General features: G+C 54.5%; 57 protein-coding genes, 2 tRNA genes and 1 other RNA gene (1 of these 60 cut by a window edge). 45 read left to right on the top strand and 15 right to left on the bottom strand.

From position 1 onward, the window contains the following. The 3 genes from Q0O33_RS06530 to Q0O33_RS06520 all read left to right on the top strand — a co-directional run. A protein-coding gene (locus tag Q0O33_RS06530; protein WP_295497478.1) for an alpha-ketoacid dehydrogenase subunit beta crosses the window boundary here: on the top strand, positions 1–461 show its end. The gene continues 568 nt to the left of window position 1, outside the view; only the last 461 of its 1,029 coding nucleotides appear in the window; its start codon lies off the left edge, out of view; it ends in the stop codon at positions 459–461. Positions 462–465: 4 nt separating this feature from the next. After that, positions 466–1,722 (top strand): dihydrolipoamide acetyltransferase family protein, encoded by a 1,257-nt coding sequence (locus Q0O33_RS06525; protein WP_295497476.1) that lies wholly within the window; start codon positions 466–468, stop codon positions 1,720–1,722. Between the two features lie 326 nt (positions 1,723–2,048). Next, positions 2,049–2,125 (top strand) — tRNA-Asp (locus Q0O33_RS06520). A gap of 13 nt (positions 2,126–2,138) precedes the next feature. Here the strand turns inward: Q0O33_RS06520 and Q0O33_RS06515 are convergent. The 4 genes from Q0O33_RS06515 to Q0O33_RS06500 form a co-directional block, all read right to left on the bottom strand. Beyond that, on the bottom strand, positions 2,139–2,375 hold the full coding sequence (locus tag Q0O33_RS06515) for a DUF2842 domain-containing protein (protein ID WP_295497474.1): 237 nt from the start codon (positions 2,373–2,375) through the stop codon (positions 2,139–2,141). Then, positions 2,372–2,941, bottom strand: a complete 570-nt coding sequence (locus Q0O33_RS06510) for a 5-formyltetrahydrofolate cyclo-ligase (RefSeq protein WP_295497472.1) — start codon at positions 2,939–2,941, stop codon at positions 2,372–2,374. The genes Q0O33_RS06515 and Q0O33_RS06510 overlap by 4 nt, the downstream gene beginning before the upstream one ends. Positions 2,942–3,157: 216 nt before the next feature. After that, the gene (locus tag Q0O33_RS06505; RefSeq protein WP_295497470.1) at positions 3,158–3,472 is read right to left on the bottom strand and encodes a cell division protein ZapA; all 315 of its coding nucleotides are present in this window, start codon (positions 3,470–3,472) and stop codon (positions 3,158–3,160) included. Next, entirely contained in the window at positions 3,472–3,657 is a 186-nt protein-coding gene (locus Q0O33_RS06500) for a hypothetical protein (RefSeq protein ID WP_295497468.1), read from the bottom strand. Before Q0O33_RS06500 ends, Q0O33_RS06505 begins: the two co-directional genes overlap by 1 nt. 219 nt (positions 3,658–3,876) lie before the next feature. Between Q0O33_RS06500 and tkt the strand changes: the two genes are divergently transcribed. The 27 genes from tkt to Q0O33_RS06365 all read left to right on the top strand — a co-directional run bounded on the left by tkt (position 3,877) and on the right by Q0O33_RS06365 (position 29,549). Continuing rightward, positions 3,877–5,835: a transketolase gene (gene tkt, locus Q0O33_RS06495; protein WP_295497467.1), complete on the top strand. Its 1,959-nt coding sequence runs from the start codon at positions 3,877–3,879 to the stop codon at positions 5,833–5,835. An 11-nt stretch (positions 5,836–5,846) separates the two neighbouring features. After that, positions 5,847–6,854 (top strand): type I glyceraldehyde-3-phosphate dehydrogenase, encoded by a 1,008-nt coding sequence (gene gap, locus Q0O33_RS06490; protein ID WP_295497464.1) that lies wholly within the window; start codon positions 5,847–5,849, stop codon positions 6,852–6,854. Between the two features lie 10 nt (positions 6,855–6,864). After that, on the top strand, positions 6,865–8,061 hold the full coding sequence (locus Q0O33_RS06485) for a phosphoglycerate kinase (protein ID WP_295497463.1): 1,197 nt from the start codon (positions 6,865–6,867) through the stop codon (positions 8,059–8,061). Positions 8,062–8,136: 75 nt separating this feature from the next. Next, positions 8,137–9,024, top strand: a complete 888-nt coding sequence (locus tag Q0O33_RS06480) for a fructose bisphosphate aldolase (protein ID WP_295497461.1) — start codon at positions 8,137–8,139, stop codon at positions 9,022–9,024. Positions 9,025–9,301: 277 nt separating this feature from the next. Beyond that, positions 9,302–9,925, top strand: coding sequence for a thiamine phosphate synthase (gene thiE / locus Q0O33_RS06475; protein WP_295497459.1), 624 nt, complete (start codon positions 9,302–9,304; stop codon positions 9,923–9,925). Between the two features lie 82 nt (positions 9,926–10,007). Continuing rightward, on the top strand, positions 10,008–10,571 hold the full coding sequence (efp, locus tag Q0O33_RS06470) for an elongation factor P (RefSeq protein WP_295491160.1): 564 nt from the start codon (positions 10,008–10,010) through the stop codon (positions 10,569–10,571). Further along, positions 10,571–11,389 (top strand): inositol monophosphatase family protein, encoded by an 819-nt coding sequence (locus Q0O33_RS06465; RefSeq protein WP_295497457.1) that lies wholly within the window; start codon positions 10,571–10,573, stop codon positions 11,387–11,389. The genes efp and Q0O33_RS06465 overlap by 1 nt, the downstream gene beginning before the upstream one ends. A 102-nt stretch (positions 11,390–11,491) precedes the next feature. After that, positions 11,492–11,866, top strand: a complete 375-nt coding sequence (gene ndhC / locus Q0O33_RS06460; protein ID WP_295497455.1) for an NADH-quinone oxidoreductase subunit A — start codon at positions 11,492–11,494, stop codon at positions 11,864–11,866. Beyond that, entirely contained in the window at positions 11,857–12,393 is a 537-nt protein-coding gene (locus tag Q0O33_RS06455; RefSeq protein ID WP_295497452.1) for an NADH-quinone oxidoreductase subunit B, read from the top strand. Before ndhC ends, Q0O33_RS06455 begins: the two co-directional genes overlap by 10 nt. After that, positions 12,390–13,142: an NADH-quinone oxidoreductase subunit C gene (locus tag Q0O33_RS06450; RefSeq protein ID WP_295497450.1), complete on the top strand. Its 753-nt coding sequence runs from the start codon at positions 12,390–12,392 to the stop codon at positions 13,140–13,142. Before Q0O33_RS06455 ends, Q0O33_RS06450 begins: the two co-directional genes overlap by 4 nt. Next, the gene (locus Q0O33_RS06445) at positions 13,139–14,350 is read left to right on the top strand and encodes an NADH-quinone oxidoreductase subunit D (protein WP_295497448.1); all 1,212 of its coding nucleotides are present in this window, start codon (positions 13,139–13,141) and stop codon (positions 14,348–14,350) included. The genes Q0O33_RS06450 and Q0O33_RS06445 overlap by 4 nt, the downstream gene beginning before the upstream one ends. Next, the gene (locus Q0O33_RS06440; protein WP_295497446.1) at positions 14,350–14,529 is read left to right on the top strand and encodes a hypothetical protein; all 180 of its coding nucleotides are present in this window, start codon (positions 14,350–14,352) and stop codon (positions 14,527–14,529) included. Before Q0O33_RS06445 ends, Q0O33_RS06440 begins: the two co-directional genes overlap by 1 nt. Then, positions 14,522–15,190, top strand: coding sequence for an NAD(P)H-dependent oxidoreductase subunit E (locus tag Q0O33_RS06435; RefSeq protein WP_295497444.1), 669 nt, complete (start codon positions 14,522–14,524; stop codon positions 15,188–15,190). The genes Q0O33_RS06440 and Q0O33_RS06435 overlap by 8 nt, the downstream gene beginning before the upstream one ends. Beyond that, positions 15,190–15,327, top strand: a complete 138-nt coding sequence (locus tag Q0O33_RS06430; RefSeq protein WP_295497442.1) for a hypothetical protein — start codon at positions 15,190–15,192, stop codon at positions 15,325–15,327. The genes Q0O33_RS06435 and Q0O33_RS06430 overlap by 1 nt, the downstream gene beginning before the upstream one ends. Beyond that, on the top strand, positions 15,327–16,622 hold the full coding sequence (gene nuoF / locus Q0O33_RS06425) for an NADH-quinone oxidoreductase subunit NuoF (RefSeq protein WP_295497441.1): 1,296 nt from the start codon (positions 15,327–15,329) through the stop codon (positions 16,620–16,622). Before Q0O33_RS06430 ends, nuoF begins: the two co-directional genes overlap by 1 nt. A 2-nt stretch (positions 16,623–16,624) precedes the next feature. Next, positions 16,625–18,625, top strand: coding sequence for an NADH-quinone oxidoreductase subunit NuoG (nuoG, locus tag Q0O33_RS06420; RefSeq protein WP_295497439.1), 2,001 nt, complete (start codon positions 16,625–16,627; stop codon positions 18,623–18,625). Continuing rightward, positions 18,622–19,668, top strand: coding sequence for an NADH-quinone oxidoreductase subunit NuoH (gene nuoH / locus Q0O33_RS06415; protein WP_295497438.1), 1,047 nt, complete (start codon positions 18,622–18,624; stop codon positions 19,666–19,668). The genes nuoG and nuoH overlap by 4 nt, the downstream gene beginning before the upstream one ends. Then, positions 19,665–20,153, top strand: a complete 489-nt coding sequence (nuoI, locus tag Q0O33_RS06410) for an NADH-quinone oxidoreductase subunit NuoI (protein WP_295497437.1) — start codon at positions 19,665–19,667, stop codon at positions 20,151–20,153. The genes nuoH and nuoI overlap by 4 nt, the downstream gene beginning before the upstream one ends. Positions 20,154–20,165: 12 nt before the next feature. Continuing rightward, on the top strand, positions 20,166–20,786 hold the full coding sequence (locus Q0O33_RS06405; RefSeq protein WP_295497436.1) for an NADH-quinone oxidoreductase subunit J: 621 nt from the start codon (positions 20,166–20,168) through the stop codon (positions 20,784–20,786). Then, positions 20,783–21,088 (top strand): NADH-quinone oxidoreductase subunit NuoK, encoded by a 306-nt coding sequence (gene nuoK, locus Q0O33_RS06400; RefSeq protein ID WP_125230259.1) that lies wholly within the window; start codon positions 20,783–20,785, stop codon positions 21,086–21,088. The genes Q0O33_RS06405 and nuoK overlap by 4 nt, the downstream gene beginning before the upstream one ends. Positions 21,089–21,094: 6 nt before the next feature. Further along, positions 21,095–23,125, top strand: a complete 2,031-nt coding sequence (gene nuoL / locus Q0O33_RS06395) for an NADH-quinone oxidoreductase subunit L (protein ID WP_295497435.1) — start codon at positions 21,095–21,097, stop codon at positions 23,123–23,125. Continuing rightward, entirely contained in the window at positions 23,125–24,684 is a 1,560-nt protein-coding gene (locus Q0O33_RS06390) for an NADH-quinone oxidoreductase subunit M (protein ID WP_295497434.1), read from the top strand. Before nuoL ends, Q0O33_RS06390 begins: the two co-directional genes overlap by 1 nt. A 2-nt stretch (positions 24,685–24,686) precedes the next feature. Beyond that, positions 24,687–26,129 (top strand): NADH-quinone oxidoreductase subunit NuoN, encoded by a 1,443-nt coding sequence (nuoN, locus tag Q0O33_RS06385; protein ID WP_295497433.1) that lies wholly within the window; start codon positions 24,687–24,689, stop codon positions 26,127–26,129. Between the two features lie 5 nt (positions 26,130–26,134). After that, positions 26,135–26,842 (top strand): biotin--[acetyl-CoA-carboxylase] ligase, encoded by a 708-nt coding sequence (locus Q0O33_RS06380; RefSeq protein ID WP_295497490.1) that lies wholly within the window; start codon positions 26,135–26,137, stop codon positions 26,840–26,842. A gap of 12 nt (positions 26,843–26,854) precedes the next feature. Beyond that, positions 26,855–27,640: a type III pantothenate kinase gene (locus tag Q0O33_RS06375; protein WP_295497432.1), complete on the top strand. Its 786-nt coding sequence runs from the start codon at positions 26,855–26,857 to the stop codon at positions 27,638–27,640. Further along, complete coding sequence (locus Q0O33_RS06370; protein WP_295497431.1) at positions 27,637–29,280, top strand: ribonuclease J; 1,644 nt, start codon at positions 27,637–27,639, stop codon at positions 29,278–29,280. Before Q0O33_RS06375 ends, Q0O33_RS06370 begins: the two co-directional genes overlap by 4 nt. Continuing rightward, positions 29,277–29,549: a DUF1467 family protein gene (locus Q0O33_RS06365; RefSeq protein ID WP_295497429.1), complete on the top strand. Its 273-nt coding sequence runs from the start codon at positions 29,277–29,279 to the stop codon at positions 29,547–29,549. Before Q0O33_RS06370 ends, Q0O33_RS06365 begins: the two co-directional genes overlap by 4 nt. A gap of 12 nt (positions 29,550–29,561) precedes the next feature. Here Q0O33_RS06365 and Q0O33_RS06360 read toward each other — a convergent pair whose 3' ends face one another. Together Q0O33_RS06360 and Q0O33_RS06355 are read right to left on the bottom strand one after the other, a co-directional pair. Then, positions 29,562–30,047: an RNA pyrophosphohydrolase gene (locus Q0O33_RS06360; RefSeq protein WP_295497427.1), complete on the bottom strand. Its 486-nt coding sequence runs from the start codon at positions 30,045–30,047 to the stop codon at positions 29,562–29,564. After that, entirely contained in the window at positions 30,044–31,003 is a 960-nt protein-coding gene (locus Q0O33_RS06355; RefSeq protein WP_295497425.1) for an alpha/beta hydrolase, read from the bottom strand. Before Q0O33_RS06355 ends, Q0O33_RS06360 begins: the two co-directional genes overlap by 4 nt. Positions 31,004–31,151: 148 nt before the next feature. Between Q0O33_RS06355 and Q0O33_RS06350 the strand changes: the two genes are divergently transcribed. Both Q0O33_RS06350 and Q0O33_RS06345 read left to right on the top strand, forming a co-directional pair. After that, a complete protein-coding gene (locus Q0O33_RS06350; protein ID WP_295497423.1) occupies positions 31,152–32,111 on the top strand; it encodes a metal-dependent hydrolase in 960 nt (319 codons plus the stop codon). Further along, entirely contained in the window at positions 32,108–33,505 is a 1,398-nt protein-coding gene (locus Q0O33_RS06345; protein WP_295497421.1) for a deoxyribodipyrimidine photo-lyase, read from the top strand. Before Q0O33_RS06350 ends, Q0O33_RS06345 begins: the two co-directional genes overlap by 4 nt. Positions 33,506–33,524: 19 nt before the next feature. Here Q0O33_RS06345 and Q0O33_RS06340 read toward each other — a convergent pair whose 3' ends face one another. Next, positions 33,525–34,235 (bottom strand): SDR family NAD(P)-dependent oxidoreductase, encoded by a 711-nt coding sequence (locus Q0O33_RS06340; protein WP_295497419.1) that lies wholly within the window; start codon positions 34,233–34,235, stop codon positions 33,525–33,527. A 2-nt stretch (positions 34,236–34,237) separates the two neighbouring features. Next, entirely contained in the window at positions 34,238–35,695 is a 1,458-nt protein-coding gene (gene purF, locus Q0O33_RS06335) for an amidophosphoribosyltransferase (RefSeq protein WP_295497417.1), read from the bottom strand. Between the two features lie 128 nt (positions 35,696–35,823). On the opposite strand from purF, the gene hisI reads away from it, so the two are divergent. Further along, positions 35,824–36,183, top strand: a complete 360-nt coding sequence (gene hisI, locus Q0O33_RS06330; protein WP_295497415.1) for a phosphoribosyl-AMP cyclohydrolase — start codon at positions 35,824–35,826, stop codon at positions 36,181–36,183. Positions 36,184–36,230: 47 nt separating this feature from the next. On the opposite strand, the gene Q0O33_RS06325 is transcribed toward hisI, so the two are convergent. The 4 genes from Q0O33_RS06325 to Q0O33_RS06310 all read right to left on the bottom strand — a co-directional run bounded on the left by Q0O33_RS06325 (position 36,231) and on the right by Q0O33_RS06310 (position 40,244). After that, positions 36,231–37,448, bottom strand: coding sequence for a dihydroorotase (locus tag Q0O33_RS06325; protein WP_295497413.1), 1,218 nt, complete (start codon positions 37,446–37,448; stop codon positions 36,231–36,233). Beyond that, positions 37,445–38,440, bottom strand: a complete 996-nt coding sequence (locus Q0O33_RS06320; RefSeq protein WP_295497488.1) for an aspartate carbamoyltransferase catalytic subunit — start codon at positions 38,438–38,440, stop codon at positions 37,445–37,447. Before Q0O33_RS06320 ends, Q0O33_RS06325 begins: the two co-directional genes overlap by 4 nt. Before the next feature lie 236 nt (positions 38,441–38,676). Next, positions 38,677–39,138 carry a Holliday junction resolvase RuvX gene (ruvX, locus tag Q0O33_RS06315; protein WP_295497486.1) on the bottom strand — a complete coding sequence of 154 codons (462 nt, stop codon included), beginning with the start codon at positions 39,136–39,138 and terminating at the stop codon, positions 38,677–38,679. Next, complete coding sequence (locus Q0O33_RS06310) at positions 39,135–40,244, bottom strand: DUF3089 domain-containing protein (RefSeq protein WP_295497411.1); 1,110 nt, start codon at positions 40,242–40,244, stop codon at positions 39,135–39,137. The genes ruvX and Q0O33_RS06310 overlap by 4 nt, the downstream gene beginning before the upstream one ends. Positions 40,245–40,384: 140 nt before the next feature. On the opposite strand from Q0O33_RS06310, the gene gatC reads away from it, so the two are divergent. The 8 genes from gatC (at position 40,385) to Q0O33_RS06270 (ending at position 51,615) form a co-directional block, all read left to right on the top strand. Then, positions 40,385–40,672, top strand: coding sequence for an Asp-tRNA(Asn)/Glu-tRNA(Gln) amidotransferase subunit GatC (gene gatC / locus Q0O33_RS06305; RefSeq protein WP_125230048.1), 288 nt, complete (start codon positions 40,385–40,387; stop codon positions 40,670–40,672). Positions 40,673–40,796: 124 nt separating this feature from the next. Beyond that, the gene (gene gatA / locus Q0O33_RS06300) at positions 40,797–42,281 is read left to right on the top strand and encodes an Asp-tRNA(Asn)/Glu-tRNA(Gln) amidotransferase subunit GatA (RefSeq protein ID WP_295497408.1); all 1,485 of its coding nucleotides are present in this window, start codon (positions 40,797–40,799) and stop codon (positions 42,279–42,281) included. 1 nt (position 42,282) lies between these two features. Continuing rightward, a complete protein-coding gene (gene gatB, locus Q0O33_RS06295) occupies positions 42,283–43,749 on the top strand; it encodes an Asp-tRNA(Asn)/Glu-tRNA(Gln) amidotransferase subunit GatB (protein ID WP_295497406.1) in 1,467 nt (488 codons plus the stop codon). A gap of 104 nt (positions 43,750–43,853) precedes the next feature. Beyond that, positions 43,854–43,938, top strand: a tRNA-Leu gene (locus Q0O33_RS06290). Between the two features lie 93 nt (positions 43,939–44,031). Beyond that, the gene (gene tig, locus Q0O33_RS06285) at positions 44,032–45,531 is read left to right on the top strand and encodes a trigger factor (RefSeq protein ID WP_295497404.1); all 1,500 of its coding nucleotides are present in this window, start codon (positions 44,032–44,034) and stop codon (positions 45,529–45,531) included. Between the two features lie 296 nt (positions 45,532–45,827). After that, the gene (locus tag Q0O33_RS06280; protein ID WP_295497402.1) at positions 45,828–46,460 is read left to right on the top strand and encodes an ATP-dependent Clp protease proteolytic subunit; all 633 of its coding nucleotides are present in this window, start codon (positions 45,828–45,830) and stop codon (positions 46,458–46,460) included. Positions 46,461–46,594: 134 nt separating this feature from the next. Beyond that, on the top strand, positions 46,595–47,866 hold the full coding sequence (gene clpX / locus Q0O33_RS06275) for an ATP-dependent Clp protease ATP-binding subunit ClpX (protein ID WP_295497401.1): 1,272 nt from the start codon (positions 46,595–46,597) through the stop codon (positions 47,864–47,866). 260 nt (positions 47,867–48,126) lie between these two features. After that, positions 48,127–51,615 carry a TonB-dependent receptor gene (locus Q0O33_RS06270; RefSeq protein WP_295497399.1) on the top strand — a complete coding sequence of 1,163 codons (3,489 nt, stop codon included), beginning with the start codon at positions 48,127–48,129 and terminating at the stop codon, positions 51,613–51,615. A 47-nt stretch (positions 51,616–51,662) separates the two neighbouring features. On the opposite strand, the gene mtgA is transcribed toward Q0O33_RS06270, so the two are convergent. The 3 genes from mtgA to Q0O33_RS06255 all read right to left on the bottom strand — a co-directional run bounded on the left by mtgA (position 51,663) and on the right by Q0O33_RS06255 (position 54,335). Further along, entirely contained in the window at positions 51,663–52,364 is a 702-nt protein-coding gene (gene mtgA / locus Q0O33_RS06265; protein ID WP_295497396.1) for a monofunctional biosynthetic peptidoglycan transglycosylase, read from the bottom strand. A 50-nt stretch (positions 52,365–52,414) separates the two neighbouring features. Then, complete coding sequence (gene rpoH, locus Q0O33_RS06260; protein ID WP_295497394.1) at positions 52,415–53,320, bottom strand: RNA polymerase sigma factor RpoH; 906 nt, start codon at positions 53,318–53,320, stop codon at positions 52,415–52,417. 73 nt (positions 53,321–53,393) lie between these two features. Next, positions 53,394–54,335, bottom strand: a complete 942-nt coding sequence (locus Q0O33_RS06255; RefSeq protein ID WP_295497392.1) for an RluA family pseudouridine synthase — start codon at positions 54,333–54,335, stop codon at positions 53,394–53,396. A 16-nt stretch (positions 54,336–54,351) separates the two neighbouring features. Between Q0O33_RS06255 and Q0O33_RS06250 the strand changes: the two genes are divergently transcribed. From Q0O33_RS06250 to rnpB, 4 genes are all read left to right on the top strand, one after another. After that, positions 54,352–54,759, top strand: a complete 408-nt coding sequence (locus tag Q0O33_RS06250) for a M67 family metallopeptidase (RefSeq protein WP_295497390.1) — start codon at positions 54,352–54,354, stop codon at positions 54,757–54,759. 62 nt (positions 54,760–54,821) lie between these two features. Next, the gene (locus Q0O33_RS06245) at positions 54,822–55,463 is read left to right on the top strand and encodes a histidine phosphotransferase family protein (RefSeq protein ID WP_295497388.1); all 642 of its coding nucleotides are present in this window, start codon (positions 54,822–54,824) and stop codon (positions 55,461–55,463) included. Positions 55,464–55,552: 89 nt separating this feature from the next. Beyond that, on the top strand, positions 55,553–56,245 hold the full coding sequence (locus Q0O33_RS06240) for an N-acetylmuramoyl-L-alanine amidase (RefSeq protein ID WP_295497386.1): 693 nt from the start codon (positions 55,553–55,555) through the stop codon (positions 56,243–56,245). 6 nt (positions 56,246–56,251) lie between these two features. Continuing rightward, positions 56,252–56,428: RNase P RNA component class A (rnpB, locus tag Q0O33_RS06235), an RNA gene on the top strand; the annotation flags it as partial.

The raw sequence follows: 56,428 nt of genomic DNA, 5'->3' as shown, positions 1-56,428 counted from the left end.
ATGATCGCCCTGTGGAGCCATGGTCAAAACATGAAGGAAGCATGGTTCCGCAAGGCTATTATCGCATTGATCTTGGCAAGGCGGCGGTTGTACGGGCAGGCGAGGCGGTTACCGTGTTAACTTATGGCACCATGGTCCATGTGGTGAAGGCCGTTGTCGCCGAGCATGGTATTGACGCGGAGATCATTGACCTACGGACATTGCTACCGCTCGACATTGGAACCATCGAAGCGTCGGTCAAGAAAACTGGCCGTTGCATGGTGGTGCATGAAGCGACGCGCACCAGCGGCTTTGGTGCGGAATTGGCGGCGCAGGTGCAGGAACGGTGCTTCTATCATCTGGAAGCTCCAATCGAGCGCGTCACCGGGTTTGACACGCCTTATCCACATAGCCTGGAATGGGCCTATTTTCCTGGCCCCGTGCGCCTTGCCCGCGCCTTTGACAAGATCATGAAGGACTGACGCGATGCCCAAATTTACATTCAATCTGCCCGACATTGGTGAAGGCATTGCTGAGGCTGAAATCGTCGCTTGGCACGTCAAGATTGGCGATATCATCTCCGAAGACCAGCCCCTTGCCGACATGATGACCGACAAGGCGACGGTTGAAATGGAAAGCCCGGTTTCGGGTGTTGTCACCAAGGTTGCGGGCGAAGCGGGCGATGTGATCGCCATTGGCGCGATGCTTGTCGAGATTGAGATCGCTGGCGATTCTGGAAATGAGGCAGAAAAGCCAGCAAAAGAGCCGATTTTGGCTGTGGTTGAGGATGAAAATGCGCATATGCCAGAGCCTGTCTCTATCGCAGAAGTCACCCCGCCACCCGTTGCTCCAACAGCAATGCAGCATGCCATGTCCGTCGCCGACAAGGTCACCGCGTCGCCTGCGGTGCGCCAACGTGCCAAAGACCTTGGCGTCGATTTGGCCGACGTTAAGGCGGCAGGCGGGCATGTTCGGCATGCAGACCTTGATGCGTTTCTTACCTATGGATCGCAGATGGGGTATCGCCCAGTGCATGCAAATGTTCGCCGCGCCAATGAAGCGGTCAAGGTTATAGGCTTGCGCCGCCGGATTGCCGACAATATGGCAGCGTCGAAACGGCACATCCCGCATTTCACTTATGTGGAGGAAATCGATGTCACTGCCATTGAATCGATGCGCGCAGACTTGAACGCCAATCGCGGGACAAAGCCAAAGCTGACGATGTTGCCCATGCTGATCGTCGCGATTTGCAAGACCATTCCGCAATTTCCGATGATTAACGCGCGTTTTGATGATGAAGCAGGCGTTGTCACGCGTCATGGCGCTGTACATTTGGGTATGGCGACGCAGACCGATGCTGGCCTGATGGTGCCTGTCATCCGTGATGCGCAGGACCGGAATATCTGGCAATTGGCGACCGAAATTGCGCGCTTGGCCGACGCTGCACGCAGCGGCTCCGCAAAAAGCGAAGAGCTATCTGGGTCAACCCTGACCATTACATCATTGGGCCCGCTCGGCGGGATCGCGACCACGCCCGTTATCAATCGTCCAGAAGTGGCCATTATCGGCCCGAACAAGATTGTGGAGCGCCCCATGTTTGTTGGCGACACTATTGAGGCGCGCAAGTTGATGAACCTGTCCATGAGTTGCGACCATCGTGTCGTCGACGGTTGGGACGCTGCCAATTATGTTCAAACGCTCAAAAAACTGATCGAGACGCCCGTTTTGCTGTTCGCCGATTAATACCTAACGCGGCAGGCGCGTCCAGACCGGGCTGATAGGGGATTATTTGCGCGCATGGTTCCAGCAACGTAGACTGTTTCGTTGGCGCAAGAGGCGAATGCTTTCACCGCCGTCCGGTGCTGCAGCGTTGCGACATGGGCCCTCAGGAAGTTAGCGGAAACAAAATATTAAACAGATATCTAAGTCTATGGGTCACGCTAAATTTAGGCGTTGCTAAAGATCTGACAATCAGTTGGTCAAAGGTGATCTCGCCGAATATGCCCTTTTATGACAAATGGCGTTGACAGAATCTTGCGCCGCTTATAGTGCGCCCCCACCGCAAGTTAGCGGGTGTAGCTCAGTTGGTTAGAGCGCCGGCCTGTCACGCCGGAGGTCGCGGGTTCGAGCCCCGTCACTCGCGCCACTTCTTTCAAGTTTTAGTCTTGAGGTGGTGCGCGGAACGATCCTGTCTCCATCCAAATCATCAGTGGGCGCATCGGCGCTATCCATATGATACCTGCGACCAGATAGATGATGCTTTGGATTGCGATGTTTTGCGCTCCAATAAAGTCGGATGCGCTGACAATAATAGCCGACCAGAGCAATATAATCAGCAATATCGCCAGCATGCCGGCAGGCTTCCGCCAAGTCGGTTGCTTGAGTGGTGTTTTCATAAGGTCATCCATGATTTTTCGGTAAGTATAGCGTCCAATGGCATGTCCCAAATATCCGATGCGAGGGCAGGCGCATGTTGAACGGACCATGCAAGGCCAATCGCGATGGCTTGCTCAAGCACGCTTAAGGCGCGGTCATAATGGCCAGCACCCTGTCCAAGCCGCATCAATTGGTCGTCAAAGGCTACTAAGGGCGTGAGAACGATGTCTGGAGTGCAGGGGGGAGCGTTCTCTGCAGGTTGGAGCAATCCAAAGGGGCCGGGAACCAAATTGTCACCCGGCGTCCAACGCAGGAAGCGCATCGGGGCGGCCTTGCTTGTGATATGGGGTAGCGCAATATCGCAGCCCAGTTGGTGGGCCTGAGTCAGCAATGCCGCAGGATCTACCTCAGATCCAATGGCTATATAGCCGGCCACAATTTTGCCCGGCAAAAGATATTGCGCCAGCGGGGAAGGAGTTTTGGAGAAGGCCAGCGCGCGATCCTGTGGGGACAGTGCATCAACAAACCGGTCACGCTTTTGACGGAATTCCAACCGCTGCGACTGCTTGTTAAAATCTGGTTGCACTATTTTTCCTGAATAATGTTGGCGGAACCATCATGGGTCGTTTCCCGGAATATCCTCTGACGCCAGGACGTCAGGTGGGCACCGTGTGATCTGGACCTTAAGGTTTCCCAAACGGCCCAGGCAGGGACAGCTCCCTTAGATAGATAATCGCCTCAGGGATGTTCTCATCAGTTCGTGCCGGACAGTACCGCCAGACGCCAATATAAGCCGCTTATGTTAATTCTCAAGCCTTAGTGCCAGATTTTCCAATCGGGTAGCAAGCCCCTCTAATGTATCGGCAGATTGTTTTAAGGCGGCCGAAGGTCCCGCAGTATCGACGCGCACTGCCCCGCCTGCGTCATGGAGCTTGTCGGCGAGCATCAACGCAGAAAAAAGCAGCGCGCGCGTTTCTGTTAGGCCACGTGCGCCGCCAGCCACTTGGTGCGCCGTGGCGTTCACCATAGCGCCCAGTTCCAGCAAACGCTGTTCTTCTCCGGCATTACATGCGACGAAATAGTCACGACCAGCGATAGATAACTTAACGTCAGGCATCAGCGGGCATCCGCCAAAATCTTGTCCAAATCTTGAATGGCCATATGCGTTTCGGACTTTAGCTTTTCATGCCGTTCGGCAAGGTCATTATCGCCAACTGGTGCAGGCGCGATTGCCGATTTCTCGATGCGGGACAAAGCGCTCTCGATACGGTCGATTGCTGCAATAAATCGTTGTTCTATCACGGGTTAGTTTCCTTTGCTGAGGAAGTCTAGCAGAGACCATGTTCAATGCAAATGTGTGAACGCCATTATAAGCATAAATTCATGGGGAAAAGCATCCTCGCTCACTTGACGCTTTGCGCTTGCATCCGCAAGGGTTCGGACGATTGATTCGGCAGGGCGCCTATTAGAATGTGCTCCGTCACCCGCTCCCTTTCGGGAGTGATAAGTGGGGAAAAGAACATGACTGTGAGTGACCAGCAAATGGCCAATGCAATTCGGGCACTGGCTATGGATGCTGTGCAAGCCGCAAATAGCGGCCATCCTGGTATGCCCATGGGGATGGCCGACGTGGCGACGGTACTATACTCCAAATTTCTGAAATTCGACCCAAAGGCGCCCGATTGGGTAGACCGCGACCGCTTTGTTTTGTCCGCAGGGCATGGTTCGATGTTCGCTTATGCGACCTTATATTTGACCGGTTACGCAAGCCCGACCATCAAGGACATCCGGAACTTTCGGCAATTGGGTAGCCCATGTGCGGGGCATCCGGAAAACTTCCTGATCGATGGCATTGAATGCACAACCGGTCCATTGGGACAGGGTTTGGCCATGGCCGTCGGCATGGCCATGGCGGAACGCCATCTGAATGCGCGCTTTGGCGATGATCTGGTCGACCACCGAACATGGGTTGTGGCCGGTGATGGTTGCCTGATGGAGGGCATTAACCATGAAGCCGTTGGTCTCGCCGGGCATCTTGGCCTGGGACGCTTGATTGTATTTTGGGACGACAACCGTATTACCATCGATGGTTCGACTGACCTTTCCACCAGCGAAGATATTGCCGCGCGGTATCTGGCCAGTGGTTGGCATGTTGAAAGCTGCGATGGACATGATTTCAGTGACATAGAGCGCGCGATTAAGTCGGCGTTGGCAGATAATCGCCCTTCTTTGATTGCCTGCCGGACGCTTATTGGGAAGGGATCACCCAATAAAGAAGGCACAAAAGCGCCACATGGCAGCCCGCTTGGCGCAGACGAAATTGTTGCGACGCGCGCTGCAATAGATTGGCCTTATCCTGCATTCGAAATTCCGGATGATATTCTTGGCGCTTGGCGCGCAACGGGTGAAGCAGGCGTAGCGGCGCATGCGGCGTGGAATGTGCGGTTGGCAGCGTCTGCAAATGCAGCGGCGTTTAAATCGGCGATGTCAGGAGAGCCCAGCGGCGCTTGGTTGAAGCCACATCTTGATAGTTTGATTGCCGCACCACAGAAAATTGCGACCCGCAAGGCATCGGAAATCGCGCTGACGGCAGCCACGGCAGCTATATCGGAGCTGTTGGGTGGTTCTGCGGATTTGACGGGCTCCAACTTTACCCGCACCGCGTCCACCAGCACCTTGGATAAAAACGACTATTCGGGTCGCTATGTCAATTATGGCATTCGCGAATTTGGGATGGCGGCGGCGATGAACGGCATGGCGTTGCATGGTGGCATCATACCTTATGGTGGCACGTTCCTGATCTTCTCCGATTATTGCCGCGCCGCCATTCGCTTGTCCGCATTGCAAGAAACGCGTGTCATCTACGTTATGACGCACGACTCCATCGGTGTTGGTGAAGATGGCCCGACGCACCAGCCCATCGAACAAATCATGTCGATGCGGCTAATCCCGAATTTGGATGTTTACCGGCCCTGTGATACCATTGAGACCGCCGAATGCTGGGCGCTTGCGATTGAAAGTGCATCCACGCCATCGGTACTGGCGCTGTCTAGGCAAAACCTTCCGCAATTGCGCACGGACATTAGCGAGAATTTCTCTGCCAAGGGCGCGTATAGACTGCGTGCCGCAACCGCCATACGCAAAGTGATCCTCGTTGCAACGGGGTCTGAAGTTGAAATTGCTACCGTGGTGGCGGATAAGCTCGAAGCACAAGGTATTGGCGCGGATGTCGTCTCAATGCCAAGCTGGGAGCGGTTTGACGCACAGCCAGCGTCTTACAAATCGGCACTATTGCCCACGGATACGCTGCGTGTTTCCATTGAGGCTGGTACGACCATGGGATGGGAGCGCTATGTCGGCGACGGACTTCGTATCGGTATCGATAGCTTTGGCGCTTCTGCCCCCATTGACGCGCTTTACGAACATTTTGGCCTGACGGCTGACAAGATCACCCCGCAAATTGTCGCCCGATTGGGCTGATAGGAGCATTTATGACAGTGAAAGTAGCAATTAACGGTTTTGGTCGCATCGGCCGCTTGGTCGCCCGCGCGATATTGGAACGCGGTGACCATGATCTGGAACTAGTAGCGATTAACGATCTTGCACCGGCCAAGGCAAATGCGTTGTTGTTCAAACGGGACAGTGTACACGGCCCGTTCCCAGGCACAGTTGAGGCAGATGGCAATGACATCATCGTCAACGGCAAGCGTATTCATGTGACGGCAGAACGTGACCCCGCAAATTTACCGCACGCGGCCAATGGCGTCGATATTGCGCTGGAATGTACTGGCTTCTTCACTGATCGCGTCAGCGCCGAAAAGCATCTTGCGGCAGGCGCAAAGCGCGTCCTGATCTCCGCGCCCGGTAAAAATGTCGACAAGACCGTTGTTTTTGGCGTCAATCATGACGTTCTGAGCGCCGCCGATATAATCGTATCAAACGCAAGTTGTACCACTAACTGCTTGGCGCCAATGGCGAAGGTCCTGAACGATGCCATCGGTATCGAGCGCGGGTTGATGACCACAATCCATAGCTACACCAATGATCAAAAGATCCTCGATCAAATCCATGACGACATGCGCCGCGCGCGGGCCGCAGCGATGTCAATGATCCCTACCACAACTGGTGCTGCGCGAGCCGTCGGTGAAGTTATGCCAGAACTGAAAGGTAAGCTGGACGGTTCAGCCATCCGCGTGCCCACGCCAAATGTCAGCATCGTCGACCTAACCTTCACGCCAAAGCGGGACACGAGTGTTGAGGAAGTGAACGCGCTGCTGAAAGCGGCTTCAGAAGGGTCCTTGAAAGGCGTTTTGGCCTATTCAAATGAACCTTTGGTTTCCATTGACTATAACCATTGCCCCGCAAGTTCGACGATCGACAGCTTGGAAACTGCCGTCATTGACGGCAAGCTGGTGCGTGTATTGAGCTGGTATGACAATGAATGGGGCTTCTCGAACCGCATGGTTGATACAGCCGGTGTCATTGCCAAATTTCTGTAAGGATTAATCAATGCCATTCCGCACGCTCGACGACCTCGGCGATATCAAGGGCAAACGTGCTTTTGTGCGTGTTGACCTGAACGTGCCCATGGCCGACGGTCGTGTGACCGACGTTACGCGCATGCGTGCGCTGTTGCCGACGGTGCTGGAATTGTCGGACAAGGGCGCTAAGGTCCTACTGCTCGCACATTTCGGGCGTCCTAAGGGGGCGAAGCATAGCGAAATGTCGGTGTCGATGGTGCTTGATGCCTTGCAAGAAGTGCTGGGTCGCGAAATCATGTTCGTGCCAGAAATAGCGGGGGACGTTGTTACGCAATCCGTGGGTATATTGGCAGATGGCGACATCGCGCTCCTTGAGAACACCCGCTTTTGGGCCGGCGAAGAAAAGAACGACCCTGAACTGGCGCGTGCAGTGGCTGCCAATGGTGACCTTTACGTAAATGATGCATTTTCGGCGGCGCATCGTGCCCACATGTCGACCGAAGGGCTCGCGCATATCTTGCCAGCTTATGCTGGCCGAGCAATGGAGGCAGAGTTGAAGGCACTTCAGGCTGCCTTGGGCGCACCCGAGCATCCTGTGGCGGCTGTTGTCGGCGGGGCAAAGGTTTCCACTAAGCTCGACGTACTGAATAATTTGGTAACGCAGGTTGACCATTTGATTATCGGCGGGGGTATGGCGAATACCTTTTTGGCTGCGCGCGGGGTCAATGTCGGGAAGTCCTTGTGTGAACATGATCTGGCGGATCAAGCCAATGCGATTATGGATGCTGCGGACGCTGCAGGCTGTACGGTTCACCTGCCCTATGACGTCGTGACGTCACGCGAATTCCGTGCCAATCCGCCAATTCGGTCGGTAAATGTGCATGAAGTAGCAGCGGATGAAATGATCTTGGATGTTGGCCCCGCCGCTGTTGAAGCATTGGCCGATGTATTGAAAAACTGCCGGACGTTGGTGTGGAACGGGCCATTGGGGGCGTTCGAGATTGAGCCTTTTGACGCCGCAACAGTCTCATTAGCCCGGACGGCGGCTGCCCTGACCCGGGAAGGGTCGCTGGTGTCGGTTGCAGGGGGTGGTGACACCGTTGCCGCACTGGCGCATGCGGGCGTAACTGAAGATTTTACATTTGTCTCGACGGCAGGCGGCGCTTTCCTCGAATGGATGGAAGGTAAGCCTTTACCGGGCGTCGATGCTTTGAATATCGCTTAAACCTGCGGGGCAATGCCCCTTTTTTTTCAATTGCCGATGCATACGTATGCAAGGCCAGTCTATAGGATGCCAAAGATGAATTACGCCGAAATGCTTGCAAAAGTGTCCACTGCTTCGGGCTTTATTGCTGCACTTGATCAAAGCGGTGGTTCAACACCCAAGGCGCTCAAGGGCTATGGCATAGAGGAAGATGCCTATACGACCGAAGAAGAGATGTTTGGCCTTATACATGACATGCGCACGCGTATCATTACTGCGCCAAGCTTTTCCGGTGAAAAGGTGTTGGGCGCGATTTTGTTCGAACGTACGATGGACGGTCAAGCCGGCGGCAAGCCCGTGCCGACAGCATTGCAAGATCGCGGCGTTGTGCCGTTCCTTAAGGTAGACAAGGGGCTTGAGGAAGAGGCAGACGGTGTTCAAATGATGAAGCCAATGCCTGATCTTGATGCGTTGCTGCAACGCGCCAAGGCGAAGGGCGTGTTTGGGACAAAAAAGCGTTCGGTGATCAATCAAGCCTCGCCTTCCGGTATTGCTGCGATCGTGAAACAGCAATTTGATGTGGCCGAACAAATCCTCGCCGCCGGATTGATGCCGATTATCGAGCCTGAGGTGAACATCAAAAGCCTTGATCGCGCGCAAAGCGACATCATCTTGCGCGATGAAATTTTAAAGGCTCTCGATAAGGTATCGGCTGACAACAAGGTCATGCTGAAACTTTCGATTCCAGCCGAGGCGGGTATTTTTGATGCGCTTATCCATCACCCGCGTGTGTTGCGGGTTGTCGCGCTTTCCGGCGGCTACGCCCGTCCAGAGGCTTGCGCTGAACTTGCCAAGAATAAGGGCATGATTGCCAGTTTCTCGCGGGCTTTGTTGGAAGATTTGCGTCACCAGATGACCGCGGAAGAATTTGATGCCGCGCTTGCCAGCGCCATCGATGAAATTCACGCAGCATCCGCAACCTAGGGTCAGGACCACTTAAATCCACCTTCGCGGTTTGAGGCCATTTTGTTCAGTGCAAGGCGGCAAACGCAGGGCATAGTGGTTCTAAGTCCAAGCTTGCCAACGCGGCAATGGACAGTATGGGTCAAATCCGAAGGACGCCAAAATGGCTTCGATATCTTTGCCATTTTGACGCCGCGAAGGTAGATTTAAGTGGTCCTGACCCTAAGTTTGGAGAGGGGCCGGCGGTAAATGCGCAAGATATTTGCCGCCGGCCTAAAGCCCCGCTAATGAGCGCGGCATGAAAGAATTTCCCTGCCAATTATACTTGATCTCACCGCTTGAAGTCGGCGGTGATTTTCCCGCCCAGCTTGAGGCTGCCTTGTCCGCTGGTGCTGTCGCGGCGTTCCAGTTTCGCGTCAAAGACCTAGATCAGCATGAGGCTGCAGCGCTCGCGGAGCCATTGCAGGCCATTTGCGCCGCGCATGACGTGGCTTTCATTGTGAATGACAGCGTTGCTTTGGCCAAGCGCTTGAAGGCAGATGGCGTGCATTTGGGGCAGGGCGATGGTGACGTTCGGGAGGCGCGTGAACTGTTGGGGCGTGATGCCCAGATTGGGGTGACCTGTCACAACAGCCGTCATCTCGCGATGGAGGCCGCGGAGGCGGGAGCTGATTATGTGGCCTTTGGCGCGTTCTTTCCCACAGCGACGAAGACGGTGGAGCATGTCGCCGATCTCGACACATTACAGAAATGGTCGTTTGTAACGGAAGTTCCTTGCGTTGCCATTGGCGGGATTACACCAGTCAATGCCAAGCCATTAATCGACGCAGGCGCAGATTTCATAGCAGTGAGCGGCGCGGTGTGGAACCACCCACAAGGTCCCGCCGAAGCGGTCAAGGCGTTCAACGCACTGCTTGCCTAATGGCGCTGTCATCGCTAAAGGCCGCGACCATCGGCACGTATTTGCGTGCTTGCTCTTTCCACCTGTCAAGCGAGTGCAACTCATGAAAATCAACGCGGTTGAAATCAAGCCGGGTAACATATTGGAATATGAAGGCGGCCTATGGCGTGTCGTAAAGACCGCGCACACCCAACCGGGCAAGGGCGGCGCATATATGCAGGTTGAGCTCAAAAATCTTCGCGATGGCCGCAAGAACAATATCCGGTTCCGGTCGGCTGAAAGCGTGGAAAAAGTGCGCCTTGATCAGAAAGATTTCCAGTTTCTCTATGCCGAGGGCGATAATCTGGTGTTCATGGACAAGGAAACCTATGATCAGGTGACTTTGCCTAGTGACCTTCTCGGCGATGCGGCTGCTTTCCTACAGGATGGCATGGACGTTGTTATGGAAATGTATGATGACGAAGCACTCTCGGTCGCTTTGCCTGACCAAATCGAAGCTACGATTGTGGAAGCAGATGCGGTAGTTAAAGGCCAGACAGCGTCATCCAGCTATAAGCCTGCCATCCTCGACAATGGCGTGCGCGTTATGGTGCCGCCGTTCATTAGCGCGGGTACGCGGATTGTCGTTGATGTCTACGAACGGGAATATGTTCGGAAGGCCGATTAATGCCAGCATTAACCGGTCTTTTGACCATAATGGAAAAAGCAGCCCGTAAAGCGGGTGGCAAGCTTCGCCGAGATTTTGGCGAGATAGAACATTTGCAGGTTTCGCAAAAAGGCCCTGCAGATTTCGTATCAAAAGCCGATGAGCGCGCTGAAGACACGATTTTCCGCGAGCTCGAAATTGCACGTCCCGACTGGGGCTTTCTGATGGAAGAAGGGGGCGAGATCGCTGGAGCCGAAGGTAAACCGCGGTTCATCGTCGATCCGCTCGACGGCACCAGCAACTTCCTCCATGGTATTCCGCATTTTGCGATTTCAATCGCAGTGCAAGACCCGAAACCCGATGGTTCGGGCTGGGGCGACATTTTTGCAGGCCTTGTGTATAATCCGATCACGGACGAAAGCTTCTGGGCCGAACGCGGCAAGGGGGCTTGGCTTGGTAACCGCCGTTTGCGGGTATCTGCACGCCGTGAGTTAAATGAGGCACTGATCGCAACTGGCGCGCCTTATAAGGGCCATGGCGATTTTGATGAATGGGCTAAGATTTTTGGCGCTATCGGGCCTTCGGTATCGGGCATTCGGCGTTTTGGCGCGGCGAGCCTTGATCTCGCTTGGTTGGCCGCTGGCCGCTATGATGGTTTCTGGGAAAGTGGCTTATCGCCTTGGGATACGGCTGCTGGATGCTTGCTGGTGCGCGAAGCTGGCGGCTTTGTAACCGACTATCGGGGCCGCAGCCCGCACATCGCAGATGCCCAAGTTTTGGCGGCAAATGACATCCTTCACAGCAAGCTGCATAAGCTGTTGGTTGGCGCCATAAAATAATCGACGAAAATGGCAGAAAAAATGCCGAGTCTTGGCCTTGCAGGTCAAGACTCTTCTGCCTAAAAGCGCCGCAACTTACGGGGTTTCGGAAACGAGTCTGATATGACTGATCTGTCGCAATATTTGCCCATACTGCTTTTTTTGATGGTGGCGCTCGCATTGTCGTCGGCATTTGTGTTTTTGCCGATGGGCGTGTCGCGGCTGACGGGTACGTACAAGCCCAGCGAGGCGAAGCTCACCGAGTATGAGTGCGGCTTTCCAGCGTTCGAAGACTCGCGCAGCCAATTTGATGTCCGCTTCTACCTTGTTGCGATTTTGTTTATCATTTTCGACCTTGAAGCGGCTTTTTTATTCCCATGGGCCGTTAGTCTGGGGGAAACAGGCTGGATCGGTTGGGGTACTATGATGCTGTTCCTGTTCGAATTGGTCATCGGATTTATCTATGCATGGAAAGTGGGAGCACTCGAATGGGAGTAATCACGCCATCACTGTCTGACGTGCAAGCGACGGACATCGCGTTCTTCAAGGATATTGAGAGCGAAGTGAACGACAAGGGTTTTGTCGTATCGACGACTGAAGATTTATTTAATTGGGCGCGCACGGGCTCTTTATGGCCGATGACCTTTGGCCTTGCATGTTGTGCGGTGGAAATGATTCACGGCTATATGCCGCGTTATGACTTTGAACGTTTCGGCATCGCGCCACGCGCGTCACCGCGTCAGTCCGACGTGATGATCGTCGCAGGCACGCTCTGCAACAAAATGGCACCTGCGCTCCGCAAGGTTTATGACCAGATGTCTGAACCCAAATATGTCATTTCCATGGGTAGCTGCGCCAATGGCGGTGGCTATTATCATTATAGCTACAGTGTTGTGCGCGGTTGCGACCGCGTTGTACCTGTGGACATTTATGTACCCGGATGCCCACCAACGGCCGAAGCGTTGCTTTACGGCATTATGCAGTTGCAGCGTAAAATTCGCCGGACAGGGACGGTCGAACGGTGAGCCACTCTGCACCCCACATACACACGCCCGATGGCACGATAGAAGTGATCTCAAGAGCACTTGGTAAGCATATGTTTTCTATTGAAGAAGCTAATGATGAAGTTGCTGTGCACATTCACCGCGATGCGTTGGTGGACTGCATGGTCCAACTGCGTGATGAATGCGAATACCAGCAACTCATGGAAATTGCCGGCGTTGACTGGCCAGATCGCGACCCGCGTTTTGAGATTGTCTATTGCCTGCTGAGCATTACCAAAAACCACCGTATTCGGGTACATTTGACCACGAATGAAGATCGGCCTGTGCCGTCGGTCACCGGCATCTGGCCAGTTGCCGGATGGTTGGAACGCGAAGTGTTCGACATGTATGGCGTCTTATTCTCCGGGAATGCCGATTTACGGCGCATATTGACCGATTACGGTTTTTCCGGACACCCGCAGCGCAAGGACTTTCCATTGTCGGGCTATGTCGAACTGCGCTATTCCGAAGAAGAAAAGCGCGTGAAATATGAGCCTGTGCAATTGGCGCAGGATTTCCGCAATTTCGACTTTCTTAGCCCTTGGGAAGGCGCGGATTATGTCCTGCCAGGTGATGAGAAAGCTGGCGAGGGCGCTGCCAAGGGCACATCGCCGCCGCCTACACCCAAAACGACCGATTCCGCGACACAGACTGGTGCAGGTAAAGCTGCAAACAAAGAAGCCGTTAAACGCAGCGTGCGCAAGCCAAAGGCGACGGGAGACAAAGCATGAGCATGCAGCAGGATCTCGCGCCCACAACTGGCGATGAAGTGATCCAGAATTACACGATTAACTTCGGGCCACAGCACCCCGCAGCGCATGGCGTATTGCGTTTGGTGATGGAACTGGACGGTGAAATCGTCGAGCGGCTTGACCCGCATATCGGCCTTTTGCATCGTGGGACCGAAAAGCTGATCGAGTATAAAACCTATTTGCAGGCTTTGCCGTATTTTGATCGGTTGGATTACGCGTCGCCTATGGCGATGGAGCATAGCTATGTGCTCGCGGTCGAAAAGCTGTTGGATCTGGAGGTGCCGCTCCGTGCACAATATCTTCGGGTATTGTTCGCCGAATTGACGCGCATCAAGAACCACACGCTAAACATCGCGCACCATATTATCGATGTTGGCGCGATGACGCCGCCCTTGTGGTTGTATGAAATCCGCGAAGACATCATGGCCTTTTACGAGCGGGCAAGCGGTGCGCGTATGCATGCCGCATGGTTCCGCCCCGGCGGCGTGCATCAGGATGTACCGTTAAAGCTGTTAACCGACATTGCCGAATGGTTGGATGATCGCATGCCCCGCTTGTTCGAGGACGCAATGTCGCTTGTCGTCGACAACCGTATTTTCAAACAACGCAATGTCGATATCGCGATTGTTTCAAAGGAAGACGCGATCAAATGGGGCTTTTCCGGCCCGATGATCCGTGGCGCGGGCATCCCGTGGGATATCCGCAAAAGCCAGCCTTATGATGTCTATGACCGGATGGAGTTTGATATTCCGGTCGGCACGCGCGGCGATTGCTATGACCGATTCATGGTCCGGGTCGAAGAAGTGCGCCAATCGGTGCGCATTATCAAACAGTGCTTGCAACAAATGCCCGAAGGCCCTGTTTGCAGCGATGATCGCAAGGTCGCACCGCCCAAGCGTGCCGAAATGAAGCAATCAATGGAAGCATTGATCCATCACTTCAAATTGTACACCGAAGGCTTCAAAGTGCCCGCAGGCAGCGTCTATGTCGCCACCGAAAGCCCCAAGGGCGAGTTCGGAGTGTATCTGGTCGCCGACGGTAGCAACAAGCCTTATCGCTGCAAAATCCGGCCAACAGCCTTTTCGCACCTTCAAGCGATGGATTTCATGACTCGTGGGCATATGCTGGCGGATACGACGGCAATCTTGGGCGCGCTCGACATCGTGTTTGGGGAGTGTGACCGCTGATGACTCGCGAGCTTCTGTTTTTGGCATCTGCGGCTTTTGGCTCGGTCGCGTTGGTCGCGGCCTATCTCTATTTGTTTCATGCCGAGGTGTCGGCAAAGGAAGTGGGTTCGACCGCTGCAGCCATGATGTTTGGCGCATATATCGGGCGGATTTGGGGACGGAAAGAAGCACATGGCTGATGCAGTAAACATCCCAGATGAAGCCGAAACTCGTGCTAAATGGAGCAATTTCGCCTTTTCCAAGGAATATAAGGCACGAGCCGATATGTATATCGGTCGCTACCCCGCCGGACGTCAGCAATCGGCGGTGATGGCGCTGCTTGACTTGGCGCAGCGTCAGGTTGGTGAAGAAACGCATACACAGGGTTGGCTACCTGTACCGGTGATCGAATATGTCGCGAGCTATCTTGGCATGCCCTATATGCGCACTTACGAAGTTGCGACCTTCTACACGATGTACAATCTCGCGCCCGTGGGCCGCTATCATGTGCAAGTGTGCGGGACGACGCCATGCATGTTGCGCGGGTCGGATGATATTTTGGCGGCGTGCAAGAGCCGTGGACTGGTCAAAGGTGCAACGACACCCGACGGCATGTTTACGCTGAACGAAGTGGAGTGCATGGGCAATTGCGCGTCTGCACCGATGGTTCAGATCAACGACGATAATTACGAAGATCTCGATCATGGCAGCATGACCGCGATCCTCAAAGACTTGGCGGAGGGTAAGCAGCCGAAGATTGGCACCCAATTGCCGGGCCGCCACACGGTGGAGCCTTATGGCGGTGCGACGACCTTGCATGCGATGGTTGATAAGAACCATGACTATCGGGGGGAATATTGATGGAATTTCTCCCTCTCATCGGCATTTTGATTGCCGCGTTCGTCGCGTGGAAATTGCTCAAGGGTGTTATTAAGCTCGCTGCTATTGGTTTGCTCATCGCTGGGGCAGCTTGGTTTTTTCTTGGAGGTTTGGGCTGATGCTCGCTGACAAAGACCGCATTTTTACCAATTTATACGGCTATCAGGATTTTGCCCTGAAAGCAGCGCAGGCACGTGGTGATTGGGACAAGACTGCTGACCTGATGAAGGTCGGGCAGGATGCGATTATTGAGGAAGTGAAAGCTTCCGGCCTGCGCGGGCGCGGTGGCGCTGGGTTCCCGACAGGAATGAAGTGGAGCTTCATGCCCAAGACGCCGACGCCCGAGCGTCCGAATTTCCTCGTTATCAACGCCGATGAATCCGAGCCCGGTTCGTGCAAGGATCGCGAGATCATTCGTCATGACCCGCATAAGCTGATCGAAGGAGCGTTGATCGCTGGCTTCGCTATGCGTGCGCGTGCGGCCTATATCTATATTCGCGGTGAATATATTTTTGAAGCCAAGATACTCGAAAAGGCAGTTGCCGAAGCCTATTCCGCAGGCTTGCTCGGTAAGAATGCCGCCAAGTCCGGCTATGACTTTGATGTCTTCGTCCATCGCGGCGCGGGCGCGTATATTTGTGGTGAAGAAACCGCGATGATCGAAAGCCTGGAAGGCAAAAAGGGCCAACCTCGCCTGAAGCCGCCATTTCCTGCAGGGGCAGGGCTCTATGGTTGCCCTACAACAGTCAACAATGTCGAAAGCATTGCGGTTGTGCCTACGATCCTGCGGCGCGGCGCAGCTTGGTTCAAAAGCTTTGGCCGCGAAAATAACCACGGTACGAAGCTGTTCCAAATCTCCGGGCATGTTGAAAAACCATGCGTGGTCGAAGAAGAAATGGGCATCCCTTTCCGCGAACTGATTGAGAAGCATTGCGGCGGTATAAGAGGCGGTTGGGACAATCTCTTGGCGGTCATTCCCGGCGGCTCGTCGGTACCATTGGTTCCCGCAGCGATGATGATGGATGTACCGATGGACTTTGATGGCTGCAAAGCTGTCGGCTCCGGTCTTGGTACCGCAGCGGTGATCGTGATGGATAAGTCCACTGATATCGTGCGGGCAATCTCGCGGCTTTCCTATTTCTACAAGCATGAAAGTTGCGGCCAATGCACACCTTGCCGTGAAGGTACAGGCTGGATGTGGCGAGTCATGGAAAAGATGCGTACTGGCAATGCCGAGATTGGCGACATCGACACATTGTATGATGTTACCAAGCAGGTTGAAGGCCACACCATCTGCGCGCTCGGCGACGCAGCGGCGTGGCCAATTCAAGGGCTGATTAAGCATTTCCGTCCAGAGATGGAGCGTCGGATTAACGAAGCCAAGGGCGACAATATGCTGGAGGCGGCGGAGTAAACATGCCTAAAGTTACCGTAGACGGATTAGAACTTGAAGTCCCGCAGGGCGCAACCGTCCTTCAGGCGTGCGAAATGGCGGGGAAGGAAATTCCGCGCTTTTGCTATCACGAACGGCTGTCTATCGCGGGCAATTGCCGGATGTGTTTGGTTGAGGTTGCCCCAGGGCCGCCAAAGCCGCAGGCATCTTGCGCTTTGCCAGCCACAGAAGGTCAGATCATCCGCACTGATACGCCAATGGTGAAAAAGGCGCGTGAAGGCGTGATGGAGTTTTTGCTCATCAACCACCCGCTCGATTGCCCGATTTGCGACCAAGGCGGCGAATGCGACTTGCAGGACCAAAGCGTGGCCTATGGTCGCGGTGCTTCGCGGTTTGAGGAAAACAAGCGCGCGGTCACGGAAAAATATATGGGGCCGCTGGTGAAAACAGCGATGACGCGTTGCATTCAGTGCACACGCTGTGTCCGTTTTGCGGAAGAAGTAGCCGGCATAGAAGAAGTTGGCGCGATTGGTCGCGGCGAAAATATGCAGATCACGACCTATTTAGAGCACGCTATGCAAAGCGAGCTTTCGGGCAATGTCGTTGACCTGTGCCCTGTGGGTGCATTGACCGCCAAGCCTTATGCATTTGAGGCGCGTCCGTGGGAGTTGAAAAAGACCCCAAGCATCGACGTCATGGATGCCGTGGGCACCAACATCCGTCTCGACAGCCGGGGCAGGGCCGTGCTGCGCGCCTTGCCGCGTATTAATGACGATGTGAACGAAGAATGGGCGTCGGATAAAACGCGCCATGCCGTTGACGGCCTGACGCATCGCCGTTTGGACAAGCCCTACATCCGCAAGGATGGGAAGCTGGTCGCTGCAGAATGGGCTGAAGCCTTTGATGCGATCAAGGCGCATTGGAACGGCGCAGCGGCGGTATTGGCGGGTGATCAGGTCGATTGCGAAACCATGTTTGCTGCGCGCGAATTGGCTGGCACGTCGATGTTGGAGGGCCGTCAGACGGGCCTTGCATACGACACTTCGTCGCTGTCTGCGGTGAATTTCAACACTACTATTACGGGTATCGAAAATGCCGACGTGATCCTATTGATCGGAAGCGATTTGCGGCGTGAGGCACCGTTGGTGAACACCCGCATTCAAAAAGCCATTCGCAAGCGCAAGGCAAAGGTGTTCGCTATCGGACCCATGACCGACCTTACCTATAAGGTCGAATGGCTCGGTGATGACCTGAGTGCGTTAACCAAGGCGCCCAAGGCTCTAGCCGACGCTTTGAAGACGGCTGAACGTCCGGCGATTATCGTCGGTGGCGGTGCGCTGCGTTATGCTGGCGTCCACGGCGCGGCATTGGCTTTGGCCAAGAAATTTAAGCTGGTGCGTGACGATTGGAACGGTTTCAACGTCCTGCATTTCGCGGCTGCCCGTATGGGCGGGCTGATGCTCGGTTATGCGCATGATGGTGGCATAAAGAAGCTCGCTGCGGCGCAGCCCAAGCTAGCATTTTTCCTTGGTGCGGACGAGGTGGATTACAGCCTGTTCGCTGGCAGTTTCAAAGTCTATGTCGGCCACCATGGCGATAAGGGCGCGCATCATGCTGATGTCATCTTGCCGGGTGCAGCTTATAGCGAAAAGTCGGGGACTTACGTAAACTTGGAAGGCCGCGTTCAACGTGGCGAGCGCGCGGTGTTCCCGCCAGGAGATGCGCGCGAAGATTGGGCCATTTTCCGGGCTTTGTCAGATGTGCTGGGCAAGCGCCTGCCGTTTGACAGCCTCGACGCGTTGCGCGCCGAAATGGCGAAGGCTGTACCTGCTTTGGGTGTTGAAGGGCTGGCGGATTATGGTTGGTCAGAACCATCGCTGCCATCGGATGTCAGCGGCAAGATTGTCGATTATCCGATTAAGGATTTTTACCTGACCAACGCCATTTGCCGCGCGTCCGAAACGATGCAAAAGTGCTCGGCGGAACTGGTGCATGGCACACAATATTTGGAGGCGGCGGAATGACATCCTTCTTCCAAACCCTTGGCATGAGTTACGAAGGCGCATGGTTCACAGCAACAATCGCGGGGATACTGCTTATCGCGTTGCCACTCATGTTGGCCGTGGCGCTCATCATTTATGCGGAACGTAAATTATGGGCAGCTTTTGCACTGCGGCGCGGACCTAATGTCGTTGGACCCTTCGGCGTGTTGCAATCTTTTGCCGATGGTTTGAAGGTGTTCTTGCAAGAAACGATCATCCCAAGTGCATCGAATCGCGGCTTGTTCCTGATCGCGCCGATTATCACCTTCACCGTTGCATTGATGGCTTGGGCGGTCATTCCCTTCGCCGATGGTGTGGTGCTGTCGAATATTAATGTCGGCTTGCTCTACATCCTCGCGATCAGCAGCCTTGGCGTTTACGGCGTGGTTATTGCGGGATGGGCATCCAACTCCAAATATCCATTTTACTCGGCGATGCGCGCCGCGGCGCAGATGATTTCTTATGAAGTTTCCATTGGCTTCATCCTAATTTGCGTCGTCCTTTGGGCTGGCACCTTCAATGTTGGCGGCATTGTCGAGGGGCAGCGCAGCCACATTTTTGGCTTCATCAATGCCTATGCCTTTAACCCCTTGTTGTTCCCGATTGCGGTGATGTTCCTCATCAGCTCAATGGCAGAAACTGCACGCGCGCCTTTCGATTTGACCGAAGCGGAAAGCGAATTGGTTGCCGGTTATCAGACCGAATATTCCTCCATGGCCTTCGCTTTGTTCTGGCTGGGCGAATATGCCAACGTCCTGTTAATGTGCGCGTTGAACGTGATTCTGTTCTGGGGCGGATATTTGCCACCCGTTGATTGGGCACCATTGTACGCCGTTCCAGGCATTATCTGGTTCTTTGTCAAAATCCTGCTGATGTTCTTCATCTTTGCATGGGTAAAGGCGACTGTACCGCGTTACCGTTATGACCAATTGATGCGTTTGGGCTGGAAAGTATTCCTACCAATCTCGCTCTTCTGGGTCTTTTTGGTGAGCGGCTATCTTATGTTCACAGGACATTTCGCATGACCACTATCGCCCATCTCATCAAAACCTTCACTTTGTGGGAATTCGTAACCGCGCATTGGTTGACCTTGAAATATTTCTTCAAGCCAAAGGCAACGATCAATTATCCTTTCGAAAAGAACCCGCTTTCTCCACGTTTTCGGGGTGAGCATGCGTTGCGCCGTTATCCCAATGGGGAAGAACGCTGCATTGCGTGCAAATTATGTGAGGCGGTGTGTCCGGCTTTGGCAATTACCATTGAGTCCGAGCCACGCGACGACGGTAGCCGTCGGACCACGCGCTATGACATCGATATGACCAAATGCATTTACTGTGGCTTCTGCCAAGAAGCATGCCCCGTTGATGCGATTGTCGAAGGTCCGAACCTCGAGTTCGCAACAGAGACGCGGGAGGAATTGCTCTATGATAAGGCCAAGCTCCTCGACAACGGCGCTAAATGGGAACGGGCCATTGCCGCGAACCTTGCCGCTGATGCACCCTATCGTTAAGGGCGACCCATCGTGATCCAACTTGTCTCTTTCTATATCTTCGCAACCATCGTCATCGCGTCTGCCGCGATGGTCATTTTTGCGCGCAATCCGGTGCACAGCGTACTGTGGTTGATTGTCGCCTTCTTCAACGCGGCAGGCCTTATGGTGCTAATAGGTGCAGAATTCATCGCGATGTTGCTGGTCATTGTCTATGTCGGCGCGGTCGCAGTGTTGTTCCTGTTCGTCGTTATGATGCTTGATATTGATTTTGCCGAATTACGTGCGGGTTTCGTCAAAAACGTACCGCTTGGTTTGTTGCTCGCGGTGGTTTTGGTGGCTGAATTGGTGTTGGGCATCGGCGCGTATCAGGCTGGTGCCGTGAAGCTTGGCACAGCAGAGGCTGGCGGTGCTACCATATCGGCGACGGTGCCTAATATCGAGGCCATTGGCGCCTTGCTGTATAGCAAATATGTGTTTTTGTTCGAAACGGCTGGCTTGATCCTGTTGGTCGCAATGGTTGGCGCAATCGTTCTGACGCATCGCCGCAGCCATGGTACGCGTGGCCAGAATATCAGCAGCCAGGTTCAACGCCGTCCGCAAGACGCGACGCGCAATGTTAATCAGCCCGTCGGGCAGGGGATTGAGCTGTGATTGGTATCGAACATTATCTAGTGGTTAGCAGCATATTGTTTGTGATGGGTGTGCTTGGCATTTTCCTGAATCGCAAGAATGTCATCATCATCCTGATGGCGATTGAGCTCATACTGCTTGCGGTGAACATCAATCTCGTCGCGTTCAGCGTTTTTTTAGGCGACTTGACTGGGCAAATTTTCGCCATGTTTGTGTTGACCGTGGCCGCAGGTGAGGCCGCGATTGGTCTTGCGATATTGGTTATCTATTTCCGCGGCCGTGGCACCATAGCCGTTGATGACGTCAACCGGATGAAGGGGTAACATCCAGTGACTGCAATCCATTTCATTGTTTTCCTGCCGCTTCTGGCTGCGCTTGTTGCGGGCCTGGGGCAGCGCTTTATTGGCGCTTTGGCGGCGAAGACGATTACAACCGCAGGCCTGTTTATTGCTGCATTCCTAAGCTGGCCGATTTTCATCGGTTTTCTGAACGGCAGTGAAACCGCTTATGTCCAACCCGTAATGACATGGGTGCAGTCGGGCGATCTGACTTTTGACTGGGAATTGCGTGTTGATGCGCTGACCGCGGTCATGCTTGTGGTCATCACCAGCGTTTCGGCGCTCGTCCATCTTTATAGCTGGGGCTATATGGAGGAAGATCCTGATCAGCCGCGCTTTTTTGCGTATCTATCGCTTTTTACCTTTGCGATGTTGATGTTGGTCACCGCCAACAATCTGGTGCAAATGTTCTTCGGATGGGAAGGCGTTGGCCTCGCGTCTTATTTGCTCATTGGTTTCTGGTACAAGAAACCCAGCGCGAACGCGGCAGCTATCAAGGCTTTTGTGGTCAACCGCGTCGGCGACCTCGGCTTCATGCTCGGCATTTTTGGCATATTCTGGTTGTTTGGTACCGTCTCGATTCCCGAAATTCTTGCTGCCGCACCGGATAAGGTCGGTTCAAGCATTGGCTTTTTGGGCCTTCGTGTGGATACGATGAGCTTGCTGTGCATATTGCTGTTTATTGGTGCGATGGGTAAATCGGCGCAGCTTGGCTTGCACACATGGTTGCCTGACGCGATGGAGGGGCCAACCCCCGTTTCGGCGCTGATCCATGCAGCGACCATGGTGACCGCTGGCGTGTTCATGGTGTGCCGTTTGTCGCCCTTTTTTGAAACCAGCCAATTTGCGCTCGATGTCGTTACGATCGTGGGCGCGACGACTGCGATTTTTGCCGCGACGGTTGGTCTTGTGCAGACCGATATCAAACGCGTCATCGCTTATTCCACCTGTTCGCAATTGGGCTATATGTTCTTTGCGGCAGGCACCGGCGCTTATGGCGCGGCGATGTTTCATCTGTTCACGCATGCATTTTTTAAGGCACTGCTGTTCTTGGGCGCGGGCTCAGTCATCCATGCCATGCATCATGAACAGGATATGCGTTATTATGGCGGCCTGCGGAAACATATCCCGCTGACATTTTGGGCGATGATGGCTGGCACGCTTGCGATTACCGGCGTTGGCATATTGGGCGTTGGCGGTTTTGCTGGTTTCTATTCCAAAGATGCGATTATCGAAGCCGCGTTCGCGAGTGAATCTACCTTCCATATGTACGGCTTCGGTATTGGCGTCCTCGCAGCGCTTCTGACGAGCTTCTACAGCTGGCGCCTAATGTTACTGACCTTTTTTGGAAAGCCGCGTTGGGAACAGTCGGAGCATATTCAACACGCGATGCACGATCATGATGATCATGACCATGACGCACATGGGCATGATCCGAAAAGTGACGGAACGGCGGGCTATCATCCACATGAAAGCCCATGGTCAATGCTGACGCCTTTGGCCTTGCTGACCATCGGTGCGGTTTTTGCAGGATTTGTGTTCCACAACGCGTTTATTGATGCAGAGGTCGGCGCGGCGTTTTGGGCAAACAGTACGCTCTATTTCAACACCCATTTGATGCATGCCATGCATGAAGTGCCGTTGTGGGTAAAATTGTCGTCTACGGCGGCTATGCTTATTGGTCTGACGACTGCCTATGTCATGTACCAGTTGTCGAAAGATGCACCACAGCGTTTGGCGACGACCTTTGCGCCAATTTACCGTTTCTTCCTGAACAAATGGTATTTTGACGAGCTCTATAACTTCTTGTTCGTGCGTACTGCATTCTGGTTCGGACGTCTGTTCTGGAAACAAGGTGATATCGGCATCATTGACCGTTTTGGGCCCAATGGTTCGGCGGCCTTGGTGTCCTTCGGTAGCAAATTGGCTGTACGGATGCAGTCGGGTTATCTTTACACATATGCGCTTGTGATGCTTCTTGGCTTAGTCATCGCGGTGAGCTGGATGATGGTGAGAGCATAATGAACGCCGCAGATATTCCTGTCCTTTCGATCATGTTGGCCATTCCGGTGGTCGCAGCGGCATTGTGCCTGTTTGTACGCGCAGAGCTTGCACGCATCATTGCGCTGTCGGCGACATTGTTGAACCTTGTTCTTGGTGTGTGGCTATGGATAAGCTACGATCCGGCGGGTGCGCAGTGGCAGTTTACCGAAAGCGCGACTTTGTTCGGGCCCATTGGCTGGCGGCTTGGCATTGACGGCATTTCGCTGACATTGATCATGCTGTCGGTATTCCTGATGCCCATTTGTATTGGTGCAAGCTGGACATCCATCCAGAAACGCGTCGGCGAGTATATGGCGGCGTTTTTGTTGATGGAAACGCTGATGATTGGTGTTTTCGCGGCGCAGGATTTGCTGCTGTTCTACATCTTCTTTGAAGCTGGCCTAATCCCAATGTATCTCATCATCGGCATCTGGGGTGGGCAGGACCGCATCTACGCGTCGTACAAATTTTTCCTCTATACCTTGCTTGGCTCGCTTGTGATGCTGATTGCGATGCTGTGGATGATCCAATTTGCGGGCACCGCTGATATCCCAACATTGCTGAACACAGATTTCCCTGCAGAAGCGCAGAAATGGCTGTGGTTTGCATTCTTCGCATCTTTTGCGGTGAAAATGCCTATGTGGCCCGTGCATACATGGTTGCCTGATGCCCACGTTCAGGCACCGACCGCAGGTTCCGTGATATTGGCAGGTGTGCTTCTGAAAATGGGAGGCTACGGCTTCTTGCGCTTCTCCTTGCCGATGTTCCCGGAGGCGAGCGCTGACTTCATTCCGTTGGTCTTTGGTCTGTCGATGGTCGCGGTGGTCTACACATCGCTTGTTGCCTTGGTGCAGCAGGATATGAAAAAGCTGATAGCCTATTCCTCGGTCGCGCATATGGCGATTGTGACCGTTGGCCTCTTCACCTTCAACCAACAAGGTATTGAAGGTGCGATCATTGTGATGTTGAGCCATGGCCTCGTTTCGGGCGCGCTCTTCTTGTGCGTGGGTGTCATCTACGACCGCCTGCATACGCGTGAGATTAGCCGTTATGGTGGCATCAGCGTCAATATGCCTAAATATGCCTTACTCTTTATGCTGTTTACCATGGCAAGCGTAGGCTTGCCTGGCACCAGCGGGTTTGTGGGTGAATTTTTGAGTCTTGCTGGCGCGTATAAGGTTTCCACTTGGGCCACATTCATTGCGACCACGGGGATTATATTGGGCGCTGGCTATATGCTGTATCTCTATCGCCGCATTGCATTTGGGCCGCAGGTCAATGCCGATGCCGCTGCGATGTCGGACATCAATGGCCGTGAAATGTGGCTTCTCGCGCCTATTGCTGTCGTGGTGTTGTGGATGGGCGTATATCCTGAGACATTCCTGGCACCCATTCGCCGCGACGTGGCAACGATTGTCGCGCGCATTGAACGCGCTGCCCCTGTGGGCGACAGCAAGCTGAAATTAGTCGACCCAACCACCGCGCGGTATCGCGTTGTGCATAGTCCGGAAAAAAATATGGCTGAGGGGAGCCATTGATAATGGAACTGAACGCTTCTCTCTCTCTGGTTCGTCCGGAAATCATTTTGAGCTTCTCTGCGCTCGCTTTGCTGCTTTTGGCTGCTTGGCGTGAGCAGGCCGGGCGCTTAATCAGCATATTGGCCGTTGCTGCACTCAGTGCCGCCGGGGCATTCGTCATCAACTTTATGATGAAAGGCACCAATCTATCCGCTTTTGATGGTCTTTTGGTCAATGATGCATTCGGCAATTTCTCCAAGATACTGATCTTCATCGCGGCGACGATCTCGCTGATGATTGCGCCACGCTTCTTGGAAAATGCGGGTGCCATGCGCGCCGAATATCCGGTGCTTATCCTCTTGTCCTGCATCGGCATGGGCGTGATGGTGTCGGCAACCGACCTAATTTCTCTCTATATTGGTTTAGAGCTGCAGAGCTTGTCCGCTTATGTCCTTGCAAGTTTTGTGCGCTCCGACGGGCGTTCAGCCGAAGCCGGGCTTAAATATTTCGTCCTTGGTGCGCTGGCCAGCGGCATGCTGTTATTCGGTGCGTCGTTGGTCTATGGCTTTGCTGGATCCACAAGTTTTGCGGCAATTGGCGCGGCTATGGATGCGGAAGTCGGCCTTGGCCTAATCTTCGGTATTGTGTTCATCCTCTCGGGTCTGGCCTTCAAAATTAGCGCAGCGCCCTTCCACATGTGGACGCCGGATGTTTATGAAGGTGCGCCGACACCCGTCACTGCATTCTTCGCAAGCGCGCCAAAGGTTGCTGCGATTGCGTTGACGATCCGTATCGTGCTTGAGGCATTTGGCTCGCAAATATTGGTATGGCAGCAAATCATTATCGCGGTTGCATTGATGTCGATCATCATCGGTGCAGTAGGCGCTATTGGTCAGCAAAATCTGAAACGCCTAATGGCGTATAGCTCGATCAACAATGTTGGCTTCATTCTGATCGGCCTTGCCACCGGAACGGAGCAGGGCATTTCTGCCATGCTGGTGTATTTGGTCATCTATGTTGCCATGACCTTAGGCAGCTTTGTCTGCCTAATGCAGTTGAAGGATAAGGATGGCGGCTATCGCGAAGAATTTGCTGATATCGCTGGTCTGTCCAAGACGCGTCCTGCGCTGGCCGCTGCTTTGTTGATTTTCATGCTCAGCCTTGCCGGTATTCCACCATTGTTCGGTTTCTGGGGCAAGCTCGTGGTGTTTAACGCCGCAGTGGCTGCCGGGCTTTTGCCTCTCGCCGTCATCGGCATCACAGCATCAGTGATTGGTACATTTTATTATCTGAAGGTCGTCAAGGTCATGTATTTTGATGATGCGGCAGATGTCATTGTCGAGAACGACGATAAGGTTCTCGCCTGGACCGGCGGCGTGCTGGCCGCAGCGAACTCGCCATTGGGCTATTTTGCGATACCTGCGCTTGGCATTTGGACAGCTTATGCCGCGAGGGCGCTCTTCTGACACCCATTTTTGAAGAAGTCGCGCTCACCGGTTCAACGAACGCGGATCTCTTATTGCGGGCGGCACAAGGCGCACCGGAGGGGCTATGGCTTCGCGCCGATGCGCAAGATGGCGGGCGTGGGCGACTTGGCCGCAGTTGGGAAAGCCCAAAGGGTAATCTGTTTGCTAGCACGATTGTCCGTTTGCGCGATACAGACCCTTCGCCCGCTGGTCTCGCTTTTGTAACTGCCGTGGCCGCATATGATGCCGTTCGACATATGGCGCCCCAAGTCGATATCCGCCTCAAATGGCCCAATGACATATTGGCGCATGATGGTTCAAAATTATGCGGCATATTGTTGGAGCGCGCAGCGGATGCCGTTGTTGTGGGCATTGGTCTTAACCTCGTCTGGCACCCGCACAATCTGGACCGGAAGGTGTCTGACCTTTTTACGCTTGGCGCAGCGCCGCCCGATGCGCAAACGGCAGTGGAGGTCGTGGCCGAGGCTTTCGCCCGCTATCTTAATGTCTGGCGGCTGTCGGGTTTGGGCACCATCGTCCGGCATTGGGACGCGCACGCCCATCCACGCGGCACAGCCTTGTCGGCCAAACTACCTGATGGTGAGGAAGTGAACGGTCTGTACACTGGTCTTGATGATGATGGTGCGTTGCGGCTTCGCTTGGCGGATGGTTCAATTCGTGCCATTCACGCTGCCGATGTTTTTCTAATTTAGCAGGGGTGGGCTATGCTGCTCGCGATTGATACAGGTAATAGCAATGTAAAATTTGCATTGGTGAATGACGCTGGCGAAATATTGCAACGATGGCGCATTGCGACCGATGCGCGGCGCACCGCCGATGAATATGCGGTATGGTTGGACCAATTGATTCAGATGGCCGGCTTTCGCCGCAATGATATCAAAGCGGTCATTATTGCCACGGTCGTTCCGCGCGCTTTGCACAATTTGCAGTTGCTCGCGACACGCTATTTTGGAACTGAGTCGCTAGTTGCGGGGCGCGGAAGCGTTGGTTGGGGTATTCCATTACGTGTGGCAGAACCGCACGCCGTTGGCGCGGATCGCGCGGTGAATGCTATTGCCGCGCAGTCCTTGGCCGAAGGGCACAAGGTCGTCATCAGCTTTGGCACAGCAACAACCTTTGATTATATTGGGCCAGATGGTTCCTATCGGGGGGGCAGCATCGCGCCGGGCGTTAACCTGTCGCTCGATGCATTATATGCCGCAGCCGCCATGTTGCCGCGAATTGCAATCGAACCACCGCCAAATGAAAGCGTTATTGGCACAACGACTGTTGGACAAATGCAGATTGGCATCTATTGGGGCTATGTAGCGATGATCGAAGGGATCCTCGCACGAATGAAAGCTGAAATTGGCGAACCGGTGTCGGTCATTGCGACCGGTGGTTTGGCCATCTTATTTCAGCAACATGGCCATTTATTTGACCGGGTAGAGCCCGATTTGACGCTGCGGGGGCTGGCGCATTTATACAGGAATAGAGACATTAACTCATGACGACCCCAAAAAATGAACTGCTTTTCCTTGCCCTTGGTGGGTCCAACGAAATCGGAATGAACGTCAATTTATACGGTTGTCAGGGCAAATGGGTGATGGTTGACTTGGGCCTGACATTTGCGAACTCGGAATATCCAGGAATTGACCTTGTCCTGCCGGATCTGGAATTTATTGAAAAGCGCAAGGATGATTTGCTGGGCATCGTTCTGACCCATGGCCATGAAGATCATATTGGCGCCGTAGCCTATTTTGCCGCCGATTTGGGCGTGCCATTGTATGCCACACCCTTTACGGCGACCCTCATCCGGGGCAAGCTGGAAGAAGAAGGCATCGCCGACATTGTAGAGTTGAACGTAATCCCGATGGAAGGTGCGTTTTCCTTGGGGCCGTTCGACTTCAAATTCGTCACCTTAGCGCATTCTATCCTTGAGATGAGTGCCTGCCTCATCACAACACCTTACGGAAAGATTTTCCACACGGGTGACTGGAAACTGGACCCTAGCCCTGTATTGGGCACACCATCGACCCAAGAAACTCTGACTGCGATTGGCGACAGCAAAGTGTTGGCGATGGTGTGTGACTCTACCAACGTGTTCAATCCAGAAACCAGCGGTAGCGAAGGCAGCGTGAAGGATGATCTGCTCAAGTCCGTGAAGGCTGCCAAGGGCAGGGTCGTTGTCACAACCTTTGCCTCCAACGCAGCGCGGTTGCAGACCTTAAGTGAGGTCGCGCGCGAAAGCGGTCGCACCTTATGTTTTGCAGGGCGCTCGCTCCACAGGATTATTGAAGCCGCGCAGGCCAATGGCTATTTGAAAGATATGCCAAAGACGGTGAATATGGAGAGCGTTGATAGCCTCCCACGTCACGACGTTATCGTGGTTGCCACTGGCGGGCAGGGTGAAGCGCGTGCGGCTTTGGCGCGCATATCCGAGGGTAATCACCCAGTAAAGCTGGAAGCAGGCGACACGGTTATTTTCTCGTCGAAGCAGATACCGGGTAATGAAATCGCTATTGGCGTGATCATGAACAAGCTTGCCGAACGGAACATCCTGACGGTTACCGAAAAGCAAGCGCATGTGCATGTGTCCGGCCATCCGGGGCAACCGGAACTTGCCGCGCTCTATAATTGGATCCGGCCCGAAATTCTTATTCCCGTGCATGGCGAGCGCCGGCACATGGCGGAACAGGCGCGGTTTGCGCGTGCTCACGGTGTGCCAAAGGCCGTAGTGCAGTCTAACGGCGACGTCGTGCGCCTTGCGCCTGGAGAGCCAAAAATCATTGGCAAGGAACGCACTGGCCGTTTGATCCTTGATGGAGATACCATTATCGCGGCCGATGGTGCCACGTTGAACGAACGCCGCCGCCTGTCATGGTACGGCCTGATTTCGGTCGCCTTCGCGCTGGATGCCAAAGACCGGATGCTAGGCAATCCGGAGATCCGGTTGCATGGTGTGCCGATTGAGGAAGATCTTGATGATTTTCTGGAAGAAGCCACTGCCGCTGCTGTGAAAGCCGTGAAGGACCATCGTGGTGAATATGACAAGTTGCGCGAAACTGTGCGTTTGGCTGTGCGCCGTGTGGCAGTAAGCTGGACGGGTAAGAAACCAATTGTGGATGTTTTGATAGTGGAGACCGCATGACCTGGACCTCGATTATTGCCATTTATTTGCTATTTTGGGTAATGACCGCTTTCGTCATTTTGCCCATTGGCGTGCGCACGCATGAAGAACTTGGACTTCCAAAGACGCCCGGCCAAGCGGACAGTGCGCCAGGAAATTTTCAGCCCCGGAAAATATTGCTGCGAACGACGCTGCTCTCGGCTGCTTTGTTTGCTCTATTTTATGCCAATTATAGCTTTGATTGGATAAACCGTGACACTTTTGATGGGTTGTTTAACCCACCCGTTTAAACCCTAGGCCGTTTATATCAGGTCGGAAAATTCAGCGACAATATTCTCATATAGCCGCTTTTTAAAAGGCACGATAAGTTGCGGTAAACGGGGGGCATCCACCCATTGCCAGCGATTGAATTCCTGATGCTCAGTTTCAATATTGATGTCGGCATCGGTGCCTTTGAAACGCATCAAAAACCAGATTTGCCGCTGTCCGCGATATTTGCCTTTCCAGATCCGCCCAATCATGTCTTCGGGTAAATCATAAAAATGTTCTTCTTTGCTGCGGGCGAGAATGTCTACCAAGTCCGCGCGGACGCCGGTTTCTTCGAACAATTCGCGTAACGCTGCGGCCTCGGCCTCTTCGCCATCGTCAATACCGCCCTGCGGCATCTGCCATGCGTCGGTTCCATTGGGCTCGTCCATGCGTTGCCCCACGAATATTTTGCCTTGCATATTGGCAAGCATGATGCCCGCGCAAGGGCGGTAAGGCAGATCTTCAAAAATAGCGGTCATGCCGCAGGCGTTACTTCAGCGAGCATGATTTTCAAAGCCCTGATATAGCCCTCAACATCCGTTTGAACCGAAGGAATGGCTTGGCGAATGTTGATATGGCCGTGAATATTGCCATCGACGCTGATGTGCTGAACATGAACGCCGGCCTGTTTAAGCTTTTCCACATAAGCAAGACCCTGATCGCGCAAAGGGTCTAGGCTGGCGGTAGTCACAAGGCTGGGCGGCATGCCTTCTTGGGGGAAGTTTAGTGGTTCCGAGCGATAGTCACCCGCAACCGCTGCATGGCCTTCGCCGAAATAGGCCATGGCTTCTTCCGTCAGCAAATAGCCATTGGCAAAATCGCGCATGCTTGGCCAATCGGGGTCAAGCGTGACGACCGGGTAAATGGGAAACTGCACCAGCACGGGAACAGCTGCGGGCTTATCGCGCAGGGCCATGCTTGTCACAATCGTCAGGTTGCCGCCCGCGCTATCGCCCGACGTGATGAGGCCGGTAACCTTTAGGCCCAATTCGGCAGGGCTTGACGCGATCCAGCGCGTTGCAGCTTCGCAATCTTCCGCAGGGGCGGGGAAGGGATGTTCCGGCGATAGACGGTAATCGATGGAAATGACGGGCAGGTCGAGCAAACGCGCGACTTCGGCGCAATAAGGCTCGTAAGTATATAGGCTGCCAATCACGAAGCCGCCGCCATGGTAAAACACCATGACCGGGCCAGGGCCACGATCGGCGCGGCTGTCATAAACCCGTGCGGGGATGGTTCCTGCGGGGCCGGGAATGTTGATATCGCGGATTACTGCAAGTTCACCCACGGGCGCATCGGCGACATCGCGCATCGCCGACGTGATCGCGCGCGCTTCATCTGCGGAAACCTCCCAAAATTTAGGACCGGGAACCGCATTTAGAAATTGCAGGAATAAGGCCACATCGGGGCGCACAAAGGGTGTCGTTTCAGTCATCGCATTCTCCATATGGGCCGCGTGATAGGGCGGTGCGCCGTGCAGGTCCAGCATATTGGGTCACAAGGCCTCACCTCGGCACGAAGAAAATCAGCATAGCGATAACGCCGTATTGCCATTCCGGCACCATTCCGCCAGCAACGCGCACATGGATAATCTCACTCATAGCCTCGTCGGCGCGCTGATAGGTCAGGCGGGCTTAAAGCGAAAAACTGGCCTTGCGATGCCAACGCTTATTATCGCGGCGAACATCCCTGATATTGACGCCGTGGCAACATTGCTGGGCGGGCAACAGCATCTCGCTTTGCGGCGTGGGTTGACGCATGGGCCGATTGCAATGCTGGTCCTGCCGTTGATGCTGTGGGGCATCATGCTGTGGTTTGACCACTGGCAGACCCAGCGTGGGAAACGACCGGAAAAGCGGCTGCCTGTGCATAAGGGTTGGTTGCTCACCTTGGCCTATATCGGTTGCCTAAGCCACCCCCTGTTTGATTGGTTCAACAGCTATGGCATCCGCTTGTTAGAACCCTTTTCCAGCCAGTGGTTCTACGGCGACACCTTGTTCATTATCGATATTTGGTTGTGGGCTGCGTTGATCGCGGGCGTTTGGATTTCACGGCGGCGTGAGCGGCACGGTACAAGCTGGCGCGCGCCCGCTTTGGTGAGCTTCGCTGCAATTGGCGCGTACATCTTGGCCAATGGCCTGATTACGGGGCGTGCGGAGCAATTGACGACGGAGGCCGTGCGGCAGAAGCATGACATTGTCCCCACCCTCATTGTGGCAAACCCCGTTCCTCTCCAATTTTGGAAGCGTGAGATGCTATGGCGCAACGACAGGCTTTATGGGCAGGGCATCTATACCGCCTTCAGCACCGTTCGCGTCGATGACACTGTGCGCGCGCATTATATGGGCGTGGACGATAAAAAGGCGTTTGCGGCAAATGTGACTGCGCAATCGCCATTCTTATTCTGGGCACGTATGCCCGTGGCCCAGATTATCGCTGAGAACGACAAAAAGGTGTTAAAAATTTCCGACCAACGCTTTGTCGACCCGATGGTCGGCGACCGCTTTTCTGAGACTTTTCCGATCGGAGATGACGACAAATGACCGCGCCTGTGATACTCTGGTTCCGCCGCGATTTACGCCTATCGGATCAGCCCGCATTGGCCGCCGCGGTCGCGAGCGGCGCACCAGTCATTCCGGTCTACATTCTCGACGACGACACGCCAAAACATCGCAAGATGGGGGCTGCATCGCGTTGGTGGCTGCACCATAGCCTGACGGCGCTGGATGCGGATTTGCGGGCGCTTGGATCAAAGCTCATCCTGCGTGCGGGCAAATCTGACGCGATTCTGGGCGCGTTGGCCGCAGAGACCAAGGCTTCGGCTGTGCATTGCATACGGCATTATGAGCCGTGGTGGCGCAATGCCGAAAAAGCGGTCGTGAACGGACTAAGCGAAGGCACGGCGTTTGTGTGCCATGACGGCAATTATCTGCTTCCCGCCGGCAGCGTGACCACCGGTAGCGGCGGGCAGTATAAGATTTACACGCCGTTCATGCGGGCTTTGTGGCAGCATATGCCGCCGCCCGCTCCGCATCCTGCACCGACACAAATCCCAGCGCCAGACAGTTGGCCGGAAAGCGATAGCCTGTCCGGCTGGAACTTGCTGCCGACGAAGCCCGATTGGTCGGGTGGCATGTCCGAAATGTGGACGCCGGGCGAGGCGGGCGCGCAAGATCGGCTCGCAGCATTTGTGGATAAGGCGAAATTCTATGACGAGAGACGCAACCTGCCGTCGGTAGAAGGCTCCTCCTTTCTGTCCCCGCATTTGCACTTTGGCGAGATTTCGCCTGCGGCTTGCTGGCATGCAACCATGGATCAGGGCGGATCGGTGGATGTATTCCTGAAAGAACTGGTCTGGCGGGATTATGCGCAGAATGTCATTGTCCAAATGCCGGAATATGGCGCAAAAAATGCGCGCGAGGCTTTCGATAACCTCCCTTGGCGTGACCTGTCCGATCCGGCGGTTCGGGCCGACTTTGTTGCGTGGACCAAGGGACAGACCGGTTATCCCATTGTCGATGCCGGTATGCGGCAATTATGGGCGACGGGGTGGATGCACAACCGCGTGCGCATGATAACGGCGTCGTTCCTGGTCAAACATCTGCTGATTGACTGGCGCGAAGGCGAGAAATGGTTTTGGGATACGTTGGTCGATGCCGATTATGGCAGCAACGCGGTCAATTGGCAGTGGACCGCTGGCACGGGTGTCGACAGCAATATGTTCGTGCGTATCATGGCGCCCTTGTCGCAATCGGAGAAATTCGATGCCGCGCGTTACATCCGTGAATGGGTACCCGAATTGGCGGCATTGCAGGCGCCCTATATCCACGATCCCGATGAATATGGCGCGCGTCCGAAGGACTATCCACGCAAGATTATGGGACACAAAGCAGCGCGTGAACGCGCGTTAAAGGCGCATGAGGTGGTGAAGGGGTAGGGTGGGGACAAACCCCCGCTTAACCCGCAACCACCAACCGGTGTCCGGTCGCAAATTCGGTTTGCAGCATCCGCACGATTGCATCTGCAACAACTGACGGCTCTTTGACCGTTGACGGGTCTTCGCCCGGATAGGCTTTCGCCCGCATTGCGGTGCGTGTGCGGCCGGGGTCGACAATAAGAGTGCGCACCTGCGACAGGTTCTTGACCTCATCGCCATAGCTTTGGACCAGATTGTCCAATGCCGCCTTTGAGGCGCCATAGGCGCCCCAAAATGCCCGTGGGCTTGCGCCAACGGAGGATGTGAGCGCCACTAATCGACCGGCTTCGCTTTTGCGTAATAAGGCATCAAATGAGGCGATCATCACTTGCTGTGCCGTGACATTTAAAGTGAAGAGCCGCGCAAATTCTGCGCCATCAATCGCGGGCACTGGGCTTAAGGTTCCAAGCATAGCGGCATTCAAAACAAGAATATCGAGCTTGCCCCAACGCTCTGTCACAGCGGCGGCCAAGCGCGATATGCTGTCGCCGTCGGTTAAATCGAGAGGGGCAATGGTCGCATTGCCGCCGGCGTTAAAAATTGCGTCTTCAACAGTCTCAAGGTCTTTTGCCGTCCGCGCCGTCAAAATGACATGTGCGCCTTGCGCCGCCAATGCCGTCGCCGTCGCCGCGCCAATCCCACGACTTGCACCCGTTACCAGCGCAATCTTGCCTGCAAATGCCTTCGTCATGTTTATGCCAGTTTTTGGTCGCCAAGCATCATGAGGTCGCTTGCCTCATGCGCCTCATGGTCAGTCAGGGTGGTGGGATAATCGCCCGTGAAGCACGCATCGCAATATTGCGGCCTGTCCGCATGGCGCGAATCTACGCCAAGCGCACGATACAGGCCGTCGATGGACAAGAACGCAAGGCTGTCGGCCTGAATAAACTGGCGCATTTCTTCGACATCCATGCGGCTGGCAAGCAGCTTGGAGCGTTCGGGCGTATCGACGCCGTAAAAACAACTGTTCATGGTGGGCGGGCTTGCAATACGCATATGCACTTCAGCGGCGCCTGCTTCGCGCATCATCTGAACAATTTTGAGCGACGTTGTGCCACGGACGATAGAATCGTCGATCAGAACGATGCGTTTACCTGCCACCAAGTTTCTGTTGGCATTATGCTTTAACTTCACACCCAAATGTCGGACGCCGTCGCCGGGCTGAATGAAGGTGCGACCGACATAATGCGAACGGATGATGCCAAGTTCGAAGGGGATTTTGGCTGCTTCGGCATAGCCAATGGCGGCTGGCGTGCCGCTATCGGGCACAGGAATGACATAATCAACATCGACGCCATTTTCACGCGCGAGTTCCGCGCCTATCGCCTTGCGGACCGAATAAACGCTGATGCCTTCAACTATTGAGTCGGGGCGTGAGAAATAGACATGCTCAAAAATACAGGGACGTTGTGAAATGGGAATGAACGGCTTGTGCGACTGAATGTCCGTTCCGCGCACCACAACCAATTCGCCAGGTTCCACCGAACGGATATACTCCGCGCCCACAATATCAAGCGCCACGGTTTCCGATGCAAAGATGATGGTGTCGTCGAGCTTGCCCATGACCAATGGCCGAATACCCAATGGGTCGCGGCAGGCGATCATACCCTCTGTCGTCAGGCACAGGAGCGAATAGGCGCCCTCAACTCGCTTCAGCGCGTCAATCAAACGGTCGAGCAACGTCCGGTAACCAGATGTTGCAACCAGATGGATGATGACTTCTGTGTCGGATGTAGACTGGAAAATGGAACCACGACGCACAAGGTCGCGGCGCAGGGTCATCGCGTTTGAAATATTGCCGTTGTGCGCAATTGCGAATCCGCCCGTGGCAAGATCGGCATATAAAGGCTGCACATTGCGCAGCGATGTCTCGCCGGTCGTGGAATAACGCACATGTCCAATGGCGCATCGTCCGACTAGGCCGCCGATGATTTCTTCGCGGTCGAAATTGCCTGCGACATGGCCCATCGCCCGATGCGTGTGGAAATCATGCTCGTCAAAACTGGTGATACCCGCAGCCTCTTGGCCGCGATGTTGTAGCGCGTGGAGGCCAAGTGCCACCATAGCAGAGGCACCTTCCGTGTCGTAGACACCGAAAATCCCGCACTCCTCTCGAAGTTTGTCGTCATCAAAAGGGTCGGTGGTCAGCATATATCGAATCCCGCTGCGCTTCGTTGCGTTGCCTATAGTCATGGCTGTTACAATTGTCTCCCCCTTGTCGTGCGATTGTCACAAAGAAAATGTTGGCGGGGCAAGAATGCTTGGGTTACGATCCGAATATGACCGATGAACGAGAAAGCGGATGGGCGCTTAACCCCAAATATGACGCCAACGGCTTGCTTACTGCTGTCGTCACCGATGAAGCCGATGGAGCCATGTTAATGGTGGGGCATATGAATGCAGAGGCGCTTGCGAAAAGCATGGAAACCCGCACGGCCGTGTTTTTCTCACGCAGCCGCCAGCGGCTTTGGCAAAAGGGTGAAAGCAGCGGCAATGTCTTGCATATTGTCGATATACGCATCGATTGCGATCAAGACGCCCTTTGGATTATCGCGCGGCCGCAAGGTCCGACCTGCCATACTGGCGCAAGAAGCTGTTTTTATCGTAAGCTGACCGATGAAGGCTTGGAACCCGTCTGAAAGCAGGGGCAATACTATGTGTGCGGCAAGGGATTCCTAGCCCGCGTTCAAATAAGCTTGCCGCCCTTTAGCATGTGCCGAACGCGACCTTGAACGGGTAAGCGATCGAAGGGCGTGTTGCCTGCCAGCGCGGCCATGCGGTCACCATCGACCTGCCACGGGGCATCCGGATCAATCAGGATCAGGTCGGCCTCTTGTCCATCCACAATTTGACCTGCGTTTAATCCCAATATTTTTGCAGGGTTTGATGCGAGCAATGCAAACATACGGCCCATCGAAATCACATTATCGCGCACGAGGTTAAGCGACAGAGCCAGCAATGTTTCTGCCCCCGCCATGCCCGGCGCGCTTTCGGAAAAAGGCAGGCGCTTGTCTTCTGGCCCGCGCGGGTCATGGCCCGATGCGATAACGTCAATCGTGCCATCGGCAATCGCGGCGATACATGCCAGCCGGTCGCTTTCGGACCGCAGCGGCGGCGAAAGCCGCGCAAAAGTGCGGAAATCTGAAATGGCGTTGTCGGACAAGAACAGATGCGCTGGCGTGACTCCGCACGTAACGCGCAGGCCTTTTGCCTTTGCCGCACGGATCAGGTCGAGACCAAGTGCAGTGGTAACATGCCGGAAATGCACATGCGCGCCGCTTTCTTCCGCCAACATCAGATCGCGGGCGATGGCCAATGTTTCGGCAACGATTGGAGCGCTTGAAAGGCCAAGCAAAGTGGCGGTTTCGCCTGCCGTAGCTACAGCATGGCCGGTTACCCCTGAATCCTCGCTATGTACGATGACGGGAAGGTCCAAAGCTGCACAATAATGCATGATGCGGAGCATGACGCCGCTGTCGGAAATCCATTTGCGGCCAGTCGCCACACCCACAGCGCCCGCGTCTTTCATCAGCGCTATTTCCGCCATATGAAGCCCGTCAAGGCCTTGAGTCGCCGCAGCAAGCGGGTGCACCCATAGATCGGGCTTACCCTTTAATGCGGCAAAACGGACGGTTGCTGGGTCGTCATGTACGGGCGATTGATCGGGCATCAATGCGGCGCGGGTTATCCCGCCAAATCGAAATGCCGGTTTATCGGTTTTGAAAACACCCAAATCGATTATGCCGGGGGCAATGATTAAACCGCTGGCGTCTATGTGATTGGCTATCGGTGCAGCCGTGCCGATCGAGGCAATTTTGCCGTCCTGTATATGCAGATTCAGCGGTTCGGCCTTATCCGCACCTGGCAGGATTACTTGGCCTTGAATGATGCTTATGTCCATCATGCCCAGCCCTCCTGACCGCGTGCCTTGCGGGTCAATATGTCGAGACAGGCCATGCGCACCGCTACGCCCATTTCGACCTGCTCGGTAATGGCGGAGCGGTCGACATGGTCCGCAACGCTGCTGGCAATTTCCACGCCGCGGTTCATGGGGCCGGGGTGCATGACAAGCGCGTCCGGCTTGGCCAAGGCCAATCGCCGTTCATCCAAGCCATATAGATGGAAATATTCGCGTGGGGACGGAATGAAATCGCCTTGCATCCGTTCGTTTTGCAGTCGCAGCATCACGATAACATCGGCGCCGTTCAATGCGGCATCGAAATTGGTAAAGGGAATGGCACCAAATGCCTCAATCCCGCTGGGCATGAGGGCAGGGGGCGCAACCACGCGCACTTCGGCGCCCAAGGATTTTAAGCAAAACAGGTTTGACCGGGCCACGCGGCTGTGCAGCACATCGCCGCAAATAACGACCGATTGACCTTCAACCTTGCCCTTGCGGCGCAATATGGTCAGCGCATCGAGTAAGGCTTGGGTTGGATGTTCGTGGCTGCCGTCGCCAGCGTTGAGGACAGGGCAATCCACCTTGCTGGAGATCAGCTGCACCGCACCTGAGCTGCCATGGCGAATCACAATGGCGTCGGCGCGCATGGCGTTAAGCGTCATGGCCGTGTCGATAAGCGTTTCGCCCTTTTTCACGCTCGATTGCGCCGCGTGCATATTCACAACGTCCGCGCCGAGCCGCTTTCCGGCGATTTCGAACGATAACAAGGTGCGCGTTGAATTTTCGAAAAAGGCGTTGATGATGGTCAAGCCGGATAGTGTGTCAGCATGTTTCGCCGCGCCAGCGCGGTTCAGCGCAACCCATTGCTCTGCCTCTTTGAGGATGTAGAGAATTTCCCACGGCTGAAGTCCGGCGATGCCAAGCAAATGCTTGTGCGGAAAGGCATCCGACCCGCTAGGAAAGCTATCGGCTGCGAAGGGTGTTGTCCATGTCATTAAAGCGATGCCCTTAATGGGAATTTGGGTGAGACTCAAATGATTTGTCAGCTGGAGGTTCGGCATGGCCAGCCTCGTTGCCGTTCGCCATACATACAATTCGTCACCCTGAACTTGTTTCAGGGTCTATCGCGCCGCACGCCCAGAGCTAGAAAGGCTAAATGGACCTTGAAACAAGTTCAGGGTGACGGGATTGCTTCTAGGGTACGGGTGCAGGGCGTCATTTCGTGTACGCATCACCCAATCGTCAAAGCGTCAATCGCGCCTTGCAGAATAAACGCCGCCGCGCCGCTGTCGATTTTCTCCGCGCGTTTGGCGCGGCTCATGTCGGCGGCGATCATGTCGCGTTCGACGGCTTGGGTAGACCAGCGTTCGTCGCGCAGCAAAATCGGAAGGCCCAGATCGGCGATATTTTTTGCAAAGGCACGGCTGGACTGGCTGCGCGGGCTTTCACTCCCGTCCATGTTGAGCGGCAAGCCAATGACAATGCCGCGCGTTGGCCGTGTCGCAATCGCGGCCTTTAATTCGAATTTATCCTTCGTAAACTTGGCGCGCTTAATGAGCTCGGCGGGTGAGGCGAAGGTCCAGCCAGCATCACAAAAGGCCGTGCCGATAGTTTTGCTACCGACATCAAGCCCGATTAAAACACCGCCGTCAGGCAGCTGATCGCGGAAGCTGGCAACCGATTCAAAAATCATTTCTGTAGATATTTCTTTAAGCGCCATGTCGCATCCGCGCGCACATTGGCCCAGAATAAGGGAAAATCATACACATGGTAATTGTTGCCGGGTAGGACATAAGAGCCAATTTCCGGCGGATCGCCAATCAGTAGAAAACCTTTGGTGTCGCATCGGGCAGGCACGGCACCCACAATCAATTCGCCGGTTTCCAATTTATCATCGGGCTTTAACGTGCCCAAATTGGCTTCCATCAACGCTGCAGGCTTCGCGCCGCCATTGAGCGGGTTTGTGCATAGCATTGCCGTGTCCTTGCGCGGCGTGCCGTTAAAGCCGGTTGTGACGTTGTAGACTTTGACGATCCGGTCATATTCGGCCGGTTCGGCAAAACTTTGCCAGGCCATGATGCAGCCTGTGTCGTCGGGCCCGGCGCATGCGGGGAAGCCCATTTGCGGCATGTCAGCTGTCACTGAAATCGGCCAACCCACGGCATAGACAGCGACAATGCGTTGGGCGATGGGTTTGCCCGCTACGCGGTCCTTGAGCAAATGTGTGAGGTGCAGCGCACCTTGGCTATGCCCCGCCAAAATGATCGGGCGGTCCTTTTGCACCTTTGCCGCAAATTCATCAAAGGCCAACAGAACGTCTTGATAGGCGGCATCCAACGCTTGTTGACCCTCCGGCTTGCTGGTCAGAAACGCGCCAATCGCCGCCTGACGATAACGGGGTGCCCACATTTCACCTGCACTGGCCAAGGGCGAGGCAAGGCCACGTAGGAACATGCGGGCACGGTCCTGCGATTCTGTATCATTTAGGGGCGCATTCCAATAATCCCGGCCGATATAGGATGTAGGATGCACGAAGAATATTGCGGCGGAGCCCCGCATTTCGGGCTTTGCGGCACCGGTCGGTAACCAGTCGGCTGGATTGTCTGCTTTGCCGGGACGCGCAAACCACATGTCATTGCCCGCATATTTGCTGGGTGCAAAGGCAGGTTGCGGTTCAAATTTGGCTGTGGGGACAAAGGCAAGCTCGGTCAGCTCGCTTTCATAAATGCGAATGACAAAGCCACCTGCAATGACAAGAACGATGAGCGCTGCGACGATATAAAGAAATTTACGTGCCAAGTGTATGTCCCAAGATTTTGATGCGATTTACCCGATTAGATGGAAATAGCATCGGAAAATTGAACGGGGGCTTAAAGATTAGGTCTTTAACCCAAGCTTTTCCGTTGAAGCAATGCAGGCGCAATGCTAGCGGCGGGCTTATGTCTGTAGATAAAGATACCGTGAATAAAATCGCACGGCTTTCGCGTATCGCGATTAGCGATGCTGAGGCTGACAAAATGGTCGGCGAGCTCAATGGCATTTTGGCCTGGGTGGAGCAATTGGGAGAGGTCGACGTCACTGGCGTTGAGCCGATGACAGCTGTCATCGCCAATAAGCTGCGCCTGCGCGATGATGTTGTGACGGATGGCGACGTGCGCGACAAAGTGCTCGCCAATGCGCCCGCCAAGGAAGGCAGCTTCTTTGGCGTGCCGAAGGTGATTGAGTGATTGGCGCGGCAATGCTCTCTGCCGCCGTCACCCTGAACTTGTTTCAGGGTCCATCGTGCAGCACAACTGGAGCCAGAACGGATAAATGGACCCTGAAACAAGTTCAGGGTGACGGAGTACTGGTATGACCGAACTAACCAAATTGGGCGTCGCCGCGATCCGTGATGGCGTGGCCTCCGGCGCATTTACCGCCGTTGAAGTTGCGACCGCCTTCAACTCTAATGTCGCCAAGGCAAAGGCGCTCAACGCCTTCATCGTGGAAACCCCCGAAAAGGCGATAGAGGCCGCGCAAGCCGTCGATGCCGACCGTGCCGCGGGCAAGCCGCTGGGCAAAATGGCGGGCGTTCCCATTGGCATGAAGGATTTGTTCTGCACCCAAGGCGTGCAAACAACCGCCGCAAGCCACATATTGGAAGGTTTTGTGCCGACCTATGAATCGACCGTCTCTGCGAAACTTTGGAAGGCTGGGGCAGGGATGCTCGGCAAGCTGAACATGGACCAGTTTGCCATGGGTTCGTCGAACGAGACGAGCTATTTTGGCAACGTCATTTCGCCATGGCGCCGCAATGACGGCAGCAACGCCGCACTGGCGCCCGGTGGATCGTCTGGCGGTTCGTCGTCCGCGATAGCGGCACGGCTTTGCCCTGCGGCTACCGGAACTGACACGGGCGGATCGATTCGCCAGCCTGCCGCTTTTGTTGGTATTAGTGGCATTAAGCCAACTTATGGCCGTTGCTCACGCTGGGGCGTCGTGGCCTTTGCAAGTTCGTTGGACCAAGCTGGCCCGATGGCGCGCGACGTGCGCGATTGTGCGATCATGTTAGAAGCTATGGCAGGTTTCGATCCTAAGGATTCGACTTCGCTCGATTTACCTGTGCCCACGTGGGAAGCTGGCCTGAACAGAGACCTGAAGGGCAAGCGCATTGGTATACCCAAGGAATATCGTCTCGATGGTATTGACGAAGATATCGCCAAAATGTGGGACAATGGCATCGCCTGGTTGAAGGATGCAGGCGCGGAAATCGTGGATATCAGCCTGCCGCATACCCAATATGCGTTGCCTGCTTATTATATCATCGCGCCTGCCGAGGCGTCATCGAACCTTGCGCGCTATGACGGCGTGCGCTTCGGTCTGCGCGACTTGCCAGAAGGCGCAGGCCTGCAAGACATGTATGCCGCGACCCGCGCCGCTGGCTTTGGCGAAGAAGTCCGCCGCCGTATCATGATCGGCACTTATGTGTTGAGCGCCGGTTTCTACGACGCATATTACACGCAAGCGCAGAAGGTTCGCGCCTTGATTGCACGCGATTTCGAAAATGCATGGGCAAGCTGCGACCTCATCCTCGCGCCAACCGCACCGAGCGCTGCGTTCGGCTTGGGTGAAAAGAATGCCGACCCATTGTCGATGTATTTGAACGACGTATTCGCTGTGCCAGCTTCCTTGGCTGGTCTACCTGCCATGTCCGTTCCCGGCGGCCTCAGCAAGGATGGCTTGCCATTGGGCCTGCAAATTATCGGCAAAGCGCTGGATGAACAGGCGGTACTCAATGCGGGGCTTGCGATTGAACAGCGTTCAGGATTTACGGCGGAAGCCGGAGAGTGGTGGTAAGATGAGTGAATACCGCATCCAGGGAAACACCGGCGCATGGGAGGTCGTAATTGGCCTTGAAGTTCATGCGCAGATCACCAGCGAGTCCAAGCTGTTTTCGGGCTCCTCGACCGGCTTTGGCGCTGAGCCGAACAGCCATGTCAGCCTAGTCGACGCGGCCATGCCGGGCATGTTGCCCGTGCCCAATCGCGAATGTCTGCGTCAGGCCGTCCGCACGGGCATGGCGATCAATGCGCAGATCAACCGCTGGTCACGTTTCGACCGCAAAAACTACTTTTACGCTGATTTGCCGCAGGGCTACCAAATTTCGCAGCTCTATCACCCAATAGTGGGTGAGGGCGAAATTGAGGTTACGCTCAACGAAAAAGACCCGGACAGCCCGACCAAGAAGATCGGCATTGAACGCATCCATGTTGAGCAGGACGCAGGCAAGTTGATGCATGACCAGCATCCAACGATGTCGTTCGTTGACCTTAACCGTTCGGGCGTGGCCTTGATGGAAATCGTCTCGCGCCCTGATATCAGCAGCCCGCAAGAGGCAGGGGCGTATCTCAAGAAACTGCGTTCCATCCTGCGCTATGTTGGCTCGTGCGATGGCAATATGGAGCAAGGCTCCATGCGTGCTGACGTGAACGTCTCGGTACGTAAGCCCGGCGGCGAATTGGGCACGCGCACCGAAACGAAGAATGTCAACTCGATACGCTTCATGATGCAAGCGATTGAGTATGAGGCGCAGCGTCAGGTGGACCTGATCGAAAACGGCGGCGCAGTGGTGCAGGAAACACGCCTATTTGACCCCAATAAAATGGAAACGCGGTCGATGCGGTCGAAAGAAGACGCGCATGACTATCGCTATTTCCCCGACCCTGATTTGTTGCCGGTGGAACTCGACGACGCGTTTCTTGAGGAGTGTCGTGCGTCCTTGCCAGAGCTTCCCGACGCCAAGCGTGCACGGTATGAGGCGATGGGCCTGACGGCCTATAATGCGGCCGTTCTGACGGCAGAGGCTGAAACGGCATTCTGGTTTGAAGATTTGCTGGCGCAAGGCGTGGATGCCAAGCAAGGGTCCAACTGGCTGATGTCCGAATTGTTCGGCGCGCTGAACAAGATGGGCAAGACTTTGGACGAAAGCCCAGTCAATCCCAAGCAAGCCGCCGAATTACTCGGCCTCGTTGCCGATGGCACGATCAGCGGCAGCATCGCGAAGCAAGTTTTTGAAATCATGCTCGAAACGGGGCAGGCTGCGTCGGCCATCGTTGAAGAAAAGGGCCTGAAGCAAACCAACGACACGGGCGCGATTGAGTCGGAAATCGCCAAGATCATGGCCGCGAACGAGGACAAGGTTGCCGAATATCGATCCGGTAAGGACAAATTGTTCGGCTTCTTTGTGGGCCAAACCATGAAGGCCATGCAGGGCAAGGCCAATCCGCAAATCATCAACGATTTGCTGAAAAAGGCCTTGGGCTAACCTGTTAGTGCGGAGTTGCGGCGGTTTCGCCGCTTCTCCCCTTGCCCCGCAGCGGCTTTCCCGTTAGAGGCTCCCGTCGTTTGTTAAACGGTAGCTTTTCGTAAGCGGGCGTGGCGGAATTGGTAGACGCACCAGATTTAGGTTCTGGCATCGCAAGGTGTGGGGGTTCGAGTCCCTTCGCCCGCACCACGAAAAGGGGAATTCCCCGGCTGTCGTTAAACCCGAAAGCCATTTAACAGTTTTTGGCAAGCCAGCGGGCTTGTCGTAGATAGAGAAGAAAACATGCAGACCGTCGAGACACAGAATGAAGGCCTGAAGCGCGCTTATCGCATGACGATTACCGCAAAGGACGTTGAATCCCGCATCGATGCCGAGGTGAAGAAAATTGCACCTCAAGTGCGTATGCCCGGTTTCCGTCCCGGCAAGGTTCCCGCCAATCTCGTTAAGAAAATGCATAAGGATTCACTCCTTCAAGACGCGCTGAACAGCTCGATTCAAGAAGGCGTACAAAAAGCAATTTCGGACAATAAATTGCGTCCAGCGACACAGCCACATGTCCATTTGGGCGATGATTACGCGCCGGGCAAAGATGCGGTTGTTGATTTCCATCTCGAAGTGCTTCCCGCGATTGCCGCGCCATCGATCGACGGCATCACGCTTGAGCGCCTGACCGTCGAAGTGAGCGACGCGCAAGTTGACGAATCGATCCTGAAGCTTGCCCAAGGGCAAAAGAGCTTTGAAGCGGCCGACAAGAAATATGCTGCCAAAATGGGCGACAGCGTTGTTATCGATTTTGAAGGCAAGGTTGACGGCGTGCCTTTCGAAGGCGGTAAGGGCGAGGGCATGGCCGTTGAACTTGGCTCAGGCCAGTTGATACCCGGTTTCGAAGACCAGTTGGTTGGCGTGAAAGCCAATGACGCAAAGGTTCTGAATGTAACCTTCCCTGACGATTATAATGCCGAAAACCTAAAGGGTAAGGCGGCAACTTTTGACATCGTCGTCAACGAAGTGCGCAAGCCCGTTGAAGCTAAGGCGGATGACAATCTTGCCAAAATGTTCGGCCTGGACGGCATCGACAAGCTCCGTGAGTTGATGAAGGTTCAAGTTGAGCAAGAGCATAACGGCCTGACGCGCACATATATGAAGCGTCAGTTGCTGGATCAGTTGGCCGCCGGTCATGATTTCGACGTGCCGCCTTCCATGGTCGAAGCCGAGTTCGAACAGATTTGGGCCCAATTGGAGCAGGAAGCTGCGCGCGAAGCAGATGCCGAAGCTGCGAAAAAGGAAATGGAAGCAGAGCGCGAAGAGTATCGCGATATCGCCGTCCGCCGTGTGCGTTTGGGCTTACTCCTCTCGGAAATCGGCCAAGCCAATGGCGTTGAAGTGAGTGCGCAGGAAATGAACATGCTCGTGCAACAAGCTGCGCAGCAATATCGCCCCGAAGACCGTCAGCGTTTCGTCCAATATCTGCAGGAAAACCCGATGGCAGCCGCGCAATTGCGTGCGCCAATGTTTGAAGACAAGGTTGTCGACTTCCTTTTCGACAAGGCGACCGTAACGGACAAGGCTGTAACCAAGGACGTTCTGGAGGCAGCGATTGAAGCTGAACCAGACGCAAAGCCTGCCGCCAAGAAAAAGGCCCCTGCGAAAAAGGCCGCCGCAAAGGACGAGGCTCCTGCCAAGGACGCTAAGCCTGCTGCAAAGAAGGCTGCCCCTAAAAAAGACGCTGAATCTGCGCCAGCCAAGAAGGCACCCGCCAAAAAGGCTGCCCCTAAGAAATAATCGCTGCGATATGCGATAAAGCAAAAAGGGGGGGATGCGATGCGTCCCCCCCTTTTTGTATCTACGAAGGCACATGGCAAAAGTTGACTGATGTTGAGCCTATAGGCGATACATGCGTTAATATCGATTAAAGCATTAAATGACGGCAAATTAATCTAATTTGTGAATAAAGAACTCTAGGGTACTACCAAGCGCTCCAATTCATCCCCAACCTTAACCGTTTTCCTGCTTGAAACTTTGCTTGCCCACGCCGATGTAGGCGGTGACGCATACACATAACATCTTAGAGGTATTTCATGCACGTTCCTTTTGATCCCGTCCAAGCATTGGTCCCCGTCGTTATCGAGCAATCGAACCGTGGGGAGCGCAGCTGGGACATTTTTTCGCGGCTTTTGCGCGAACGGATCATTTTTGTGACGGGCGAAGTGGAGGACAATATGGCCTCCGTCATCACCGCGCAGCTCTTGTTCCTCGAATCGGACAATCCGAAGAAAGACATTTGGATGTATATCAACTCGCCGGGTGGCGTTGTGACCGCCGGCATGGCGATCCATGACACGATGCAATATATCCGTCCGAAAGTCGGTACCGTATGCATCGGTCAGGCGGCTTCTATGGGCAGTTTCCTGCTGGCGGCGGGCGAGCCGGGCATGCGCGTTGCATTGACCAATTCCCGTATCATGGTGCATCAGCCTTCCGGCGGCGCGCGTGGCATGGCGTCGGATATCCAGATTCAGGCAAATGAAATCCTGCGTATTCGTAAGCGTATGAACGATCTTTATGCCAAATATACTGGCAAGCCATTGAAGGATATCGAAAAAGCGATGGATCGCGATACCTTCCTGGAAGCAGAAGAAGCAAAGGCATTTGGCCTTGTGGATGAGGTATTCGACAAGCGGCCGGCTAATGCAGAAGCTGACGCAGGCTGACATTATCGTCGATAGTTTACGTAGATTTGCCGTGATGGCCTAGTCCTTATTGGGCTATTGCCAAATCGGAAGGCATCTTTAGGATGTCGATTTAATAAGGTGCGTTTGAAATTGGCGTGCAAGCAGGACATATTATGACGAAGTTGAGCGGTTCAGATACAAAAAGCACTCTTTATTGCTCCTTCTGCGGAAAATCGCAGCACGAAGTACGCAAGCTGATCGCCGGCCCCACTGTGTTCATCTGTGATGAATGTGTGGAACTTTGCAATGATATCATTCGCGAAGAAACAAAGGGCGCCTTGAACGGCCGTAAAGAGGGCGAAGTGCCAACGCCGTATGAAATCTGCGAAGTACTGGACGACTATGTCATTGGTCAGCCGCAGGCAAAACGCGTATTGTCAGTTGCCGTCCATAACCATTACAAACGCCTCAACCATGGCGCAAAGGGCGCGGATGTGGAGCTTGCGAAGTCCAACATCCTACTTGTCGGCCCTACGGGTTGCGGTAAGACATTGTTGGCGCAAACACTCGCCAAAACATTTGACGTGCCGTTCACTATGGCGGACGCGACAACTTTGACTGAGGCCGGCTATGTCGGTGAAGATGTCGAAAATATCATTCTCAAGCTGCTGCAAGCCTCGGACTATAATGTCGAAAAGGCGCAGCGCGGGATCGTCTATATCGACGAAATCGACAAGATTAGCCGCAAAGCCGAAAATCCCTCCATCACCCGCGATGTCAGCGGGGAGGGCGTGCAGCAGGCGTTGCTTAAGCTCATGGAGGGCACAACCGCCAGCGTTCCGCCACAAGGCGGTCGCAAGCATCCGCAGCAAGAGTTTCTGCAGGTGGATACGACGAACATACTGTTCATCTGCGGCGGTGCGTTTGCTGGGCTTGAAAAGATTATTTCAAACCGCCTTGAGGGCAAGTCGATTGGCTTTGGCGCGCATGTCGCCGACCCTGACGAGCGCCGCACGGGCGAAATCCTCAAGCAGATTGAGCCTGAAGATTTGTTGAAATTTGGTCTTATTCCAGAATTCGTAGGGCGCTTGCCGGTAACAGCCACGCTGGAAGATCTCGACATCGCGGCTTTGGTGAAAATCCTATCGGAGCCAAAGAACGCGCTTGTGAAGCAGTATCGTAAGCTGTTTGAAATGGAAGAAGTCGGCCTCAGCTTCACCGATGATGCCTTGGAAGCCGTTGCTAAAAAGGCGATTGAACGCAAAACTGGGGCGCGTGGGCTTCGGTCCATACTTGAGGCGATTTTGCTAGATACGATGTTCGACCTTCCTACCTATGATGGCGTGGATGAGGTTGTGGTCGACAAGGACGTGGTCGAAGGACGCAAAACCCCCGTTTTGGTGTATGCCAAGTCTGCCAAGGCTAGCAAGGAAGACGCCGCCTAAAGTAAGTTGGTAAACTGTGGTAAACGTGCAACATTTGCCGACAAAATAAACAAAAATGTTGCTTTGCACAATTTGGTGCAACGCGAAACTATGCTGGCGCGTCACTCTCGGCTAAGCGCGCTCCATCTGCTTGGCCGACTGTCATTTTACTGACATTTACCAACCCCAAGGGGAACTCAAGGCCCATTTCATTCGCGTGATTCGCTTTTGAGTTGGGAATGCCGAAATGTCAGAACGTGTATCTTTGAAGGGGTGTATCCATGCAAGTTCGTTTTTATCTAGCCGCTAGTGCCGCCGCGCTTTCGGTCGCTTCGGTTTTAGCAACGCCTGCGTTTGCGCAACAGATTACTTCGGGGATTGAAGGAACGGTCTTAGACGACGCTGGCGCGCCTGTAGTTGGAGCAACCGTTGAAGTCACTGACACGCGGACTGGAAACACACGCACCCTTATGACCGGGTCGACCGGTTCGTTCAACGCAACTGGTCTCACTTCGGGAGGGCCATACACTGTAGCAATCAACGCCACTGGCTTTGAAGGCCAATCAATTGAAAACTTGGAAACAAGCATTCAAGGCAACACGAGCCTCGCGTTCACCTTAAGCTCGGGCGCTGGTGAAATTGTCGTTACCGGAACACGCGTTCGCGTTACCCAACTGGCTGTCGGTCCTGGCCAGAGCTTCTCCAGCGAATTTATCGAAAATGCGCCAACCTTCAACCGTGACGTTCGCGACATTATTCGTATTGATCCTCGTGTTAGCCTTGACCGCGACGACACCGGATCGGGCCAGGATCGTATTTCCTGCCTCGGCGGCAACGATCGAGGGAATGCCTTCACTGTTGATGGCATTAGCCAAGGCGACGTTTATGGCTTGAATGACACAGGTTTTTCATCGCGTAGCTCTACCCCATTGCCATATGATGCCATTCGCGAAACACAGGTCCAGTTCGCACCTTTTGATGTTGACTATGGCCAATTTACTGGCTGTGCCATCAACGTTGTTACCAAATCGGGTACCAACGACTACACCTTTGGGGCTTTTTACGAATATTCGGATAGCAAACTTCGCGCCGATAACGTCTTTGACAAATATTCAGACCGCAGCCGCAAAGTTGCGCCGATTGAACCCGACAAGCGCTTGGGTCTTTACCTTGGTGGTCCCATCATCAAGGACAAATTGTTCATTTTTGGTGCGTATGAGAACCAACAAGCCGGTCAGTCACAGGATGATGGTCCAGCAGGTGCGGGCTATCCCAACAGCATCACCGGCGTACCTGTTGCTGAATTCAATCGCATAAGCGAGATTCTAAATCGCGCATATAAAATCGATACAGGCGAGTTGGTCACCAACCGTCCGTTCACCAACAAGCGCTATTTTGCACGCGCTGACTGGCAGATTAACGACGATCACCGTTTGGAGGCAACGTATCAGCGGCTCGAAGAATCGACCACGCGTTCCGACGATTTCAGCAACTCTGCAACAAACCCGCGTGTAACTGGTGTCAACACCTTCTACCTCAGTGGAACAGAGTCTAACTATTACTCTGGTCGTCTCTATTCGCAGTGGACCGATACATTCTCGACTGAGGTGCGTTACTCGCGTTCGCAAGTTCAGGATTTGCAGAATCCCGTTGGCGGCGGCGAAGCACAATCGGACGCGCCGATCCCTGCGATTGTTGTGGGTATCACCAACGCCGATGGCACATTCGGCCGTGTATCCGCGGGTCCAGGGTTTTCGCGTTCGGCCAATGACCTGCAAACGAAAATTCAACAATACCGTGCTGTAGGTAAGCTTGACGCTGGCGATCATCAGCTCAAGTTCGGCGCAGAAATGAACCAAGCCAACTTGTTCAATCTCTTTGTCCAAAATGCGACCGGGACTTTGTTCTTCCGCAATGCTGCCGATCTCGAGGCAGGTTTGCTCTCGACCGGCACAAGCACGAACCCGACTGCCGCACAATTGGCGGGTGGCCTTGCGGCAGGTGCCGCTGGAAACTTCTCTGCAACAGGCGACGTCAGAGATGCGGCGGCTAAGTTTAATCGAGGCATCTATTCGATTTTTGCCCAAGACGATTGGCAGGTAACGGATTCTTTGAGCGTTGTTGGTGGCGTTCGGGCAGAATGGTATGACGGTGGTGCTCCCGAAGCAAATCCGCTGTTCATAAATCGTTATGGCTTCAGCAATGGCAACGGTTTCAGCAAATTGCCGATTGCCGTTCTGCCGCGCGTAGCGTTCACTTATGACCTGAACGATTTTGCGGTGTTTTCTCGCGCCCAGTTCCGCACAGGCTTGGGTATCTTCTCTGGTGGCGACCCATTGGTCTGGTTTGGTAATGCTTTCCAGAATGACGGCAGCACAGTTGGTGAAGGTACAACACGTTCGCTTGGGTGCCCTTTACCGGTCACAGCGCAAATCGACGTGGTAACCGGTGGTGCGTTTACGGGCGTTCCAGCGTGTATCAAGACAGCGGGCAGCACTGAAGCAGCTCGGGGTCTAGGCGATACCCAATCGATCAGCCCTAACCTCAAGCAGCCAACGGTGGTGCGCTTCAATGCAGGCTTCTCGTCGCAGCTGAACTTTGCTGAAACCGGCTTTTTCAGCGGTTGGGATCTCACGCTCGACTATATCTACTCGAAATACCGTAATCCGTTCAACCTCGTCGATTTGGCGGCGGTACCGGGCACGGCAGCGGGTACTGGCGGCGCTCCAATCGGTTTGAACGGCTTCACTATTGATAGCCGCCCTATTTATCGTTCGATTGATCCAAGCGCTGCCGGTTGTTCGGCTCGTTTGGTGGGCTTCTCTCCAAGCCCCACCTACGGCGGCATCAACGCGGCATGCTTTGCTACCAGTCGCGATGACGAACTAATGTTAACCAATGCCGGCAGCTTCCGCAGCCACACGGCTTCGTTCATTTTGTCGAAGAATTTTGATGGGGGCATTTTTACAGAAGGTGGTTCCACCTTCTTCAATGTTGGCTACTCCTTCTCGGACAGCCAAGATCGTCGTAACATGTATAGTTCAACCGCCGGTTCGAACTACGACATCTCGGCGGCATCCGATCGTCAAAACCCTGCGGCATCGCGTGGTTTCTATAACAGCCGTCACAACTTCACCTTGAACACAAGCTTCAAGGAAGAGTTTTTCGGTGACTACGCAACGCGCTTTGGGGTAACCTTTGTTGCGCGGTCGGGACGGCCATATAGCTTAACCTTTAGCGGCGGCAGCGTCTTTGGTGATAGCGTATCGGGTACAGAAAATGCACTTGTTTACTTGCCGACTGGCGTGACCGACCCCAATGTTTCGCCAACGTCGAATATGACAGCGGTGCAAGGACTCTCCGATTTCGGTAATTCGCTGAAGTGCGCGCGCAAGTTCTTGGGTAGGACCATTGAGCGCAACACTTGCTCAAACGAATGGTATTACGATCTTGACCTGTCGTTCTCACAAGAAATACCTGGCCCAGGCCGTCTTTTTGGTCGCGAAGACAAGTTGAAGCTTTTTGCGAGCTTCGATAACTTCCTCAATTTGCTTGATCCAAAATGGAACGTTCAGCGTCGGAGAGATTTCGGTGGTCGTCAGGATATTGCTTCGATCAGCGGGATTGATACCCAAGGTCGTTACATCATCACTGGATTTACAGCGAACAACCCGAACGCTGAAGGTGTTAGTGATTTTAATGCTGACAACTTCATCAACACATCTTCGTCGGTATGGCGCATCAAGGTGGGTATCAGCTACGATTTCTAGGTAATGAAATATTGAAAACAGGGCGGGGCTTTGGCTCCGCCCTTTTTTTATGTGTAGATGCAAGCGTCGAGGCCATCGCGTTTCACAACGCGGATGCGCGCGGAGATGCTGTTGCCATAGCGGCGGGTGAAGCCGCCTACGCCATTGACGGCCCGCTTTTTGGGCAAGGGTAAGATAGCCGCCAAGCGCGCGGCCTCTATGCGGGTCAGGTTCTTGGCGGATTTTTTGTAATAACGCTGTGCGCCGGCCTCTGCGCCATACGTACCGATGCCGGTCTCCGCGACGTTCAAATATACTTCCATGATCCGGCGCTTGCCCCAGATTTTCTCGATCAGGAACGTGAAATATACTTCAGGCACTTTGCGCAGATAACGCGTCCAGCCCGACCCTTGCCATAGGAACACATTTTTCGCGGTCTGCTGGCTGATGGTAGAGCCACCGCGCATACGGCCGCCCTCTATGTTGCGGGTTAGCGCCTTTTCAATAGCTTCGCGATCAAAGCCATCATGGCTGCAATATTTACCATCCTCAGCGGCGATGACGGCACGCACAAGGTTTGGCGAAATGTCGGAAAGGGTGGCCCACTCGCTTTTGGCTCCGTTGCTGTCGAACAACATCGTCAATGTCGTTGGAACAGGAACCACGGCATAGACTGCGGTTAACGCGACCGTACCCCCGATGAAGTATATCGCGCCCTTAAAGCTGGAACGTAGAAAACGTGCGGAAAGCGAACGCTTGGTTTTTGTCATTGCCAAAAGCTAGCGCAGTGTTTTCCGCCCGTCATCTTTTTTACGGATAGTTAAATCGCGAGCAGCAGCCGTTTTTCAGTAGCGATACGCAACATCGCCTTTTGCAGCTTTTCAAAAGCGCGCACTTCAATCTGGCGCACACGCTCTCGGCTGACGCTATAGGTCTGGCTGAGTTCTTCCAGAGTTTGCGGCTCTTCAATCAAGCGGCGCTGTGTCAAAATGTGCTTCTCGCGGTCATTCAGGCTGCCCATCGCTTCGGACAATAAGGCATGGCGCATGTCACCTTCTTGTGCGTCAGCAACGCGCTCGTCTTGCAACGGCGTGTCATCGACCAACCAGTCTTGCCATTGGCCATCGCCATCTTCGCGCATGGGCACATTGAGCGATGTATCACCGCCCATCGCCATCCGGCGGTTCATATTGTTCACTTCTTCTTCGGAAACGCCGAGGTCCGTTGCGATTTTGCGCAAGGCTTCCTGATTCAGGTCGCCGTCTTCAAAAGCCTGCAGATTGTTTTTCATGCGGCGCAGGTTGAAGAAAAGCTTCTTCTGCGCGGCGGTGGTGCCGATCTTTACTAAGCTCCAGCTGCGCAGGATGAATTCCTGCATCGAGGCACGAATCCACCACATCGCGTAGGTCGCGAGGCGGAAGCCACGATCGGGGTCAAATTTCTTTACGCCCTGCATCAATCCGATATTCCCTTCGGAAATCAGCTCGGATACCGGCAGGCCGTAGCCGCGATAGCCCATGGCGATTTTCGATACGAGGCGGAGATGCGACGTGACCAGCTGTTCCGCTGCTTTGGTGTCGCCATGTTCTTGCAAGCGTTTGGCGAGCATATATTCCTGCTCGGGCTTGAGTATCGGAAATTTCCGAATTTCGCTTAGGTAACGATTAAGGCTCGCGTCCCCCCCAAGGGCAGGTATCGTAGCCGGAACATTCTTTCTATCAGACATGTTTTCCTCTTTCATTGTGCCTTCCGCCGGGCCTCATCAAGCACCCGATGGTAAAGCGTTCCCTTCGAAACTTTTATAACTGAAGCTTGCTTAACAGAAGCTGCATGTCTTCTGGTATACCGCATTCAAACCGTAAAGTTCCGCCGGTGATAGGATGAATAAACCCCAAAGAGGCGGCGTGCAATGCTTGGCGGTCGAATTTGGCTTGATTTGGACCAATTTTATAGTGGTTTTGTCGATTAGAATAGACGCCATCGCCAATCAGCGGATGGCCGATATGCGCCATGTGCACGCGCACCTGATGCGTGCGCCCCGTTTCTAGAGTGCATTCGACCATCGCTGTTTTGGCGAAGGCCTCAACCATCCGGTAATGCGTGACCGCATGCCGACCCTTTGATTCGGGCAGCACCGTCATTTTCTTTCGGTTTGTGGTCGACCGGCCAATTTGTGTGCGGACTGTGCCAGCAGGTGGCGCGGGGATACCGTTGACGATTGCAATATATTTGCGCTCAATATCATGGGCGGCGAAAAGTTTCGCGAGGCCCTCATGCGCTGCATCGCTTTTGGCGACGACCAGCAGCCCTGAGGTGTCCTTGTCAATGCGATGGACTATCCCTGGACGTTGCACCCCGCCAATGCCCGAAAGCTTGCCCTGGCAATGGTGCAGCAGTGCGTTGACAAGGGTTCCGTCGCTATGGCCTGCCGCGGGATGCACGACCAGCCCGGCGGGTTTATTGACGATAATCAAATGTTCATCTTCAAAAACCACGTCCAGCGCAATGTTCTGCGCCATTGCTTTGTCAGGTATGGGGGCAGGGACGTTAAGTTCAAATGCCTGTCCCGACATTTTCTTGCTGCCAGCGTCGGCAAAGATCTGACCATTGATGCGGAGCGCAGCATCCGCGATCAAAGCCTGTATGCGCGCACGCGAAAATTGCGGCAAGGCTGCGGCAAGCGCACTATCCAGCCGCCCGGCACCCAAAACGCCCGTAAATGTAGTAATTTCCCCCGACATCGCATAGACATGGGTGATGGCTTTGCATTTATCAAGCAGCGACTGGCGGCAACTTCTGGATTGGGCGGACACCGCGGGGGACCATGAGTGCTGCGGTTTATTGCGGGGGGCAGGGGATCGGGTCGCCGCGGTCGAACTGGCGCATAATGTTGCTGCCGATCCGACAAGGCATTTCGAAATCGATCCGGACGCATTGATCTCAGCGGCTAAGGACGTGAGAAGCGGCGGAATTCCTGTGTTGGGATTTTTCCATTCGCACCCCAATGGTGTGGCCGCTCCGTCACCAACCGACGTCGCACAAGCGGCGCCCGATCAGCATATTTGGCTGATAATTGCGGCCGAAGCGATTACCGCATGGCAGCCTGTAGTCGCAGGCGGTCGGGTGACCGGATTTACGCCCGTGGCAATAATGAAGGAGGGTTGAAACACCCGCCAACTCGGTCCATGAGCGGCGCTAACACGCCAAATGCCCTCAGGAATTTTGTAATGCCCGATACCGAAATCGATTTTGCCAGCCTGCTGTGCTGGCGCTTGTGCCATGACCTGTTAAGCCCCGTTGGTGCGATGAATAATGGCCTTGAGCTATTGGCGGATGAACATGATCCCGAAATGCGGAAGCGGTGCATGGATTTGCTGGCGGAGAGTGCAAAGGCCGCTGCTGACAAATTGAAATTTTTCCGTTTGGCCTTTGGCGCTGCTGGCGGATTTGGCGCTGAAGTTGATCCAAATGAAGCAAAATTGGTTATTGTGCCAATGGTTACCGCAAGTGGACGGACGGTGCTTGAGTGGGCTGTGCCTGCGAACGTGATGCCCAAAAGGGCGGTGAAAATATTGCTGAATCTCGTTCTGTTGGCCAATGAGGCGTTGGCGCGTGGCGGGACATTGTTCGTCGGAGCAGAAGCGCGCGCAGGCGAGCAGGAAATTGTTATCCGGGCGAGCGGCCCTAAAATCCTCATGGATTCGGCTATTCGAGAGGCACTGACCGGTCAGCTTGACCCTGCAGCTGTGGATATACGGACGGCGGCGGCGTGGATGGCGCATAAGCTCGCCGTTCAAGGTAATGGCATATTGCAACTGGCAGAGCCCGACCCTGAACATTTGGTGATCGGCGCGCTCATCCGCATATAAGGTTAGAGTGGGCTGCGCATGCTGGAGGCGGCGTAAAGAGTGTGTGGCCTGATATTGCACGTCGCTGCCGACTTACCTATGGTTCGGACATGACTATGATCTGGAACCCATCACCCAATTTCGGCGAGCGCAGCCTGCCCATCAATATGATCGTGCTGCACTATACAGGCATGCAGTCTGGCGCGGCAGCTATTAACTGGCTGGCGAACCCAGCGTCCAAGGTATCTGCGCATTATGTGGTCGATGAAGATGGACAGCTGGTGTACATGGTGCGCGAAGAACAACGCGCCCAACATGCGGGATTATCCTATTGGCGCGGCGTAACCGATTGCAACAGCGCCAGCATTGGCATTGAGATCGTCAATCCCGGGCACGAATTTGGTTATCGCCCGTTTCCTGAGGCGCAAATGGACACCGTGACCAGATTGGTTGCTGAGTTAGTCCGGACTTATGGGATTGAACCGCGCAATGTTGTCGGACACAGCGATGTTGCACCCGCCCGCAAAGAAGATCCGGGCGAGCTGTTCGATTGGGAACGATTGGCTAAGTTGGGGCTCGCCATAAAGCGGCCTACTGAAAATCTGGTGGATCCCGGTTGGTCTGACGGCGCATTTCTTTTGGCACTTGAACGTTATGGCTATGGCATAGCCGATGGCCGCGCGGTTACAATTGCATTCCAGCGCCGGTTCCGGCCCGCAAACATCGACGGCGTAATCGACGGGGAGTGCCGCGCTATTCTGCTCAGCTTGCTCTTGGCGGTTGAGGGCAGTTCTGTTATCTGACGTGCGCCAGAGGGTTGGGCGACCGCCGCTTAGTGGGTAACTGCTAAGGGGAGGAAAGTCCGGGCTCCAGCGAGGAACGGTGCCGGATAACGTCCGGCGAAAGCAATTTTAGGGAAAGTGCCACAGAAAATAGTCCACCGCATTTCGATGCGGCCAGGTCGAAACGGTGCGGTAAGAGCGCAC

The organism is Sphingorhabdus sp. EL138 (genome assembly GCF_945862485.1).
GTDB lineage: Bacteria > Pseudomonadota > Alphaproteobacteria > Sphingomonadales > Sphingomonadaceae > Sphingorhabdus_B.
Note: the sequence above shows the minus strand (reverse complement) of the source record. Positions and strands in the feature narration are given on the sequence as shown.

What these genes read in the sequence shown, in the direction of transcription:
- Q0O33_RS06525 (WP_295497476.1), top strand. Translation starts at nt 466, where the DNA reads ATGCCCAAATTTACATTCAATCTGCCCGACATTGGTGAAGGCATTGCT.
- Q0O33_RS06515 (WP_295497474.1), bottom strand. Translation starts at nt 2,375, where the DNA reads ATGAAAACACCACTCAAGCAACCGACTTGGCGGAAGCCTGCCGGCATG.
- Q0O33_RS06505 (WP_295497470.1), bottom strand. Translation starts at nt 3,472, where the DNA reads ATGCCTGACGTTAAGTTATCTATCGCTGGTCGTGACTATTTCGTCGCA.
- tkt (WP_295497467.1), top strand. Translation starts at nt 3,877, where the DNA reads ATGACTGTGAGTGACCAGCAAATGGCCAATGCAATTCGGGCACTGGCT.
- gap (WP_295497464.1), top strand. Translation starts at nt 5,847, where the DNA reads ATGACAGTGAAAGTAGCAATTAACGGTTTTGGTCGCATCGGCCGCTTG.
- Q0O33_RS06485 (WP_295497463.1), top strand. Translation starts at nt 6,865, where the DNA reads ATGCCATTCCGCACGCTCGACGACCTCGGCGATATCAAGGGCAAACGT.
- Q0O33_RS06480 (WP_295497461.1), top strand. Translation starts at nt 8,137, where the DNA reads ATGAATTACGCCGAAATGCTTGCAAAAGTGTCCACTGCTTCGGGCTTT.
- thiE (WP_295497459.1), top strand. Translation starts at nt 9,302, where the DNA reads ATGAAAGAATTTCCCTGCCAATTATACTTGATCTCACCGCTTGAAGTC.
- efp (WP_295491160.1), top strand. Translation starts at nt 10,008, where the DNA reads ATGAAAATCAACGCGGTTGAAATCAAGCCGGGTAACATATTGGAATAT.
- Q0O33_RS06465 (WP_295497457.1), top strand. Translation starts at nt 10,571, where the DNA reads ATGCCAGCATTAACCGGTCTTTTGACCATAATGGAAAAAGCAGCCCGT.
- ndhC (WP_295497455.1), top strand. Translation starts at nt 11,492, where the DNA reads ATGACTGATCTGTCGCAATATTTGCCCATACTGCTTTTTTTGATGGTG.
- Q0O33_RS06455 (WP_295497452.1), top strand. Translation starts at nt 11,857, where the DNA reads ATGGGAGTAATCACGCCATCACTGTCTGACGTGCAAGCGACGGACATC.
- Q0O33_RS06445 (WP_295497448.1), top strand. Translation starts at nt 13,139, where the DNA reads ATGAGCATGCAGCAGGATCTCGCGCCCACAACTGGCGATGAAGTGATC.
- Q0O33_RS06440 (WP_295497446.1), top strand. Translation starts at nt 14,350, where the DNA reads ATGACTCGCGAGCTTCTGTTTTTGGCATCTGCGGCTTTTGGCTCGGTC.
- Q0O33_RS06435 (WP_295497444.1), top strand. Translation starts at nt 14,522, where the DNA reads ATGGCTGATGCAGTAAACATCCCAGATGAAGCCGAAACTCGTGCTAAA.
- Q0O33_RS06430 (WP_295497442.1), top strand. Translation starts at nt 15,190, where the DNA reads ATGGAATTTCTCCCTCTCATCGGCATTTTGATTGCCGCGTTCGTCGCG.
- nuoF (WP_295497441.1), top strand. Translation starts at nt 15,327, where the DNA reads ATGCTCGCTGACAAAGACCGCATTTTTACCAATTTATACGGCTATCAG.
- nuoG (WP_295497439.1), top strand. Translation starts at nt 16,625, where the DNA reads ATGCCTAAAGTTACCGTAGACGGATTAGAACTTGAAGTCCCGCAGGGC.
- nuoH (WP_295497438.1), top strand. Translation starts at nt 18,622, where the DNA reads ATGACATCCTTCTTCCAAACCCTTGGCATGAGTTACGAAGGCGCATGG.
- nuoI (WP_295497437.1), top strand. Translation starts at nt 19,665, where the DNA reads ATGACCACTATCGCCCATCTCATCAAAACCTTCACTTTGTGGGAATTC.
- Q0O33_RS06390 (WP_295497434.1), top strand. Translation starts at nt 23,125, where the DNA reads ATGAACGCCGCAGATATTCCTGTCCTTTCGATCATGTTGGCCATTCCG.
- nuoN (WP_295497433.1), top strand. Translation starts at nt 24,687, where the DNA reads ATGGAACTGAACGCTTCTCTCTCTCTGGTTCGTCCGGAAATCATTTTG.
- Q0O33_RS06375 (WP_295497432.1), top strand. Translation starts at nt 26,855, where the DNA reads ATGCTGCTCGCGATTGATACAGGTAATAGCAATGTAAAATTTGCATTG.
- Q0O33_RS06370 (WP_295497431.1), top strand. Translation starts at nt 27,637, where the DNA reads ATGACGACCCCAAAAAATGAACTGCTTTTCCTTGCCCTTGGTGGGTCC.
- Q0O33_RS06365 (WP_295497429.1), top strand. Translation starts at nt 29,277, where the DNA reads ATGACCTGGACCTCGATTATTGCCATTTATTTGCTATTTTGGGTAATG.
- Q0O33_RS06360 (WP_295497427.1), bottom strand. Translation starts at nt 30,047, where the DNA reads ATGACCGCTATTTTTGAAGATCTGCCTTACCGCCCTTGCGCGGGCATC.
- Q0O33_RS06355 (WP_295497425.1), bottom strand. Translation starts at nt 31,003, where the DNA reads ATGACTGAAACGACACCCTTTGTGCGCCCCGATGTGGCCTTATTCCTG.
- Q0O33_RS06350 (WP_295497423.1), top strand. Translation starts at nt 31,152, where the DNA reads ATGGATAATCTCACTCATAGCCTCGTCGGCGCGCTGATAGGTCAGGCG.
- Q0O33_RS06345 (WP_295497421.1), top strand. Translation starts at nt 32,108, where the DNA reads ATGACCGCGCCTGTGATACTCTGGTTCCGCCGCGATTTACGCCTATCG.
- Q0O33_RS06340 (WP_295497419.1), bottom strand. Translation starts at nt 34,235, where the DNA reads ATGACGAAGGCATTTGCAGGCAAGATTGCGCTGGTAACGGGTGCAAGT.
- purF (WP_295497417.1), bottom strand. Translation starts at nt 35,695, where the DNA reads ATGCTGACCACCGACCCTTTTGATGACGACAAACTTCGAGAGGAGTGC.
- hisI (WP_295497415.1), top strand. Translation starts at nt 35,824, where the DNA reads ATGACCGATGAACGAGAAAGCGGATGGGCGCTTAACCCCAAATATGAC.
- Q0O33_RS06325 (WP_295497413.1), bottom strand. Translation starts at nt 37,448, where the DNA reads ATGATGGACATAAGCATCATTCAAGGCCAAGTAATCCTGCCAGGTGCG.
- Q0O33_RS06320 (WP_295497488.1), bottom strand. Translation starts at nt 38,440, where the DNA reads ATGACATGGACAACACCCTTCGCAGCCGATAGCTTTCCTAGCGGGTCG.
- ruvX (WP_295497486.1), bottom strand. Translation starts at nt 39,138, where the DNA reads ATGATTTTTGAATCGGTTGCCAGCTTCCGCGATCAGCTGCCTGACGGC.
- gatC (WP_125230048.1), top strand. Translation starts at nt 40,385, where the DNA reads ATGTCTGTAGATAAAGATACCGTGAATAAAATCGCACGGCTTTCGCGT.
- gatA (WP_295497408.1), top strand. Translation starts at nt 40,797, where the DNA reads ATGACCGAACTAACCAAATTGGGCGTCGCCGCGATCCGTGATGGCGTG.
- gatB (WP_295497406.1), top strand. Translation starts at nt 42,283, where the DNA reads ATGAGTGAATACCGCATCCAGGGAAACACCGGCGCATGGGAGGTCGTA.
- tig (WP_295497404.1), top strand. Translation starts at nt 44,032, where the DNA reads ATGCAGACCGTCGAGACACAGAATGAAGGCCTGAAGCGCGCTTATCGC.
- Q0O33_RS06280 (WP_295497402.1), top strand. Translation starts at nt 45,828, where the DNA reads ATGCACGTTCCTTTTGATCCCGTCCAAGCATTGGTCCCCGTCGTTATC.
- clpX (WP_295497401.1), top strand. Translation starts at nt 46,595, where the DNA reads ATGACGAAGTTGAGCGGTTCAGATACAAAAAGCACTCTTTATTGCTCC.
- Q0O33_RS06270 (WP_295497399.1), top strand. Translation starts at nt 48,127, where the DNA reads ATGCAAGTTCGTTTTTATCTAGCCGCTAGTGCCGCCGCGCTTTCGGTC.
- mtgA (WP_295497396.1), bottom strand. Translation starts at nt 52,364, where the DNA reads ATGACAAAAACCAAGCGTTCGCTTTCCGCACGTTTTCTACGTTCCAGC.
- rpoH (WP_295497394.1), bottom strand. Translation starts at nt 53,320, where the DNA reads ATGTCTGATAGAAAGAATGTTCCGGCTACGATACCTGCCCTTGGGGGG.
- Q0O33_RS06255 (WP_295497392.1), bottom strand. Translation starts at nt 54,335, where the DNA reads ATGTCGGGGGAAATTACTACATTTACGGGCGTTTTGGGTGCCGGGCGG.
- Q0O33_RS06250 (WP_295497390.1), top strand. Translation starts at nt 54,352, where the DNA reads ATGGCTTTGCATTTATCAAGCAGCGACTGGCGGCAACTTCTGGATTGG.
- Q0O33_RS06245 (WP_295497388.1), top strand. Translation starts at nt 54,822, where the DNA reads ATGCCCGATACCGAAATCGATTTTGCCAGCCTGCTGTGCTGGCGCTTG.
- Q0O33_RS06240 (WP_295497386.1), top strand. Translation starts at nt 55,553, where the DNA reads ATGACTATGATCTGGAACCCATCACCCAATTTCGGCGAGCGCAGCCTG.